The organism is bacterium, from assembly GCA_029210545.1.
GTDB lineage: Bacteria > BMS3Abin14 > BMS3Abin14 > BMS3Abin14 > BMS3Abin14 > JARGFV01.
Map to the genome: position 1 here is coordinate 1 of JARGFV010000005.1, position 47,922 is coordinate 47,922.

At 58.3% G+C, this 47,922-nt stretch carries 41 protein-coding genes, 2 tRNA genes and 1 riboswitch; of the genes, 16 read left to right on the forward strand and 27 right to left on the reverse strand.

Going from position 1 to position 47,922, the window contains the following annotated elements; genetic code table 11:
* Positions 1–189: 189 nt before the first annotated feature.
* Positions 190–286: riboswitch (TPP riboswitch) on the reverse strand.
* Between the two features lie 437 nt (positions 287–723).
* The 16 genes from hypE to P1S46_01105 form a co-directional block, all read right to left on the reverse strand.
* Entirely contained in the window at positions 724–1,737 is a 1,014-nt protein-coding gene (hypE, locus tag P1S46_01030) for a hydrogenase expression/formation protein HypE (GenBank protein ID MDF1535070.1), read from the reverse strand.
* A 114-nt stretch (positions 1,738–1,851) separates the two neighbouring features.
* Positions 1,852–2,955 (reverse strand): hydrogenase formation protein HypD, encoded by a 1,104-nt coding sequence (gene hypD / locus P1S46_01035; GenBank protein MDF1535071.1) that lies wholly within the window; start codon positions 2,953–2,955, stop codon positions 1,852–1,854.
* A 208-nt stretch (positions 2,956–3,163) separates the two neighbouring features.
* A complete protein-coding gene (locus P1S46_01040; protein ID MDF1535072.1) occupies positions 3,164–3,409 on the reverse strand; it encodes a HypC/HybG/HupF family hydrogenase formation chaperone in 246 nt (81 codons plus the stop codon).
* 2 nt (positions 3,410–3,411) lie between these two features.
* Positions 3,412–5,736, reverse strand: a complete 2,325-nt coding sequence (gene hypF, locus P1S46_01045; GenBank protein MDF1535073.1) for a carbamoyltransferase HypF — start codon at positions 5,734–5,736, stop codon at positions 3,412–3,414.
* Between the two features lie 289 nt (positions 5,737–6,025).
* Positions 6,026–6,694: a hydrogenase nickel incorporation protein HypB gene (hypB, locus tag P1S46_01050; protein ID MDF1535074.1), complete on the reverse strand. Its 669-nt coding sequence runs from the start codon at positions 6,692–6,694 to the stop codon at positions 6,026–6,028.
* Between the two features lie 124 nt (positions 6,695–6,818).
* Positions 6,819–7,166: a hydrogenase maturation nickel metallochaperone HypA gene (gene hypA, locus P1S46_01055; GenBank protein MDF1535075.1), complete on the reverse strand. Its 348-nt coding sequence runs from the start codon at positions 7,164–7,166 to the stop codon at positions 6,819–6,821.
* A 236-nt stretch (positions 7,167–7,402) separates the two neighbouring features.
* Positions 7,403–7,939: a HyaD/HybD family hydrogenase maturation endopeptidase gene (locus tag P1S46_01060; GenBank protein MDF1535076.1), complete on the reverse strand. Its 537-nt coding sequence runs from the start codon at positions 7,937–7,939 to the stop codon at positions 7,403–7,405.
* Between the two features lie 21 nt (positions 7,940–7,960).
* Positions 7,961–8,560: a cytochrome b/b6 domain-containing protein gene (locus P1S46_01065; protein ID MDF1535077.1), complete on the reverse strand. Its 600-nt coding sequence runs from the start codon at positions 8,558–8,560 to the stop codon at positions 7,961–7,963.
* Between the two features lie 13 nt (positions 8,561–8,573).
* On the reverse strand, positions 8,574–10,139 hold the full coding sequence (locus P1S46_01070) for a nickel-dependent hydrogenase large subunit (protein ID MDF1535078.1): 1,566 nt from the start codon (positions 10,137–10,139) through the stop codon (positions 8,574–8,576).
* On the reverse strand, positions 10,139–11,203 hold the full coding sequence (locus P1S46_01075) for a hydrogenase small subunit (protein ID MDF1535079.1): 1,065 nt from the start codon (positions 11,201–11,203) through the stop codon (positions 10,139–10,141). Before P1S46_01075 ends, P1S46_01070 begins: the two co-directional genes overlap by 1 nt.
* A 321-nt stretch (positions 11,204–11,524) precedes the next feature.
* Positions 11,525–12,292 carry a 3',5'-cyclic-nucleotide phosphodiesterase gene (locus tag P1S46_01080; protein ID MDF1535080.1) on the reverse strand — a complete coding sequence of 256 codons (768 nt, stop codon included), beginning with the start codon at positions 12,290–12,292 and terminating at the stop codon, positions 11,525–11,527.
* A 546-nt stretch (positions 12,293–12,838) separates the two neighbouring features.
* Entirely contained in the window at positions 12,839–15,028 is a 2,190-nt protein-coding gene (locus P1S46_01085) for a CHASE2 domain-containing protein (GenBank protein MDF1535081.1), read from the reverse strand.
* A gap of 54 nt (positions 15,029–15,082) precedes the next feature.
* Entirely contained in the window at positions 15,083–15,637 is a 555-nt protein-coding gene (locus P1S46_01090; GenBank protein MDF1535082.1) for a cyclic nucleotide-binding domain-containing protein, read from the reverse strand.
* A complete protein-coding gene (locus P1S46_01095; protein ID MDF1535083.1) occupies positions 15,610–16,044 on the reverse strand; it encodes a hypothetical protein in 435 nt (144 codons plus the stop codon). Before P1S46_01095 ends, P1S46_01090 begins: the two co-directional genes overlap by 28 nt.
* A 159-nt stretch (positions 16,045–16,203) precedes the next feature.
* Positions 16,204–17,442, reverse strand: a complete 1,239-nt coding sequence (locus P1S46_01100; GenBank protein MDF1535084.1) for an HD domain-containing protein — start codon at positions 17,440–17,442, stop codon at positions 16,204–16,206.
* A 430-nt stretch (positions 17,443–17,872) separates the two neighbouring features.
* Positions 17,873–18,511: an HAD-IA family hydrolase gene (locus tag P1S46_01105; protein ID MDF1535085.1), complete on the reverse strand. Its 639-nt coding sequence runs from the start codon at positions 18,509–18,511 to the stop codon at positions 17,873–17,875.
* Between the two features lie 893 nt (positions 18,512–19,404).
* Here P1S46_01105 and P1S46_01110 point away from each other — a divergent pair.
* From P1S46_01110 to nikR, 4 genes are all read left to right on the forward strand, one after another.
* A complete protein-coding gene (locus tag P1S46_01110) occupies positions 19,405–20,253 on the forward strand; it encodes a deoxyribonuclease IV (GenBank protein MDF1535086.1) in 849 nt (282 codons plus the stop codon).
* On the forward strand, positions 20,250–20,891 hold the full coding sequence (locus tag P1S46_01115) for a LysE family transporter (protein ID MDF1535087.1): 642 nt from the start codon (positions 20,250–20,252) through the stop codon (positions 20,889–20,891). Before P1S46_01110 ends, P1S46_01115 begins: the two co-directional genes overlap by 4 nt.
* 226 nt (positions 20,892–21,117) lie before the next feature.
* Positions 21,118–21,708: a hypothetical protein gene (locus P1S46_01120; GenBank protein ID MDF1535088.1), complete on the forward strand. Its 591-nt coding sequence runs from the start codon at positions 21,118–21,120 to the stop codon at positions 21,706–21,708.
* A 15-nt stretch (positions 21,709–21,723) separates the two neighbouring features.
* Positions 21,724–22,140: a nickel-responsive transcriptional regulator NikR gene (gene nikR, locus P1S46_01125; GenBank protein ID MDF1535089.1), complete on the forward strand. Its 417-nt coding sequence runs from the start codon at positions 21,724–21,726 to the stop codon at positions 22,138–22,140.
* Positions 22,141–22,353: 213 nt separating this feature from the next.
* On the opposite strand, the gene P1S46_01130 is transcribed toward nikR, so the two are convergent.
* From P1S46_01130 to P1S46_01140, 3 genes are all read right to left on the reverse strand, one after another.
* Complete coding sequence (locus tag P1S46_01130; GenBank protein MDF1535090.1) at positions 22,354–23,079, reverse strand: hypothetical protein; 726 nt, start codon at positions 23,077–23,079, stop codon at positions 22,354–22,356.
* Positions 23,080–23,205: 126 nt separating this feature from the next.
* A tRNA-Val gene (locus P1S46_01135) sits at positions 23,206–23,280 on the reverse strand.
* 155 nt (positions 23,281–23,435) lie between these two features.
* Positions 23,436–23,843, reverse strand: coding sequence for a DUF1178 family protein (locus P1S46_01140; protein ID MDF1535091.1), 408 nt, complete (start codon positions 23,841–23,843; stop codon positions 23,436–23,438).
* Between the two features lie 262 nt (positions 23,844–24,105).
* Between P1S46_01140 and clpB the strand changes: the two genes are divergently transcribed.
* Complete coding sequence (gene clpB, locus P1S46_01145; GenBank protein MDF1535092.1) at positions 24,106–26,706, forward strand: ATP-dependent chaperone ClpB; 2,601 nt, start codon at positions 24,106–24,108, stop codon at positions 26,704–26,706.
* A 53-nt stretch (positions 26,707–26,759) separates the two neighbouring features.
* On the opposite strand, the gene P1S46_01150 is transcribed toward clpB, so the two are convergent.
* On the reverse strand, positions 26,760–28,475 hold the full coding sequence (locus tag P1S46_01150; GenBank protein MDF1535093.1) for an ATP-binding protein: 1,716 nt from the start codon (positions 28,473–28,475) through the stop codon (positions 26,760–26,762).
* 255 nt (positions 28,476–28,730) lie between these two features.
* Here P1S46_01150 and gap point away from each other — a divergent pair, with 255 nt between their 5' ends.
* The 5 genes from gap to secG all read left to right on the forward strand — a co-directional run bounded on the left by gap (position 28,731) and on the right by secG (position 33,024).
* Positions 28,731–29,738 (forward strand): type I glyceraldehyde-3-phosphate dehydrogenase, encoded by a 1,008-nt coding sequence (gap, locus tag P1S46_01155; protein ID MDF1535094.1) that lies wholly within the window; start codon positions 28,731–28,733, stop codon positions 29,736–29,738.
* Positions 29,739–29,742: 4 nt separating this feature from the next.
* Positions 29,743–30,930, forward strand: a complete 1,188-nt coding sequence (locus P1S46_01160) for a phosphoglycerate kinase (GenBank protein ID MDF1535095.1) — start codon at positions 29,743–29,745, stop codon at positions 30,928–30,930.
* A gap of 266 nt (positions 30,931–31,196) precedes the next feature.
* The gene (locus tag P1S46_01165) at positions 31,197–31,319 is read left to right on the forward strand and encodes a hypothetical protein (protein MDF1535096.1); all 123 of its coding nucleotides are present in this window, start codon (positions 31,197–31,199) and stop codon (positions 31,317–31,319) included.
* Positions 31,320–31,453: 134 nt separating this feature from the next.
* Positions 31,454–32,221, forward strand: a complete 768-nt coding sequence (gene tpiA / locus P1S46_01170) for a triose-phosphate isomerase (GenBank protein MDF1535097.1) — start codon at positions 31,454–31,456, stop codon at positions 32,219–32,221.
* 422 nt (positions 32,222–32,643) lie between these two features.
* Positions 32,644–33,024 carry a preprotein translocase subunit SecG gene (secG, locus tag P1S46_01175; protein ID MDF1535098.1) on the forward strand — a complete coding sequence of 127 codons (381 nt, stop codon included), beginning with the start codon at positions 32,644–32,646 and terminating at the stop codon, positions 33,022–33,024.
* Positions 33,025–33,192: 168 nt separating this feature from the next.
* On the opposite strand, the gene P1S46_01180 is transcribed toward secG, so the two are convergent.
* The 7 genes from P1S46_01180 to P1S46_01210 all read right to left on the reverse strand — a co-directional run bounded on the left by P1S46_01180 (position 33,193) and on the right by P1S46_01210 (position 38,548).
* The gene (locus tag P1S46_01180; GenBank protein MDF1535099.1) at positions 33,193–34,275 is read right to left on the reverse strand and encodes a LysM peptidoglycan-binding domain-containing protein; all 1,083 of its coding nucleotides are present in this window, start codon (positions 34,273–34,275) and stop codon (positions 33,193–33,195) included.
* 540 nt (positions 34,276–34,815) lie between these two features.
* The gene (locus P1S46_01185; protein MDF1535100.1) at positions 34,816–35,538 is read right to left on the reverse strand and encodes a tetratricopeptide repeat protein; all 723 of its coding nucleotides are present in this window, start codon (positions 35,536–35,538) and stop codon (positions 34,816–34,818) included.
* Positions 35,539–35,566: 28 nt separating this feature from the next.
* On the reverse strand, positions 35,567–36,289 hold the full coding sequence (gene bamD, locus P1S46_01190; GenBank protein ID MDF1535101.1) for an outer membrane protein assembly factor BamD: 723 nt from the start codon (positions 36,287–36,289) through the stop codon (positions 35,567–35,569).
* 458 nt (positions 36,290–36,747) lie between these two features.
* Positions 36,748–36,855 carry a rubredoxin gene (locus P1S46_01195; GenBank protein ID MDF1535102.1) on the reverse strand — a complete coding sequence of 36 codons (108 nt, stop codon included), beginning with the start codon at positions 36,853–36,855 and terminating at the stop codon, positions 36,748–36,750.
* A gap of 72 nt (positions 36,856–36,927) precedes the next feature.
* Positions 36,928–37,344, reverse strand: coding sequence for a Fur family transcriptional regulator (locus P1S46_01200; GenBank protein ID MDF1535103.1), 417 nt, complete (start codon positions 37,342–37,344; stop codon positions 36,928–36,930).
* A 278-nt stretch (positions 37,345–37,622) separates the two neighbouring features.
* The gene (locus P1S46_01205; GenBank protein MDF1535104.1) at positions 37,623–37,856 is read right to left on the reverse strand and encodes a hypothetical protein; all 234 of its coding nucleotides are present in this window, start codon (positions 37,854–37,856) and stop codon (positions 37,623–37,625) included.
* A gap of 605 nt (positions 37,857–38,461) precedes the next feature.
* Positions 38,462–38,548, reverse strand: a tRNA-Leu gene (locus P1S46_01210).
* Positions 38,549–38,751: 203 nt separating this feature from the next.
* Between P1S46_01210 and P1S46_01215 the strand changes: the two genes are divergently transcribed.
* The 6 genes from P1S46_01215 to P1S46_01240 are packed head-to-tail and all read left to right on the forward strand — an operon-like array spanning position 38,752 to position 47,718.
* A complete protein-coding gene (locus P1S46_01215; protein ID MDF1535105.1) occupies positions 38,752–39,627 on the forward strand; it encodes a UTP--glucose-1-phosphate uridylyltransferase in 876 nt (291 codons plus the stop codon).
* Positions 39,628–40,092, forward strand: coding sequence for an Hsp20/alpha crystallin family protein (locus P1S46_01220; GenBank protein ID MDF1535106.1), 465 nt, complete (start codon positions 39,628–39,630; stop codon positions 40,090–40,092). It begins immediately after the preceding gene.
* Complete coding sequence (gene lon, locus P1S46_01225; GenBank protein MDF1535107.1) at positions 40,085–42,538, forward strand: endopeptidase La; 2,454 nt, start codon at positions 40,085–40,087, stop codon at positions 42,536–42,538. Before P1S46_01220 ends, lon begins: the two co-directional genes overlap by 8 nt.
* A complete protein-coding gene (locus P1S46_01230) occupies positions 42,525–44,027 on the forward strand; it encodes a hybrid sensor histidine kinase/response regulator (GenBank protein ID MDF1535108.1) in 1,503 nt (500 codons plus the stop codon). The genes lon and P1S46_01230 overlap by 14 nt, the downstream gene beginning before the upstream one ends.
* The gene (locus tag P1S46_01235; GenBank protein ID MDF1535109.1) at positions 44,027–46,084 is read left to right on the forward strand and encodes a response regulator; all 2,058 of its coding nucleotides are present in this window, start codon (positions 44,027–44,029) and stop codon (positions 46,082–46,084) included. The genes P1S46_01230 and P1S46_01235 overlap by 1 nt, the downstream gene beginning before the upstream one ends.
* Positions 46,081–47,718 carry an HD domain-containing protein gene (locus P1S46_01240; protein MDF1535110.1) on the forward strand — a complete coding sequence of 546 codons (1,638 nt, stop codon included), beginning with the start codon at positions 46,081–46,083 and terminating at the stop codon, positions 47,716–47,718. Before P1S46_01235 ends, P1S46_01240 begins: the two co-directional genes overlap by 4 nt.
* The last annotated feature ends 204 nt before the right edge of the window (positions 47,719–47,922 follow it).

The following is a 47,922-nucleotide window of genomic DNA, read 5'->3' on the forward strand; positions in this document are numbered from 1 at the left end:
CAATGACTTACGGTGCGGGTCATTGATTTGGGCGCCCCGCGCGGGGCGCGTTGATGACTTTTTGCGAAGTCATCAACAGTACGAAGATCGAAGAACGAAACACGAAGAAAGGGCATACCTTCGATCTTCGCGCTTTGTGCTTCGCGCTTAATGTAAAACACCCCCGGATAAGTATCCGGGGGCGTCGATACCGTACTTTGCGGATCTCCTTACGCCGGCATGACCCGGTTCAAGTTCCAAGGGTGTTGTCTCAGGTCCCGTCAAGGGACCGCCCCCGATCCGTCGCTCTTAAGTTGTGGGGATAGTTTCGGGTTAAAGCTCTCTCTTGTCAAGAGGGAACGTTGACAGGGGGAACGGGCCCGAAATCCTGTGCGCCCATGGAATCTACCTTTAACGCTAAAGGTGCCAATTTGAAACATTTTAATATAACCACCATGATGGTTTAGCGTCCTGCCGTGACGGTCCTAACCTGGCCCCGGCAGGGATCTGATTCCCGGCCATTCCTGACGGGGTTTCACCAACAAATTATGGGATAACCTGCTCCGTCATTCCGGGCCGATCAATAGTCCCTTCCTTATCCTTCCTCCCCCTTGAGGGGGGAGGATCCGCCGTCGCTCAAGCTATGGCGGGACAAGTCAGAGGTGGGGGTGAAAGTGATTTTTGAGGGGGGAGGATCAGATGTAATTGCTCAGTCCTGAAAGCAGGATGACAGGCAGGTTCGGATCAACAGATGCGCGGCAGCATTTCACCTGACAGCTTATCCACCAGCCTCGTTCCCCCCATGAGGGTATTCAAAACCACCTTTCCGGGCCTTTCCCCGGTGACGGTGCCGATGAGGACCGCGTCAGAGCCGTATGGGTGGTTCTGCATGATCCTCAGGGCCTCCTCGTGGGCCTTCTCGGCCGCCACGACGACGAGTTTGCCCTCGTTGGCAAGGTAAAGGGGGTCGTAGCCCAGAAGTTCGCAGGCGCCCCTCACGGTGTCCCTGACGGGAATAGCCGACTCCTGGATCGCGATCCCCACCGAGGAGTGGGAGGCGATCTCCGAAAGGACCGTGGCAAGGCCTCCCCGGGTAGGGTCCCGAAGGACGTGGATATCAGACCCGAGGGAGGCGACGAGTTCCCCGATCATACCGTTTAACGGCGCGCTGTCGCTCACCACGGGGGTCGTCAGGTCGATCCCCTCCCGGGAGGAGGCCACGGCAATGCCGTGGTCGCCGATGGTTCCGGAGATGAGGACGCGGTCCCCCTCGGAGGCCTGGCCCCCGCCTATTTCCAGGTTACCCGGGATGACCCCGATCCCTGTGGTGTTGATAAAGAGCTTGTCGGCAGCGCCCCTGGGGACCACCTTCGTGTCGGCGGTGACGATGCGCACGCCGGCTTGGCCGGCGGCCCTGGCCATGGAGGCGGCGATACGCTCCAGATCGGCGATGGACAACCCCTCTTCCAGGACAAAACCGGCCGAAAGGGCAATGGGCCGTGCACCGGACATGGCCACGTCGTTAACGGTGCCGTGGACGGCCAGGCTCCCGATATCCCCTCCCGGAAAGAAGATGGGATCGATGACGTAGGTGTCGGTGCTTATGGAAAGGCGCCCCGGGGGCAGCTCGAGAACGGCCATATCGTTGAGCTCCAAAAGGGCGGGGTCTGTGAAGTGCTTCAGGAAGACCTTTTCGGTCAGTTCGGAACTCTTCTTCCCGCCGGCTCCGTGGGACAGGAGAATTATATTATCAGACAAATGGTTATCTCCTTGTTGTTTACAGTAGACGGTTTACGGTTCACAGTAAGACCTTGCATTAAGCTCATACTGTAAACCGTGAACCGTGAACTGTTAACTCAAATATTCCAGGGTTCAGCTGGAATATTTGTACCAGGCGGCACAGCTTCCCTCGCTTGACACCATGCACGAGCCCACGGGCGAATCGGGGGTGCAGGCCTTGCCGAACAGGGGACACCGGGGTGGGTCCATGAGGCCGCGCAGCACCTCGCCGCAGGCGCACCCTTTGGGCTCTGATCCCGCTTCCACAGAGTCGAGCCCGAACCTTCTGATTGCGTCATAGGCAGCGAACTCTTCACGAAAACCGAGTCCTGACGCGGGTATGGTGCCGAGGCCTCTCCAGGGAGCGTCCACGGGCTCGAAAACCTGGTCAAGGATCCCCATGGCCTTTACGTTGCCCCCATTGGAAACGGCCCTTCCGTATGCGTTTGCTACTTCATGTTTGTTCTCAGCAAGTTGATCGCAAATGTTTGATATACCAAGTAAAATATCAATCGGTTCAAACCCCGCGATGACGCAGGGTTTTTCATATCTGGCCGCAACCGGGCGGTAGGCATCCGCCCCCAGCATGACGCTGACGTGGCCCGGGCACAGGAACCCGTCTATGGCGATGTCCGGTGTTTCCAGGAGCGCGACCAGGGCCGGGGGGAGGAGCTTGAAGGCAGGGTATACGAACAGGTTCTTCAGTCCCGACTTCCTTGCTTTCAGGACAGTGGCGGCAATGGTTGGCGAGGTGGTTTCAAAACCCACACCCAGGAAAACAACAGACTTTTCGAAGTGTTTCCGGGCCCACATGACGGCGTCCAGCGGGGAGGTGGCAATGCGGACGTCGGCCCCGGAGGCCATTTCGGCCTCAAGACTGGTTTTTGTTCCGGGCACGCGGATCATGTCCCCGAAGGTGGCCACCAGGGTGTCTGTCCCGTCCGGCGGAGAAGCGAGGGCGATCATCCGGTCCATGTCGGACATGGCGGTGACGCAAACGGGGCACCCGGGACCTGAAACGAGCCTGACGTTCTCGGGGAGAAGCGATTTTATCCCGGCGCGGAAGATGGAGACCGTGTGGCTGCCGCAGATCTCCATGATCCTGATCTCGCGGTCGATCCTCCCGGCGGAGCCGTGGATCTTCTCGAGCAGCGCCTTCGCGACCCTGGGATCGCGGTATTCGTCAAGATATTTCATGGTGACTGTAATATCGCAAAAGGTCCTGGTGGGACTTTTGCTCTACGGATAGGGAAAAGCGCGGTTTTCCCTATCCTCACGGATCGAGCTTGCGGCCCTCGACTCTCGATCCGGGCGCCTTTCCCAGGCGCGGCTGTGAAGATCATCTCATTATCGCAAAAGGTCCTGGCGGGACTTTCCGCTCCTTGGAAATCGAAAAGTGTCATTTTCACTTTCCTCTATCCTCCGTGAGGTTCACACCCATGTACTCTTCGAACAGCTTGAGGGTCTCCAGTGCGTCGTCCTCGTCCAGTTTGTTGATGATAAACCCGGCGTGGACGAGAACATAATCCCCCACCTGGATATCCGGCACGAGGTCGGCGCTGGCGTGCTTTGTGGTGCCGCCCACCTCCACGGTAGCTACATTGAGCTCTTCGTCGATGACCGTTACCTTGCCCGGTACCGCGATGCACATCTTCAGATCTCCCCTTCCCTGCGGGCGTGCATGGCGCAAACAGCCTGCCCCAGGGAAATGCCGCCATCGTTTGTAGGGACCTGGCGGTGGAAAAGAGGTTTAAGGGATCGTTTTTCAAACTCCGCTGCCAGGCGGACGCAGAAGATCTCGTTCTGAAAAACGCCGCCTCCAAGAGGGATGACCGGCTCGAGGCCCTCCTCCCCCTTCATGACGGCGGCCACTGCATCGGCCATGGAGGCGGCAAGGGTACCGTGAAAACAGCCGCCGACCGAAGCTGCAGAGCCACCCTGACGAAGGATCTCCACCGCTGCGCAAAAAGCCGGGCCGGGATCGATAACCAGGGCACCGTTGCCATCCTCATCCATGGAGTACGGAAGAATATCGGTAACCCCCTCGTCCGTCAACATCTCCAGTTCGATGGCGGCCTGACCCTCGTACCTGGACCGGATGCAGGTTCCGGTCAGGGCCGAAAAAGCATCGAAAAGCCTGCCGGCGCTGGAGGTTGCGATCCCGTGACTGCGTCTGGAACACATGGAGACGATAGTCTCCAGCTCATTTCCCGGCACCGATGGGAAAAATTCGGCGGCCGCTTGAATGGCTTCGGTTTCCCCCATGGTCTCGACCATCCAGGAAACGGCCATGCGCCACGGCTGGTCGATCGCTTTTTCGCCCCCCGGCATCCACACCGGTTTCAGGTATCCTTTCCGTTCCATTCTGTGCCCATCGACACGCAGGATCTCACCTCCCCAAACCGTACCGTCGGTACCGTAACCGGTGCCGTCGAGGGACAGGCCCAGGACAGGCCCTGTTTTGCCTGCTTCGGCCTGGCAGCTGAGAATATGGGCGTGATGGTGCTGCACGGCGACGACGGGAAGATCCTCCGGCCATGGGACTCCCATGGGAAATTCGGCAAGGGATGTGGTCATGAAGTCGGGGTGCAGGTCCCTTGCGACCGCCGCAGGGGTGACCTGGAGGATGTCCATGAGATGGGAGACGACCTCCAGGAGGAAATCCAGAGTTTCGAGGTTCTTGAGATCACCCAGGTGCTGGCCGATGAAGGCCCTGTTGCCGCGCGTGAGGCACACTGTCCCCTTCAGTTCGGGACCGAGGGCGAGGACAGGATCGGTCTCGAAGGGCAGGAACACGGGTGAAGGGACGAAACCCCTGGCCCGCCTGAGGACCACCGGTCCTGAATCGGGGTTGACCGGGTCGAGCCGGACGATGGAATCGTCGCAGCGAAGGAGAATATCCCTGTCGTGGGTCAGCCAGGCGTCCGCAATGCCGTGCAGTCTCCCCATAGCCTCCTGATTGTCCGAGCAGAGCGGCTCTTCCGTGATGTTGGCGCTGGTCATCACGAGAAACTCAAATTCCTCCATGAGGAGGTGGTGCATGGGCGTGTAGGGCAGCATGAGGCCGAAATACCGGCTTTTGGGGGCCACGGCAGGGGAGATCGCCGCTTCAGGGCTCTGACGCCGCCTGAGGAGAGCTATGGGGCTCTCCGTGCTGGTGAGGATCTTCCTGGCGTGGTCATCGAGACGGCACAGCTTTTCTGCTGCGGCCAGGTCACGGACCATGAGGGCAAGCGGTTTTTCCTCACGCCCTTTCTTCTCCCTCAGCCTTTCGACTGCGTAAGAAGAAAGGGCGTCCACCGCCAGGTGAAAACCACCGAGACCTTTAATGGCCACGATCTTCCCCTTCTTGAGCAGTTCAAGAGATTCCGCAAGGGAATCCAGCCTTGCGCTTGTCCCGTTGTTGTGGACAAGCGCAAGGGAAGGACCACAGTCCGCGCAGGCGTTGGGCTGGGCGTGGAACCTCCTGTCGGCCGGGTCATCATACTCCCTCTGGCAGGACGAGCACATGGTGAAGCTAGCCATGGAGGTATTTGGCCTGTCGTAGGGCACCTTTTTAATGATGGTATAACGCGGTCCGCAGTTGGTGCAGTTGATAAAGGGGTATCTGTATCGGCGGTCAGCCGGGGTCAGCAGTTCCCTGACGCAGTCGGGGCACGTTGCCGTGTCGGGGGATACGAGGACTCTTGGATCAGCGCCCGCGAGGCTGTGTCGGATGGTGAAATCCTCGTAACCGATCGGTTTTTCTTTTTCAGACTTTATGGAGGTTATCCGGGCAAGCGGAGGAGGGTCATTTTCAAGGCGGGAAAGAAAGGTTTCCAGATCATCTTTCCCGCCCTCGATCTGAATGACGACACCGTCGGAGGTGTTGCTGACCCAGCCGTAAAGGGAGCACTCCGTGGCCAGGCGGTAGACGAATGGCCTGAAACCTACCCCCTGGACGATCCCTTCCACGGTGATGCGGTAACGCTCAGCCAACCCCTGTCCCCTTGCATCCATTGTTCAGATCAAGAGCTTTTCAACACAGGGTACACAGGGTGACACGGGGTAAGGCCGTAAACCAGAAAAGAATGTCATAAACATTTTTTAAGCGGTTCTCCCCTGTGAAACCCTGCCTGCCCTGAGCAAGCCGCAGGCCCTGAGCCTGGTCGAAGGGTGAAGCGGCATCAAACCGGCCGCGCTGTGGTTAGTTGGCTTTTGCTTACTACGCGTCCTTTGGGTGCATTATGGTGGACAGCGGTTTGTGGTTACAGCCAAGAGGACTTTTCTAGACACCAGACACTTGTTTCCTCGTGAATTCCTTGACGAATTCGGACCAGCTGTCCAGTCCTTCTCCAGTACGACACGACGTTTCCAGTATGCGGATGCCCGGATTGAGGGAACGGGCGCCTGCGACCGCCTTTTCCACAGAAAAATCGGTGTAGGGCAAAAGATCCATCTTGTTGACCACCATGACGTCGGCCGAGTGGAACATGGAAGGGTACTTGAGCGGTTTATCGTCCCCCTCGGTGACGCTGATGACCGAAACCCTGATCCCCTCCCCCAGGTCGAAGGCCGAGGGACATACCAGGTTCCCGACATTTTCAATAATGAGGAGATCGAGATCCTCCAGGCTGAAATGATCAAGAGCCCTCCTGATCATTTCAGCCTCCAGGTGGCACGCTCCGCCCGTCTGGATCTGGTGGACGGGGACCCCGGTGGCGGCGATACGCAGGGCGTCGTTTTCGGTCTGGATGTCCCCCTCGATGACGCCTATGGACAGCGTCTCCGAAAGGGACCCGAGGGTCTTTTCGAGGAGGGACGTCTTCCCGGAACCGGGTGAACTGACCATGTTCATGACGGCAACGCCCTTTTCCCGGAACAGCTCCCTGAGCTCTGCGGCGAGCATGTCGTTGCGGGAAAGGACCTTCTTTTCGAGTCTGATCGTGTCGGACAACTGTGTCCTCCGGGAGTCAGAATTCAGTAATCAGTACTCAGTAATCAGATTAAAGGAAACAGCAGAAAGACTTATCTATCAAGTTTTTTGTCCGGCTACTGATATCTGATCACTTAAGTCTGAATCAATCTATCTCTATATCCACGATCTCCAGTTCATCACCGGCCAGAAGCCGGGTGTCGAACCCCTCACATTCAGGGCAGCTTACGATAAATCCGCTCCTCCCCTCGAAATCGGCGCCGCACGGTTTGCATCTGATCCGTGCCGGGGTCCGCTGGATGAGCAGGTCGGCCTTGCCCGCCAGCTTCTTTTCGCCCTTGATGGCGTCGAAGCTGAAGGTCAGGGAATCGGTTTCCACACCGGAAAGGTCGCCGACCTTCAGGCGCACCTTCCTGACGGCGCCGGCCCCGTGTTTGAGGGCTTCCTTCTCGACGATCTCCAGGATCTCCATGGCGATGGAAAGCTCGTGCAATGCAGGGTTCTCCTGTTTCGTACGCGCGTTTGTGCGTCAAGCGTACATGCGAAAAAACGTACGGGCAATCCAGAAACAATCGTTAAACAGGCGAGCATTAATGCGATAAACAATAGAATGGCTGTGAGTAATAAAACGATAGTAGTATAGGGTTACAATGATCTGTCGCAGTGACGCACTTAGGCTCCACGCATACGCGCCCAGTTATTCCTGAAAATACGGAAAAAATTGTATTTTCAGGAATAACTGGGTGGGCCGGGCTGGACCAGGGGACGATCGATATGTTCGCGGTAATCTTCCGGGTCGAGACCTGCCGTCTCAAGCACGATCTCCAGTACCCTGGGAAGTTTTTCCCGGATGGCGGGAGACAGCTCCATGGACATTGTGAGTTCGGCCGGTTCGATCCCGATGATGGTGGTGTGAGGCGGCGTCCTCATGGTCCCGGACAGGTTGACGACCTCGGCGATGCTGATCTGGTGGACGGAGGTTTTGTACAGATCAGGGAGATGATCGAAATCGTCGATGTCGAACCTGTAGATAGAGGAAGGCTCATCGCCGCCCTTGACACAATCGACGACGATGAGCCTGTCTGCTTCCATGATGAGATGAAACAGCTTGAAACCGTCCGTACCGCCTTCGATGACCTCGATATTATCAGGGAGGGGGTACCCCTGGAGGTTTGTGACGACATGAACTCCGACGCCCTCGTCCCTCAGGAGCACGTTCCCCACTCCCAGGATCACTGTCTTGCCTGTGGTATCCGGCTGCCCCATCTCCTTATCGGTACTCCAGCACTAGGCTTCCTCGGGCTTGATACCGAAAAACATCTGGAGGACCGATTTGAAGTCTTCAAACACGGACAGGTACACGTGGAACAGGATCGTGAACATGAAGAACCACATCACCAGGTAGTGAATGGCGTGGATCATGCTCAGTCCGCCGAAGGCGGCTACCACCGAAGCCCAGAAGGGATCTGTCTTCCACAGCATCGCAAAGCCTGTAAGGGCCATGAACCAGACCGCGATGGTCCAGATCACGTAGGTGCTCTTCTGCCATCCGTTGTACTTGGATGTCGCCGGCTTTGTCTTCCTGAGGAAGTAGTAGTAGGCCATATAGGGGAACAGCTTGCCCCTGTTCTTCTTCTCCGGCATGAAGTACTTGATGTCGCGGGGTGTGCCGAAGATGGCCCAGTAGACGCGGGTCACCGAGTTGAGAAGGATCACGAAACCGAATACGAAGTGCAAAAATCTCGCCATGTTCATGTCGATCCCCGCCAGGCTGAAGTTGGGTTTGTGGATAAAGAACCCGGTGGAGGCTAACACGATCATGCTGACGAGGTGCGTGTGGTGCATGATCCTCGCCGGTATCGGATGGTCGTAATGTTTTTTGGCCATGGTGCCCTCCCCTCTAACCGATCCTGAACTTGCGGATCTGGTTGGTCCCGGGGTCGATGATGTGAATGGCGCAGGCCAGACACGGATCGAAGGAGCGGATCACCCGAACGATATTGATGGGGTTCTCGGGATCGGGCACGGGGGCGCCGATGAGGGCCTCCTCGTACTGTCCCCGGACATCGTTCTCGTCCCTCGGGGACGCGTTCCAGGTTGAGGGCACGACGCACTGGTAGTTCTCGATCTTCTTGCCCTTGATCCTGATCCAGTGACCCAGGGCGCCGCGTGGAGCCTCGTAGAAACCGGCGCCATCGGCGGATTCGGGAACCTCCCAGTGGTCGCCGTCGTGGATCTTGAACCCGGGATTGCCGGCGGCCTCGATGAGCTGGCCCAGCCACACGTACATCTGGTCCGCGAGCGCCACCGTCTCGATCATGCGGGCGGCGTGCCTGGCGACGGCGCCGGGCTTGGCACCGGCCTCGACGAGACTCAGCAGGGTCGGGTTCTTCTCGACGATCATCCTGGCGAGAGGTCCGACCTCGAAAGCCATTCCGTCGTAGCGCGGGGCCTTGACGAAGGTGTAAGCGCCTGCCTTGTCCCGGTCGAAGATCTGCTCGCCGTCGTAGGGGTGCACGGGAGCTTTCTCCTTGTACCAGGCGTACTTGACCGATTCGGTGACCTTCGCCTGGTCGAAAGCCTCGACCTTGTTGAGGTTCAGGTTCCGGACGACGCCGGGTTTGAAGTACATGTTCTTGCCGGAGGCGTCCTCGGGGAAGGCGCCGTAGGACAGGTAGTTGTAGTGACCGCCGCCGACTCCCAGCTTGGCCAGCTCGAAGAGAGGCCCGCCGGGGCCGCCGAGAAGCAGGACGTCCTTCATGTACACGTTCTTGATGAAGGCGACGACCTCGTCGAGCATGGACTTGAACCGTCCGATCTGCTCGGCGTTGGGGATCTGGGTCACGCCGCCGACCACGATGCCCTGGTAATGGGGCACGCGGCCGCCGCCCAGCATGGCGCCCATGTTCTTTGCCGTGACCTGTATCTTGAGAGCCTCGAGGTAGTGAGCAACGGCCATGGTGACGATCTCGGGATCGGCCACGGACCACTGGTCGGGCTCATACCTGGGAGTCAGGGGGTAGGTGTCGCCCCTCTTGACGAGGCTGACGATCTTGTCCTTGACCGCGTTCAGGCCGGCGTCGTTACCTGAATAGCCGGCGATGGCCATGATATCCAGGTAATCAAGAGCGGTCAGGTGATAGAAGTGAATGATATGATCGTAGAGATACTCGGTCCCCATGAGCAGGTTCCGCATGATGCGCCCGCCGTCGGGAACCTGGGCCCCAAAGGCGTCGTCCAGGCAGGCGGCCGAAGCCATCTGGTGGACGGAAAAACACACGCCGCAGAACCGGCTGGTGACGTAACTGGCGTCCCGGGGGTCCTTCCCCGTAAGGAGGGCCTCGAAACCGCGGGCCATGGTGCCGCTGCTCCAGGCGTCCTTGACGACGCCGTTTTCGATCTCCACGTCGATCTTGAGGTGCCCCTCGATCCTGGTGACAGGATCAACCGTAATCCTCTGGCCCATTAGTTGTCACCTCCTTCTTCAGGCGGTCCGCCCTTACCGAGCCGGCCGGTCATGGCCTGCCCGATGAAGTGGCCGGCAAGCCCGACGGCTACGACTCCGGTGGCAACGGCGCCGATGGTCTCAACCTTGTAGCCCCTGATCTCCTTGGTCCTGTCGTAAAGCGGAGACATGCCGGCGTAAAACTCCGGCTCGGAGCAGCCCTGGCACACGGCGCTGCAGCCGATGCACCAGTTCAGGCCGTCGCTCCAGCGTCGCTTGGGGCAGTCGGAATAGGTGAAGGGGCCCTTGCACCCTTTGAGGTACATGCACCAGTTCCTCTGCTCGGAGCTGTTCCAGTCGGTGAGGAACTCGCCGTTGTCAAAATGGCCTCGGCGTTCGCAGTTGTCGTGGATGAGCTTGTCGTAAAACACCAGGGGCCGCCCGATCTTGTCCATGGGGGGCGGCTTCTTGTACAGCAGGTAATAGACGATGGTCCCGATCATCCTCTCGGGATGGACCGGGCAGGTGGGGACGTTGATGAGAGGCTTCCTGGGAACCAGGCCCTTTTCCATGGCCTCGCCCACACCCATACCCCGTCCGGGGGTCGGGCAGTCGCCCGGGATGCCGCCGTAGGCCGCGCAGGCGCCGATGGCGATAACAGCCGCAGCGTTGGCGGCGGCTTCCTTGACGGTGTCAATGAAGTTGACGCCGCCGACCTGGCAGAACCTGGGATCTTCGGCCGGGATGGAACCCTCGACGATAAGCACGTAGCCCCCTTCTTTAATGGTGTCGCGAAGGGCTTTCTCGGACGCATGGCCGGCAGCGGCCATGAGCGATTCGTGATATCGGAGCGAGATGGTGTCGAGCACGAGTTCAGCTGTGCCCGGGTGAGATGAGTTGATAAACGAGATGGTGCAGCCAGCGCAATCCTGACCTTCCAGCCAGATCACGGCAGGTTTCCTGGCCGCCCCTTCGAGGGCTTTTGCCACCCGTGGGACGGCTGCCTCGGAAAGGCCCAGAATGCTCGCTGTACCGGCGCAGAACTTCAAAAAGTCGCGTCGGCTGATGTTCCGGAATGACGTCATTAAACGTATCCCCCTTTCTCATTAAAAGAGTCCCGTTCAGACACAGTTCTATCAATGGAATACGGCTTCCCCACCTCCCTTCATAGCACTGGTAAGATATTCCGGTAATACTATACGGATCGTTATAGCCATGTCAACAAAGAGGGCAGACCCGAAATCCGAGATTGGTTTTATCTTGCCTCCGGTCGGGGTGTCCGATGGGGATTTTTTGCGAGTCCATCAACCTTCATGGTTGTCACTGCGAGCCGAAACCCGGGCGTGGCAGTCTAAGGCCTCCACCTGCGTCAGATATTTTTATAATCAACCGTTTTCCCCGGTTGATTATAAAAATATGATCTGCCCATCCTGGAGGATCTCGATGTATTCCCTGCTGATCTCGGCCAGTTCTTCGTAGATCACCTCCTTGTGGGACGGTTTGGAGTGGGAAATGAAAAACCGCAGGGGCAGGTTTTTCATCTTGAGAACTTCCCTGGCCAGGAGGTTGGGAGTCAGATGACCGGTCTTGATGGCCAGGTCGGTCAGGCTGTTGGGAAAGGAAACCTCGACAATGACGGCGTCAAGGGTGTGTTCGTCGCACGCCTTCCATATGTTATCCGTTGGACCGGTGTCGCCGGTGTATACGATCCTCTTGCCCTTTTCGCTCTCCACAAGGTAACCCACGGCCGGTGTCGTGTGGTTCACGTGGTAGGCGGTGACCCGGTGCTTTTCGAGCTGGATGGTCTTTTCCACCATCATGGGCTCGAACTTGATGGTGGGCTTTTCCGGTGTGGGAATGAGGGAAAAATCGGGCCAGATGAGTCCGTTGAATACGTTCTGCCTGAGGATGTCGATGACTTCCGGATCGCTGTGCAGGTGTACGATGTGCTCCACGTTGCGGGTCACAAGGTTGTCGGCGAAGAACGGGATCGCCTTGATGTGGTCGAGGTGGGCGTGGGTGATGAAAATGTGCTCGATGGCTCTCTGGTCCTGGAAATCGAGGGCAAGCCCGATGGTGCCCGCGTCAAGGAGCACGGTCCTGTCAACGAGGAAACCCGGCATGTTGTGTTTGGGAAACTCCGCTCCGGCACAGCCCAGGATGTGTAAACGCATGGAAAACCTCCGGTTTTCAGTTTCAGGGTCCAGGTTCCACGTTCCAAGAGTACGTCTTGAACCGCTGCTTCAAATTTACGGTTTTTTTCGGTTCATCACAACAATGCGTACCTGAGTGGTGTCACCTCAAAGCCCGGAAAAGCATCCACCACAGAGGTCACAGAGGGTCACAGAGGAAACCAGTAATCCTTCCCTTCCTCTCACCTGACCTCCCCCGTCAGGGGGAGGGATTTCTCCGAAATCGGCAGATGGGGCCTTCAAGGCCAGGATCAAAGCTTGCTTTCATCCCGGCCTTGAAGGCCCAGCCGTTCAGGTGAGAGAAAGATGATCGCCATGCTTTCTGCCGTAACAGCCCTGGCCTTTCTCTGTGTAACTCTGCCCTTCGACGCACTTATCACGCCGTTGGCGTGACTCAGGGTCCCGAGCCTGTCGAGGGATGGGACGGGCAGCCTACCAGCGGGCCGCCTCCGTGTCCTGGTGTGTCAAGGCTTTGAAGCTCCTGGCACACTCAACGTTTCAGGGCACCAGGAACGCATTTTCATAAGGTCAGCTGTATTTTACATCAAACACCCGCAACTTCTCAGTTTTACCCTTAACATTGGTGCGGTCAAGCTCGACAAGGTTGAAATATTCATCCACCTTTTCGGCCGATGCCTCCGTGAGGAGGAGTTGGCCGGGCTTCGCGAGGCCGGAGAAACGGGACGAGACGTTGACAACGTCCCCGATCACGGTGAACTCCATTCGCTCCATGGATCCGATATTCCCGAGGAAGACGTCTCCCGTGTTGATCCCGATCCCGATCTGCATGGTGAACCCGTCATATTTCCGGGCCCATTTTTCGTTCAGTTTCGGCATGAGCTTCAGCATGGCTACGGCGCACTCGACGGCATTCCTGACCGGGTTTTCCAGTTCGATGAGGCTGCCGAAAACAGCCACCATCGCATCCCCGATGTACTTGTCCAGAGACCCCTGGTACTGGAAGATGACGTTGGCCATCTCGTTGAAATACTCGTTGAGGATGGCCACCAGCCTGTCCGGGGGCATTGTCTCGCTGAGGGTGGTGAAATCCCTGATGTCGGAAAAAAGCACCGTGACCACCTTTCGATCGCCCCCGAGGTTCACCTCCATCTTGTTCGCGATGACCTGTTCGACGATCTGGGGGGACAGGTAACGTGCCAGGTTGGTCCGGACCGTCTCCTCCTCTTTCATCTGCTCGGCCAGTTCCTGGGACTCCAGGAAGTAGGCGGTCTGGGTGGCGTAGGACAGAAGGAGCCTCAGATCGTTGTCGGTGGCCTGGAATTCGGGTGGTCCTGCCACGAACAGGATCCCCATGGGGGTACGCACAGTCTTGAGAGGCACGTACACGTGGGCGCCTGAGTGGATGTCCCCCCTGGTCGTGATGAGTTCCCCGCTGTCGATTACCTCATTGATGTACCTGTCGTCGCTGGCGATCCCCTCGTTCCCGATGACAGCCTCTTCACTCCAATCTCGCCGAAGGTCCCCCTGGAGGAGGAAAAGGCGGACAGTCTCGAGACCCAGCACCTGCCTGAGCAGGACGAGGGGGACGACGTAGGGCTGCTGCCCTGTTTCCTCGGCGTCCTCCAGTTCGGACATCTTCAGGATGGCGTCGGAGCGCTTGCGCTCAAGGTCAAGGACCTCTTCGGTCCTCCTCGCGTGGAGGGCCACCTGGACAGGGTACTGGACGAGGCCGGCGAGGTAGAGAGGGACCACCTCGAGCATGATGTTGATCCGAAGGAGGAGCATGGCTCCACCGGAGATGACCGCCAGGAAGATGATGAGTGTCAGCGCTCCGCCCTTCCAGCCGGCACGGCCCAGGATCGAGCCGAGGGCCAGGCTCAGAACGAAGATGAGCACGAGGCTGAGTTCGGTCCCGGTGCGGACCACCCACGAATCGTTGAGGATCGTCTCTAAAACCGCGGCGTGGAGGTAGACACCCGGGATGATCCCGATGGGGCTGCGCCAGAAATCCCTCAGGTCCTGGGATGTCGCCCCCAGGAGGATCACCTTGTCGGCGAAGGTTCCCTCGGGGAAATTGGTGTTGATGACGTCGATGAACGGGACGATGGGAATATCCCTGATCATTTTCGAGGTGATGTGGATCATGGCCCCAGGGGGCGGATTGTAGGAGACGTCCGGTTCGAATATACGGGCTCCCTCGAGGCCGAGGGGGTTGAAAATATCATCACCGAACTCGATGGGCCGGGGCGCGCCCCGGACCGTACCGTCGTCGTCCACCTCGAAGACGATGCTGGCAACTCCCGCCGCGGCGTCAGCCAGGTCGGGAAAAGGGATGGAAGCATTGAGGATCTGGAAGCCGGCCTCGTTGACCTTCATCTCCATGTGCATGGCGAGGTAGGTGGGAAGCCGCGTCCGAACCGCCTCCACGAAAATCATGTCCTCTTCCTTGATGAGGCCGTGGGAAGAAAAATCGATGTCCACGAGGAGGGCACCGGCCCCGGCATCCGCCAGGGTCCCCAACAAGGACGCGTAAAGGGTCCTCGGCCAGGGCCAGACGCCCACCTCCTTGAGGGAGTTCTGGTCGATGGCCACCAGGGCCAGGGGAGCCTGGATATGTTCAGAGAGGAACGGGTAGCGAAGGTCCAGGGTCACGAGCTCGAACTTTTCCAGCTGCCCCAGGAGCAGGGCTGCCGCCACCAGCACCCCGATGACCAGGGGGATGATGTAGACCCTCGCCTTTCCGCTTCGTTCAAACATGTGGAAATCTCCCTTATCCAGAAATTCAGCAACGATCGGACTGAATTTCTGGATTTAGCTGCTCAGCCTGTTCACGACCCGGGTGAGGGCTTCCGTGGCCTTCTTAAGTTCCTCGAAGCTCAGTGCGCTGTTGATGGCGATGGTGGAGTAGGATGCCAGGACCTTCCCGGCAATGCCGTCACCAACCTTCAGCGTGATCTTCTCCGCGCGCTCCGTGCCGAAAGCGGCAACGATCCGGAGGGTCTGGCCGTCCTTGCCGATGAGCATGACCGACCCGTTATCAGCGTCAACGACCCGCCGCGCCTCATCCAGGATGAGGGCACAGACCTGGTCCAGGTCCAGCGCGGCTTTCAAGGACTCGAATTGCTGTTTCTTCAGTTTCGTGTATTCCGTATTCAAAAGCCTCGTGCGGGCGCTCATGGCCTCCAGGATTTTGAAAGCGAGGGTCGGATCCCGGCTGATGCCGGCGAAGAACTTCTTCCTGTCAACAGTGAGGAGACGCGTGTCACCAAGGGCTGTGGCCGTGGCCGAACGCCCGAGCCTCTCGAACAGGGCCATTTCTCCGAAGATCTCCCCCTCTTTCAAGGTGGCGATGTGAACATGTCCCACAGGATGGTGCTCAGGATCTTGTTCTCGTCAGAGTGATCGGATTGCTCTTTCCGAACAACTTCCAGCATGGAGGATGTCAGGAACCTGAAATCGCGGAAAAGGTCCGTCACCTTGAACAGGAACCTGCCGTACCGGTTATCGATGATGAGGCTGCGGTAATCCGACAGGAACCTCTTCTGGAAATGTTTCGCCCCGACTCCGTCCATGACAACCGTTTTTGCCGCCGATTTGCCCATGAAATAGGCCGCTCCGATGCCGTCCTTGTAAAGCCTGGTGGAACCGGTGTCGCCGATCATGACCACACGGTCTGCGTAACCGCCCACGGGAGATCCGACGTTCATGGCCGGAAAGCAGTTGTGCCTGGCACCATCCCCTCTCCCCGCATGGTTGTCACGTACCCCCGGCAAAGCCGGGGGATTTCCTTAAGGATTAAACAGCCCTGATCAAAACAGGATCGCCGATCTTTCAGCACATCGTTTCATAAAACAGAATTGCACTTATCGGGTTCAGGATGCCCTCCCGGCTGCTTCGGCGTCCGCTAAAGGACGGTTTGCCGGGCGGGGTCATCAGCTTTCATCTGCGTCCGGGATGCGCTCCTTGATGTTGTGTATGACGTCGATGCTGAAAAAGAATGCGTCCATCATTTCCGGATCGAAGTGGGTCCCCGTCTCACTCCTCATGGTCTCAAGGATGCGGTCCTCGTCCCAGGCGTCCTTGTAAGCCCTGGATGAGGAGAGCGCGTCGTAGACGTCGGCGATGGCCACGATGCGTCCGAAGGCAGGAATTTCGTCGGCTTTTCGACCTCGTGCCCTGCCCGAGGGGCCTTCGAACCCCAGGATCGCCTTTCCCGTTCCCGGGTCAATGAACCCCGGGTAACCGCTGCCGTCCCAGCGTTCGTGGTGGTTTAAGGCGATCATTGCCGAAGCTTCGTCGTATTCGGAGAACGTGTCGGCGAAGAGTTTCGCTCCGAGCCACGTGTGCTGCTTCATGAGGTCGAACTCATGATCGTTGAGTTTGTCCGGTTTTTTCAGGATGATGTCAGGGATGGCCACCTTGCCCACGTCGTGGAGCATGGAGGCGATCTTGAGGATGTCCTTGTCGCGGTCGATCTCCCGTTCCGGAATACTCCGCCGCATCGCCCAGACCTCGTAGATGGCCACCGAGTATGAAGCAACCCGCTGGACATGGGAACCCGTCTCCTTCGGGTCGCGCAGCCGCGCCATCTCGATGGTCCTCAGGATCATGGAGCGCGTCATGTTCGCCCGTTCGATGGCGTTGGCTGCGATACTGGCAAAATGCAGGACCATGGGTTCCAAAGATTTCAGGAAGCTGACGATTTCACCCTTTTTATTCTTCGCGTTGATGAGCTGGAGGACACCGATGACGTCGTTACGCCTGGTTTTGAGGGGGATGGTGAGGATCGACTGGGTCTTGTATCTGGACATTTTGTCGAAATCCCGGCTGAAAGAGTATGGAGCGTCTTCGGGGATCTCGTAAGCGTCGGGTATGTTCAGGATCTCACCGTTGGTAGCAGCATAGCCGGCGATGGAGCGTGTGTTGATCGGGACTGTAAAGCTGGAGTAGATGAGTTTCTTGCCGGTGGGGAGGGCCTTTTGAAGAGTGTCGTTCTGGGTGTAGGTGAACTCGAGCTTGTCGCCGGACCTGGTATAGATCGATCCCGCGTCGGCGCTGACGAATTTACGTGCCTCGGTGAGGATCCTGTCGAGGAGAAGATCGAGATCCTTGACCTGGTTCAGTTCGAGACCGAGGTCGATGATACTGGTGAGTTTATCCTGGGTTATCATGGGAAAACCCCCTTGCAGCGCGTCGGAAAACATTGACGCGCTGCCTGAAACACCTTGAAACTTGACAGGGTCGCAAAAGTCCGTGCGGGCCTTTTGCTTAACGGGAACCGAAAAGCGTGGTTTTCGGTTCCCTCACGGGGGCTACTGGCATATCGCAAAAGTCCGTGCGGGCCTTTTGCTTAACGGGAACCGAAAAGCGTGGTTTCCGGTTCCCTCACGGATCAGTGACATGTATTTCAGTCACTGATCCGGGCGCCGCTCCCAGGCGCGGCAGTTTTCACGGGTCATCGATCCGGGCGCCCTTCCCAGGCGCGGCGGGTCATTGATTTGGGCGCCCCGCGCGGGGCGCGTTGATGACTTTTTGCGAAGTCATCATCTTTAATTGCCACACAGTTAGCTGACATCTCATTTGCATCATGAATAATGCGGGCTAGCCATCGATCGCCGTTGGTCCGGCGAGCGGCAGGTCGATGCCTTCAGCCCTCAGCAGCGTCTCTGTTCGCTCCGCGCTTTCGAAAAGGTAGGCCCGGACGCCGAACTCATTCCCCTTTTCGACGTTGCCGGGATTGTCGTCGAAAAAGGCGATCTCGTGGGGGAGAAGGGCAAACCTCTCACAGGCGATGCGGAAGATCTCCGGGTCGCGCTTGGAAAACCCTTCCTCGTAGGAGTTGACGACGGTGTCGAAGGCCGGCAGGAGAGCGTCCCGCTCGTCCAGATCGTAAAGCCAGTTGGTCTGGTCGGTGAGCAGGCCGACCTGGAGCAGTTCCCGGAGCCTCGAAACCAGGGATGCCATCGCGCCGTCGGGTTGGAAGGCGGTGAGGATCGCCACCCTTTCCGTGTACATGTCGGCGTCGATATCGCATGCGGCGGCAAGGTCGTTCCAGAAGCTTTTCTCAGGAGCCCGGCCGTGGAGATAACCGTTTGAGAAGATGATCTCGATGGCGTTGTCGTAGATCTCCTTCTGCCCCACACTGTATTTGCGGGCGATGGCGGAGAGCCCATCGCGGAACCCTTCCGTATAGTAGACGCCGCCCAGGTCGAAGTAAACGGCTTTGATCTCGGTGTTCATAAAAAAGTTCCTTTTCGAATTTTGCGTTGTGGGTATTGTGTATGCATGTTCATAGCCCTTGGCACTTAGAGCTTAGCTCTTTTACCCGACTATGCCTTCCTCCTGAAACTTTGTACAGATGCCAGACCCAAAGCCAACCAAAACCTGATTCACCGCGAAGTACGCCAAGTTTCGCAAAGCAGGTCATGAAAAGAGCCATTATTTTTTTGGTTCATCACACTAATGCGTACCTTAGAGGTGTCACCTCAAAGCCCGTGAAAGCATTCACCACGGCTTGTCCCGCAATCTTGTCATCGCGAGCCCAAATATAGTCAATTTCCATATTCTTCCTCCCCCTGTTGAGGGGGGAGGACCGAGGTGGGGGTGAAAGGAACCTGCCCAGGCGAAGCGATCTCAGGCGTATGCCATCGGAGCCTCAAGGTTTTCACCACGGAGCCACGGAGAAAGTCGGAGGAAAGCACAAACCTCTTTAGGGGGAAGTCTCAGGCGTCTGCCGTAAAGGCGCTTAAAGGCTGTTTCACCACAGGTCACAGAACACAGAGAAAACCGGTGACCTGGGTGAGGCTCGGGCGTGCGCCGTTAAAGCAGGCAGGGTAAGAACTATTCCCTTCACTTGTCTTCTCCCGTCGGGAGAAGGATTTCTTCGAATCAGTTGTGAGAGATATGACCTCGCTCACAGATACTCATTTTTACGATGATCCATTTTTTTAATAAGATCTTTTTTACCCCGGTTTTACTTGGCGTTACTTTGCGTCCTTTGCGGTCAGTTGGCTTTTCCCGGTTTTGATTTCAGATCTTTGGATTTAACCTGAAACTTGAAACCTGGAACCTGAAACTGTATCCTCCCATCCTCACGGAATAAGCAATATTCAGGAAGGGAGGATATTCTGCTCATAGGCGCCCACGAATCCATCTCCGGCGGTTTTGCCCGCTCCATCCTCAGGGCCGTGGAGGACCGCTGCGAGGTCGTCCAGATCTTCACCGGCGCTCCGGGCCGGTGGAAGGTTCCCCCCGTGGACCCGGAAGCCGCCGAATCTTTCAAGGGGGCTGTGGCGGAACACGGCATCCGCGCCGTCCATGTCCACGGGGCCTACCTCATCAACCCCGCCGGTCCTGACCCCGAGCTGTGGAAGCGGTCCCTTGCCGCCCTCGGGGAGGAGTATCTCCGCTGCCGCGCCCTTGATGTGGACGGCCTCATCATCCACCCGGGCAGCCACAAGGGCACCTCCATCGAGGCCGGGATCGAAAGGGCGGCCGGGATGGTGGGGACCCTGCTGTCGGAATACCCCGAAGGGCCGCCGGTCCTGCTGGAAAACACCGCAGGGTCCGGCTCTGTTCTGGGCGGTCCCTTCTCTGAGCTCGCCGCCATAAGGGAAGCTTCCGGGGCTAAGGACAGGGTTTTTTTCTGCTTCGATACGGCCCACGCCTTCGCGGCCGGGTACGATCTGCGGGACAGGAAAAAGGTTGGCGGGACGATGAAACGGATCGACGACGAGGCGGGGCTTGCCCATGTCCGGGCGGTGCACCTGAACGACACGAAAAAGGAGTTGGGATCCGGGGTGGACCGGCACGAGAGGATCGGTGAAGGGTTCATCGGGGACGACGGGTTTGCCGCCCTCCTGGCCATGGAGGAGTTTTCGTCCCTGCCGGGGTTCCTGGAAACGACCCCCGTCCCGGATGCCGAGGGACGGTACCGGCCCCAGGTGGAAAGGCTCCTGGGGCTCCGGGGAGCGCGGCCGTGACCCTGCCCTTTTTATTCGGGTCCGCCTTCGTGGTGGCCCTCTCCGGCGCTCTCATGCCGGGACCGCTCCTGACGGTGACGGTTGCCCATTCCCCCCGGTTCGGGTGGACCTTCGGCCCCCTGGCCATCCTGGGCCACGCTATCCTCGAACTGGGTCTGATCTCTCTTTTCTTCCTCGGCGCCGGGCCTTTGCTCCAGTCGGCCGAGGTCCAGTCGGTGGTGGGCCTTGTGGGAGGTCTGATCCTTCTCTGGATGAGCTGGGGCATGATCGCTCTTGCCCGGTCCGGCGGCGTCGCCGAAGGGGAAGCGAAGGAACCGCCCGGGGGTAACCGCGCCGTGTGGCTGGGGATCCTGTCGAGTATCTCCAACCCTTACTGGACCCTGTGGTGGGCAACGGTGGGGCTGGCTTTCCTGACCAGGGCCGCCCAGTACGGTGTGACCGGCATCATCACATTTTTCCTGGGCCATATCTCCGGTGACCTGGCCTGGTACACGCTGGTCTCCGCGGGGGCTTCCCGGGGGAAAAAGTTCGTGGGGACGCCGATCTACTCCCGGGTGGTTGCGGGCTGCGCCGGGCTGCTGGTCGTCCTGGGGTGGTGGTTCGTGTGGTACGGAGCCAAGCTGGCACTCACGCTTTGAGCGCAATATAATTCGTATTTCAGATCTCGAATTACCAACCTCTTTTTTTTCTCGCAATCCTCAATTCGCTATTTTCGATCGTTTTTTCCATTTAACCTTTTGAAAAAAAGCGGGAAATCGATAAAAATGTTTTGAATAAACAATAATTAGCTGTAAAATATACAGGCGTTATTAAATACACAAATCCTGAAATCCTGAAACGCAAAATAAAAAAAGGGAGTTTGCCGTGGAGAAGGAATTCGAAAAGGTAAAGGAAGCGCTCGAGGATTTCGGCAAGAAGATCGTCGACGCCGTGAAGAAGGGCAAGGGTGAGGCCGACAAGGTCACGCGCATCGCCCAGGTGAGGATCGAGGTCGGTTCTCTGGGCAGGCAGCGCAAGGACCTGTGCCTCGAGCTGGGTGACCTTTTTTACGCCAACCTCCAGAAGGCCAGCGCGAAGGGGCAGGCCGACATTGCCGAGACGGTGGCCAATATCTCCGAACTCGACAAGAGGGTGGCTGGACTCAACAGGATGTTGAAGGCCATCCGGGAGGACAAGCCAGCGCCCGGCCGGCGGGGCCGGCCCCCCAAGGCCGAGGCTGCCAAGAAAGGTAAAGCGAAGGCCCCAACGGCTAAATCTGAAACCCCCAAACGCCGCGGACGGCCCCCGAAGGCCGCGTCCGCCAAGAGCGAAGCCCCCAAACGCCGCGGACGGCCGCCCAGAAAAGCAGCGGCCAAGGCCGCGTCTTCCAAGCGCCGGGGCCGCCCGTCCAAGTCCGCCTCCGCCCCAAAAGCAGCCCCCAAGGCTGCCACAGACACTCCAAAGGACGCCAGGTAGGGCCGGGACAGGCCAGTGAGCGAAAAAACCACCCGGTTCGGGGTGTCCATCCCGAACCGGCTCCTGGAGCGGTTCGACAGCCTCATTGAAGAGAAGGGATACGGCAACCGTTCCGAGGCCCTTCGCGACCTCATCAGGGATTTTCTCGTGGAGGCCGAGTGGGAATCGGACGAGGAGACCATCGGCACGGTCACCTTGGTCTACGACCACCACGTGCGGGAACTTTCCGAGGAGCTGAACTCCATCCAGCACGAGATGGGCGATGCCATTATCTCCTCCCTCCACGTACACCTGGACCATCACATGTGCATGGAGGTGGTCCTGGTGAGGGGGAAGAGCAGCGAGATCCGCAGGATGGCCGACCGCCTCATCGGCACGAAAGGCGTGGTGCATGGGAAGCTGACAGCTGCAACTGTTGGAAGATCGTTCTGAAGCAATTCCATATTCCAAATTCCAAAAAAGCCGGGGCGTTGAGCCCCGGCTTTTTTGTTGAAAAGTCATGTGCCCCCGGCAAAGCCGGGGGGGTTCCCTAAGTACTAAATTCAAAGCCGGACGAGCTGCGTGAAGCCGCTTTTGCCGCTTCTACAGAAACCGCGTTTATTTTTTTCGCAGTTACAGGTCTTTTTTGAGATTTGAGATTCGCTCCTATTCCGGCCTGAACGCCCCGGCTTTTATTTTCGGGTTCAGGGTGATTCCCTGAATTTCCGTCGTACCCGTGTGAAACCCCGACGCCCAGTTTTCCTCGTGGTGGGGGAACAGCACTCCCTCCACCTCCCTGAAGTCCGAATAGGCCGTCTCGAAGTGGGTCTTCAGCGTCTCGGTGTTGAGCACCGCCTGGCTGTAGACGATGAGGGAGCTTTGCGGGTCGGCATAAAGGCGCAGGATGAGCCCGGGTTCCAGGATGATCTGCAGGCCGATGGTCATCTTCTCCCCGACCCTGGCGGCCGGGGCCTGGGCCACATCCCCCCGGCGCTCGTCCAGGATCCATGGGATATCGGCGCGGGCCGCCTGGAGGACCATCGATTTCAGCAGCGCCCCATCCACCTGCTGGATGCCCCTGCCGTTGGGGTCGGTACGCCACCCGCGCTCCCGGTCCAGGTACCGCCTCTCGGGGTTGACCTCGTAAGGGAGATCGACATAAAGCCGATCAGGCCTTGAGAAGAGCCTTTCCACGGCTCCCGGAGCCTTTTGCATCTTTGCATCCACGGTCCCGGTCATCCGGTAGGCGGTCACGTCATTAAGCTTTTCGCCACCGTATGCAGCAATAATCTTGTCGATGAGCGAGTCCATGGCGGAACCAGCTGTGGCTGTTGTAGCAATCAGCTGACTGCTGATTGCTACAACAAAAAACAGAAACATGATCCTTTTCATAATCTCTCCATGGGGTTCAGGTTTGGAACGTTGGGCAGGTGATGGTTGTATGGAGGGTTTTAACCCGAAACTCAAAACTCCCACCACAAAAAAAGAACGGACCGATAGGGGTCCGCTCGTTTTTTGTGGTGGGCGATACTGGATTTGAACCAGTGACTTCTGCCGTGTGAAGGCAGCACTCTCCCGCTGAGTTAATCGCCCGTTTGAACTGGAACGAACTATATATATCCCGATGGGGGAGGGTGTCAAGGTTTGGAGTTTACTGTTTACAGTTCACGGTTTACAGTGCAACCGCTGCTATTGCTCAAAGGTTTGGCATGCCTTTACTGTGAACAGTCAACTGGAAATTAAGCAGCTTAACTGCTTAATTTCCTAACCGGCACCTTGAAGTACTCCACCCCTTCCTCCTGGAGTTCCTGTTCCTCCTCGTCGGTCACGGTGCCCCGGATGTTGCGGTACTCGACTTCGTCAAAGTGCATCTTCAGGGCCTCATCGGCGAAACCCGGGCCCACGTTGTCGAAGTTCTCCTCCAGGTACCGGGCCAGCGCCTTCGCGAAGTTGGGGGGGGCGGCGGCCCCTCGTGAGCTGCCCTTAACCGCCACGTGGCCCCCTGAGGGGAGGGCGTTCACCTCCGTAACGCCGCACACCGGGCAGCTGAGCCTGCCGGCCTTCTTCTCGAGGTCGAACTCTTCCCTGGACTTGAACCAGCCCTCGAAAGTATGTTCCCGCGTGCACTGAAGGTCGTAGATGATCATAAGCTCCATGCCTCTTGCTGCCAAGTTTACATTAAAAGTAAGCCATAAGGGAACAGTGTCAATGAGGGGAGACGGAAAGGGTGTGCATTAGCGCAAAGCTTGAAGAACGAAGTCGTAAGAAAAGGCAAAGACACGGTTGGGTCTTCCCTTCGCACATCGCTCTTCGTGCTTCGTTCTCATCTCAATTTGACACTGCCCATGGGGTGGTTAAAATTGACACTGGCTGATAAACCACGGAAAATATTTTCAAATTGGGGTGAAGATCATGGCCATCAACTTCGAAAAACTGACGGTCAAGGCCCAGGAGGCGCTCCAGGAGGCCCAGAGGGACGCTGAGACCCGCGGACACCAGGAACTGGAAGTGGAACACCTCCTGGCGGCCCTCCTGGACCAGGAAGGCGGAGTCGTCCTTCCCCTCGTGGAGAAGGTGGGCGCCGATACGGGCTCCATCAGGGAGTCTATCGAGGAGTCCCTCGGAAAGGTTCCCAAGGTCCACGGGATGATCCAGGTTCACCTGGGCCGGCACCTCAACGCCCTGTTCAACACGGCGCTTGCTGAGGCGGAGGGACTCAGGGACGAATACGTGAGTACCGAGCACCTTTTCCTCGCCATGGTGTCTCCCGACACGAAGAGCCCGGTCCGCGGGATCCTGGCTAAAGCCGGTCTGGACCGGGCCAGGGTCCTCGAGGCCCTCAAGGGGGTTCGAGGCAGCCAGCGGGTCACCGACCAGAACCCCGAGGATCGGTACCAGGCTCTCCTGCGCTACGGGAGGGATCTGACCGACCTGGCACGGCGCGGAAAGTTGGACCCCGTCATCGGCCGGGACGACGAGATCCGGAGGGTCATCCAGGTGCTTTCCAGGCGGACCAAGAACAACCCGGTCCTCATAGGGGAGCCCGGTGTGGGCAAGACCGCCATCGCCGAGGGACTCGCCCAGCGCGTGGCTGACGGTGATGTCCCCGAGGGCCTGAAAAGCAAGCGGATCGTCGCCCTGGACATGGGGGCCCTCGTGGCCGGCGCCAAGTACAGGGGACAGTTCGAAGAGCGCCTCAAGGCGGTCCTCCAGGAGGTTCAGGAGGCGGCCGGGGAGATCATCCTCTTCATCGACGAACTCCACAACCTCGTGGGGGCCGGAAGGGCCGAAGGTTCCATGGACGCTTCCAACATGCTCAAGCCCGCCCTCGCCCGGGGGGAACTCAGGTGCGTCGGAGCCACCACCATCGACGAGTACCGCAAGTACATCGAGAAGGATGCCGCGTTGGAGCGCCGGTTCCAGCCGGTGAAGGTGCCGGAACCAACGGTCCAGGATACCATCGCCATCCTCCGGGGGCTCAAGGAGCGTTACGAGATCCACCACGGGGTCAGGGTCACTGACTCGGCCATCGTCGCCGCGGCCACCCTTTCGGACCGCTATATCGCCGACCGGTTCCTCCCCGACAAGGCCATCGACCTGGTGGACGAGGCGGCGTCAAGGCTCAGGATCGAGATCGACAGCCTCCCCCAGGAGATCGACGAACTGGAGCGGAAGATCGTCCAGCTTCAGATCGAGCGGGAAGCCCTCAAGAAGGAGAAGGACGACACCTCCCGCAAGAGGCTCGATGCCATCGAAAGGGAACTGGCCGAACTCACGGAGAAAGCAAGCTCCATGAAGGCCCACTGGCAGGCGGAGAAGGACGCCATCGGTCAGCTCCGCAAGCTCAAGGAGCAGATGGACGACAACCGGTTCAAGGCGGCCAGGGCCGAGCAGTCCGGAAACCTGGAGGAGGCCGCCCAGCTCAGGTACGGGACCCTTCCGGAGCTTCAACAGCAGGTGATGGAGGGAGATAACAAGCTCGCCGAGCTCCAGAAGGGACAGAGGATGCTCAAAGAGGAGGTGGACTCCGAGGACATTGCCCACATCGTCGCCAAGTGGACGGGGATACCGGTGAGCCGTCTCCTTGAAGGCGAGACGGAAAAACTGGTTCACATGGAGGAGAGGATCTCCAAACGGGTCGTGGGGCAGACCGAAGCCGTCCGGGCTGTGTCCAATGCCGTCAGGCGGGCGAGGGCCGGGCTTCAGGATCCGGAGCGCCCCATCGGGTCGTTCATCTTCATGGGCCCCACCGGGGTGGGAAAGACCGAGCTCGCCAAGGCCCTGGCCGAATTTCTGTTCGACGACGAAGGGGCCATGGTCAGGATCGACATGTCGGAGTTCATGGAAAAACACTCTGTGGCGAGACTCATCGGCGCGCCTCCCGGTTACGTGGGGTACGAGGAGGGAGGCTACCTCACCGAGGCCGTGAGGAGGAAACCTTACAGTGTCATCCTTTTCGACGAGATCGAAAAGGCACACCCGGAAGTCTTCAACGTCCTGCTCCAGCTCCTCGACGACGGCCGCCTCACCGACGGTCAGGGGAGGACGGTGGATTTCCGCAACACGGTGGTCATCATGACCTCCAACATCGGAAGCGCCGCCATCGCCCGGCTCCAGGCCCGGGATGAGCCGGAAGCCGGGCGGGAGATGGAAACCCAGGTCATGGATGCATTGAAGGGCCATTTCAAGCCGGAATTTTTAAACAGGATCGACGACGTTATCATCTTCCACTCGCTCACGAGGGACCAGATCCGGTCCATCGTCCAGATCCAGGCCGTAAACATCGAGGCGCTCCTTCGGGACCGGGGGATCGGTATCGAACTCACCGACGGGGCTCTGGACCTCCTGGCGGGGGAGGGGTACGACCCGGTCTACGGGGCACGGCCCCTGCGGCGGGCCATCCAGAAGCGGATCCAGGATGTGCTGGCCATGGATATCCTGGCCGGCAGGTTCGGCGAGGGGGACACGGTTATCGCTGAGGTGAAAGAGGGGGAGTTGGTCTTTACTAAGAAGAGCTGAGAGCAAAGAGCGAAGCACGAAGTTACTTCGCACTTCGTACTTTGTTCTTCGCGCTAGTTTTGCCTTACCGGAATGGTAAAGCTGAACGTACTTCCCTTGCCTACCTCGGAATCCACCCAGATCTTCCCCCCATGGAGTTCCACGAAGCTGCGGCAGATGTAAAGGCCGAGGCCGGCTCCCCTGTAGCTCCTCGACGTTCCCGACTGGACCTGGAAAAACTGTTCGAAGACCCGCTGCCTTTCCTCTTCGGGGATGCCGATCCCCTTGTCCGTGACGCTGATCTTCAGGAATAACCCACGGTCGGTCTCCCGCCGTCCCTCGAGCAGGCCCGCCGAGATGACCACCGGCGATGCCGGCGGGGAGAACTTCAGGGCATTGGTCACCAGGTTGACGAGGATCTGGGTGATCTTTTCCGGGTCACCGTCGAAGGGGGGAATATCCTCGGGGATCTGGACCTTGATGATCGGCGTAACTTCGGTCACGTGGCGCGTCGAGGAGAGGACTGATTGGATCACGTCGTCCAGGTCCACTTCCCGGTATCTCAGAGCCACCTTGCCGGACTCCAGGTGGCCGGTGTCAAGGAGGTCGTTGATGAGGGTGAGGAGATCCTTGCCCTTTCGCAGGATCTGGCGGATATACTCGTCCTGTTCCCTGGTGAGTTCCCCGACATGGGCTTCGGCCAGAAGCTCGGAAAAACCAATGATAGAGGTGAGAGGCGTCCTCAGTTCGTGGGAGACCATGGAAACGAAATCCGACCGGGCCTTGCTGAGTGCTTCGAGCTCCTCGTTGGCCCTCTTGAGCTCCTCGTTCAACTTCTCGAGCCGCTCGTTCTTTTTTTCTATCCTGCTGTAAAGGGAGGCGTTCCTCAGGGCGTTGGTTCCCGCAGCCGCGATGATCCTCGTCATGGTGATCTCATCCCCGGTGAACCCGCACTCGGTCCTCGTGGTCCTCAGCAGCATGGCGCCGAGAATCTCGCCGCGGAAAGTGAGGGGGACGGACATGACGGATCGAAACGGCATCCCTGCCAGGGATTCTTTCACTTCTTCCATGAGGGGGTCGGAAAAGACGTCCTCAACCACGACCAGCTCTCCGGTGCGGAACGATTTCAGGATCTCGGGGTACTTGAGGAGGTCGATGACAAGTTCCGAAACGTTGGGATCGTCGTGGGAGACGAGAAGGCGTCCCTTGGGGAGGCGCTGGTCGTCCCCCCAACTGCCTTCCACAGCGATGATGGAGCAGCGATCCCCGTTCAGGAACTGGGCCGTCTTGGTCACCAGGATGAAGAGCACCTGCTTCAGGTCGAGGGAGGATGTGGTCGTTTCCAGGATCTCGCAGGCCAGAGCGAACTGCCCCGTCTTCTGGAGAAGGTCCCGCAGGGCGATCTTTTGCTGGAGGTTGACCTTGACCCTGGCCAGGACCTCCACCGGCGAGAACGGTTTCGTGAGGTAATCGGTGGCCCCGGTCCGGAGCCCCTTGACGATATCTTCCCGCTTGTTCAGGGCCGTGACCATGAGGATGGGGATGCCGGAACAGGTTTCGTCGGACCTGATGGAGCGGCAGACTTCGTACCCGGAAAGGCCCGGCAGGATGATATCCAGGCAGATGAGGTCGGGGTGTTCGGTCAGTGCGGTCGCGAGCCCTTTTGTCCCATCCGCTTCCTCGAGAACCTGGTATCCTTCGTTCAGGAAAATGTTCTTGAGGATGTTCCGGGAAACGGCGTCGTCCTCGATGATGAGGATCCTGGGGGGGGGTGAATACTCGGCCGCCATAATTCTGCAAAACTAGCGTAAATGTAACTGTAAAGCAACACTTAACACTTTTTCTACCTGTCCCACGAATCCCCATTTTTCAGGGCCAGGGAGAAAAAGTTTGACTTGATCCGCCCCCTGTTTATAATTTGAACTTTTCGGTGGTCATCAGGATGTCGGGGGTTGTCGGCCCTGCCGACGCTTTCCTCAAAGACCGATCAACTGATGATAGGGTCGCAAAAAAGCCAATATTAATCGAAAAAACAGGAGGTTCCCATGGCCATTAAAGTGGCGATCAACGGATTCGGCCGCATCGGCAGGCTGACCGTCCGCAGTGCGATGAACGACCGGGCTATCGAGTTCGTGGCCATCAATGATCTGACTGACGCAAAAACCCTCGACTGGCTCTTCGGTCACGATTCCGTGCACGGTTGCCTTCCCGGGGGCACCTCGGAAGTCTCGGGCGATTCCATCGTCATCAACGGCAAGCCGGTCAAGGTGTTTTCCGAGAAGGACCCGTCCAACCTGCCATGGAAAGAACTGGGTGTGGATGTTGTCCTCGAATGCACCGGCCTGTTCCGGGGCCGGGACACGGCAGGCAAACACCTTGATGCGGGAGCCTCCCACGTGATCATCTCCGCGCCCGGCAAGAATCCGGACATTACAGTGGTCATGGGGGTCAACCACCAGGATCTGGATCCCGGCAAGCACCGGATCATTTCCAACGCTTCGTGCACGACAAACTGCCTGGCTCCCGTAGCCAAGGTCCTGGATGATGAGTTCGGGATCGTTCACGGCGTCATGACAACGGTCCACGCCTACACCAACGACCAGCGAATACTGGACCTGCCTCACAGCGACCTGCGCCGTGCCCGTGCTGCCGCCGTATCCATGATCCCGACCACCACCGGCGCCGCCTCGGCGGTGGGTGAAGTGCTTCCCCAGCTCAAGGGCAAGCTGGACGGCCTCGCCGTCCGGGTCCCCACCCCAAATGTGTCCCTGGTGGACCTTTCGGTGGAGCTTGAAAAGGAGACCGACGCCGATTCGGTTAACGCCGCCATGAAAAGGGCCGCCGAGACCGACCCCCTTGCGGGATATCTGGTTTACATGGACGAGCCCCTCGTTTCCGTGGATTTCAACGGTTGGGAGGCTTCATCCATATTCGACGCTCCCATGACCAAAGTGGTGGACGGAACCATGGCCAAGGTGCTCTCCTGGTACGATAACGAATACGGTTACTCGTCCCGCCTGAGGGACCTGGCCAAGTACCTTTACGGAGTCTGACGTGCTGAGGAAGAAAAAGCTCGAAGATGTGGATCTGAAAGGGAAAAAGGCCCTTATCCGTGTCGATTACAACGTGCCCCTTGATGCCAACGGCAACATCACTGACGACAGCCGGATCCGGGCGACCCTGCCCACCATAAACCATGTTCTGGATCAGGGCGGCAGCGTCATCCTCATGAGCCACCTGGGCCGCCCCAAGGGGAAACGTGTCCCTTCCATGAGCCTCGATCCCGTGGCGAGGCGCCTGGCCCGTCTTTTAAAACAGGACGTGACCCTCCTCCCCGATTGCGTGGGGGCGGAGGTGGCCCGGGCAGCCCGGGAGCTTCAGCCCGGGGGGGTCCTCCTGCTGGAGAACCTCCGGTTCCATCCCGAGGAGAGGGCTAACGACCCCGGGTTTTCCCGGCAGTTGGCCGAACTCGCCGATGTCTACGTCGACGACGCTTTCGCCACCGCTCACCGGGAGCACGCCTCCGTTGTCGGTGTCCCTGCCTTTTTAAAGCCGGCTGTCGCCGGGTTCCTGGTCAACCACGAGATCGACTACTTCAACAGGGCACTCGGGGAGCCGGTTCGCCCCCTGGTGGCGATCCTCGGCGGCGCCAAGGTTTCCGACAAGATCCGGACTATCATGAGCCTCATGAAAAAAGTGGACAAGATCATTATCGGCGGCGGGATGGCGTTCACCTTTCTCAAATACATGGGGTACAAGGTTGGGCGGTCCCTGGTGGAGGAGGATATGCTCGACCTGGCCGGCGAGATCATTACCGAGGCCAGGAAGAAAGGCATCCCGGTCTACTTCCCGGTGGATTGTGTCGCGGCCACCGCGGTGGACGAGAAGGCAGAATCGATGATCGTTCCTGCCCAGGAGATCTCTGACGACCTCATGGGCCTCGACATCGGGCCCGCCACCATCACCCTTTTCAGGGAGGTGATCGGGTCGGCCGGAACCATTATCTGGAACGGGCCCATGGGAGTTTTTGAACTCTCATCTTTCAGCAAGGGGACCTTCTCCATGGTGGAGGCCCTGGCCGGATCTCAGGCCCTGACCATTCTCGGCGGTGGTGATACCGATGTCGCAGTCCACGCCACGGGAAATTCGGACAAGATCGATTATATATCCACCGGTGGCGGGGCGTTCCTCATGCTGCTGGAAAAGGGGGAACTCCCGGGCATTAACGCCCTGGATGACTTATGATAGTCCGCCTCGATATTGATAGAGTCGCAAAAAGTCCAATCCGGGACTTTTCGCTCCACGGAAAGGGAAAAGCGTCGTTTTCCCTTTCCTCACAAATCAATGACTTATCCCGCAAATTAATGACTTGCGGGACGGGTCATTGATTTGGGCACCCCACGCGGGGTGCGTTGATGGACTTTTTGCGAGTCCATCAATATTCTTCCTCCCCCTTGAGGGGGGAGGATCCGCCGTCGCTCAAGCTATGGCGGGACAAGTCAGAGGTGGGGGTGAATCTATTCCCCCTCTCCCCGACACTCTCCTCCTTCGGCAAGCTCAGGACGGTGAGCCTGTCGAACCAGAGGGAAAGTGAGGAGAGGAACGATTATATAAGCACCGCCCCGGAAAATTAGCACCGCCCCGTAAAACGGATCGAAGAGAATATTTTTCCGGGTAGTTATTACCCACAGGGCAGAAAAAGCCTCCTGTCGGCATTTGACATGTGATCGGCCAGGTGGTATAGCCCGCCTGCTCTGGAGAAGATACCATGGCGAGAAAACCGCTCATCGTAGCAAACTGGAAGATGAACAAGACGATCTCCGAATCTGTGGACTTCGTCGAGGAGTTTCTGCCCCTCGTGTCCGGTGTTGAAGATGTGGACGTAGCCATCGCTCCACCCGCCACGGCCCTGGCCGCTTTAGGAAAGGCCCTGAGCAGGAGTTGGGTGGCCCTGGCAGCCCAGAACATGCATTGGGAAGGTTCAGGGGCGTTTACCGGTGAGATCAGCCCCGTCATGCTTCGGGACATCGGCTGCCGGATGGTCATCGTCGGCCATTCGGAACGGCGTCAGTTCTTCGGAGAGGGGGACGGCGAAGTGGCCCGCAAGATCGCGGCTGCCATGAGAGAGGGAATAACCCCGATCCTCTGTGTAGGGGAGACCCTCGGGGAGCGGGAGTACGGCAAGACCTTCGATGTGGTGGAAAGGCAGCTTCTCGGTGCTCTGGACGGGACCGTGGTCGAGGGCGGGGCAGATCTGGTGGTCGCCTATGAGCCGGTTTGGGCCATCGGCACCGGCAAGACGGCAACCCAGGGAGAGGCCCAGGAGGTCCACGGTTTCATCAGGGGGCTTATGGCCGGTCTTGTGGGAAAAGAGGTGTCGGACCAGATCCGTGTCCTTTACGGCGGCTCGGTCAAACCCGACAATACCTCATCCCTGATCACCATGGAGGATATCGATGGCGCCCTTGTCGGCGGCGCCGGCCTGGATCCTGAGAGCTTCGCCGGGATCGTAAAGGCGGCGAAGGCGAGAGAATAAAACGACACAAAGACGCGGTGACGCGGAAATGGGGAGAAACGGCGCCGGCAGGATCAGTAGCCCGTCATTACGAGCTGATATCGGGCGAAGCGATCCCGGTTTCCGAAATAGCGGTAGAAACTTATTCACAACTCCTGATAGAGTCGCAAAAAGTCCAATCCGGGACTTTTCGCTCCACGAAAAGGGAAAAGCGGGGTTTTTCCTTTCCTCACGGAGATTACTGATAGATCGCCAAAGTCTATGCGAGACTTTGGCTCAACGGAAAGGAAAAGGCGGGGTTTGTCCTTTCCTCACGGATCGCGACATATTTGCCGGTCATCGATCCGGGCGCCCCGCGCGGGGCGCATTGATGACTTTTTTCGAAGTCATCAACTTAGAACGCAGAGTAAATCTGTCTTATTGGAGGCGATTGAAAAACGATGATGATACTTTTCCTGAAGATCCTTCACATAGCCGTGGCAGTTTTCCTTATCCTGGTCGTGTTGCTCCAGACGGGCAAGGGAGCCGAGATGGGTGCCGCTTTCGGCGGGTCGAGCCAGACCCTTTTCGGCGGCGCCGGGCCTGCCGGATTCATGGCCAAGTTAACCACGACAGCTGCCATCTGTTTCATGCTCACGTCCCTTGGACTGGCATACATGTCGTCCACCAGCAGCCGAAACATGGGAATCGAGGTACCGACCACCCAGGCCCCTGTAACGTTACCCGGTGAGACCGGTGCGGGCCAGGTCCCTGAAGAGGCCGTCCCCGAGAGTTCGGCCCCGACATCAGCGACACCGGAAACGGCCGGCACCGAAGGCCAGTAAACAGTTCCAGTAAGAAAAAAGGCCGGCAATGCAGCCGGCCTTTTTTCTTATTTCATACTGAGAATACGTAACTGGTTAAGTGTGTAGGTGTGTAGGTATGAATGCTACATAACTGATCTTCCATTGCGGCTCCCCGCGTCCCCGTGTCTCCGCGTCGGTCTTTCTCTGTCAGGGCGCCGAGCTCCGGGCCGTGGCTCCAACCCCGATATCTTTTTCACTGCGCGTGATCCGGGCTACCGACGTCCGGGCTCTCGGGACGATCACCTGGATCTCTCCGAGGACCTCCTCCGGGGGTTGTACGGCGCCCGGAATCTCTTTCTGGACAACCAGGTTCAGCCTGTCACCGGTCCTGAGTCCGTCGTCTGATCCCAGGTCGATGAACACGATGTCACTCTCTCCCATAATGGTTTTGCCGTCGGGGTTGGCGAGGATCATGCCGGTGAGCGCACCGACAGCTCCTGAGGAGCCTTCCCGGGGCAGCCAGGTCAGGTAGTCGATGTGCTCCATGACCTGGTCACCGAATTTGATATCCCTGTAGACATCTCCAACGATGGCGGTGGCAAGTTTCTCGCGGGCATCCACCACCGTCATGTCACCCAGGACCCTGGCCAGGTATCCGACTCTCTTGCCAGTTGCGGGATGTCTGACCTCGTTGTAGACCCGCACCACGGAATAACGGGCGTCGGTCTGAAGGCTGGTCCCCTTGTCCGTTTCAACATAGACTTTCATGCCGGGACTGACCAGCATACGGTTTTCTTCGGCGGAGGTGATCGTTCCGATCCCGATCTCCTCGTCATCGATAATAAAACCGTAGGTACTTAGAGCCAGGATCATCTCCTGCTTGATTACCTCGGCGGGAGGTTCCGGTTCAGGTACCGGCTCCGGTTCGGGCAGCGAGGCAGGTTCGGGTAGCGGGGCAGGTTCAGGTTGGGCCATCACGGGCTCAGGCGGCGGCAGGACAGGCCTGGCCTCGACAGGAGGCACAGCAGTGCGCACCACCTTCTCGGGGATAACTATCTCCTGACCCGGGTAGATGAGGTGGGGATTTTCGATATCCCGGTTAGCGTTCCAGACCTGGGGCCATACGAAAGGATCGTAAAGATAAAAAGAAGAGAGGTCCCACAGCGTGTCGCCCTTCTGGACGATGTGGACCTTGCCGGAAGCGTTGACCGCAGCCGGAATGATGGAAAGGGACATCAGGACGAACAGAGCGTAAACAGCCACGGCCCGATAGGTGCCGGTTCGCTTCATGGCGCTCTCCTTATGGCAAAGGCTTCCTTTATTTTGCCCCCCGGTATCTGGTGTCGGGAAGGCCGGCATCAGTGTGCAAATGAAACCCCGAACGCGGCTTCCGATGTGATGCCCGCGTGGAGCCAGGGGGCTGCCGGTAAACCTCGGGCTTGCTGACAGACCCTCCGGGGATGATAAGCTCAGGGAAAAAGCCTGTCAAGATATGCAAAACCCGTGATTATCCCCGCCGGATTTTGCATGTATCAGCGGCGTGTCGGGAACACCCCCGACATGCTGCCGACAAACTGTATCTAGGAGCCTGTCGGAGAACCCCATGCAGGCTCCTGGATATAGTTTATCGGAAGTAGCATTTAGACCGAAAAAAACAAATATATGGCACATTTGGTAATTCACCGGAGTTATTTACCGGTTTAATGCTCTTGTTTTCAAGAAAAGACCCAAAAAAGGGCTTTCCGAAAAACCTACAGCAGCGTGTCAAGAGGTTTTCCGACACGCTGCTAGTCACGCCGTTGGCGTGATGTGCAGGGTTCTCCGATATGTCTAGTTGGCAGGGTGCCGCCCCACCTTGTCCTTTCCCAGAAAACTCATGTACATCAGGGCCTTGGCGTGATTCGGATTGGCCTTGAGGACCTCTCCCCACTGTTCGTTGGCTCTTTCCAGGAAACCGCGGGAAAAGTATGTGATCCCGAGCTGGATCCGGGCGTCCAGATAATCCGGGCGGGTTTCGATGGTTCTCGACAGGATCCCGAGGGCCTCGTCCGTCATCCCGATCTCCCTGAGTGTCACGGCCAGCCGCACCTGGATATCCGGGAAACCGGGCGACAGGTTGAGCGCTTTCCGGTATTCCTCGATGCTCTCCACGAACATACCCAGTTCTCGGTAGATATCGCCTGTCTCCTTGTGACGGTTAGCCAGCTTGCCGGCCACGAAAGGTTCGATGGGTGCCTTTTTCCGGGACGCTCTCTGCCGGGCCTGGTCGATAACCTCCTTTGCCCGTCCGTACTGTCTCATTTCGTTGAGAGTTACCGCCAGGTTCAGGGAGGCTTCCGTGTAGTCCGGGTTGAGCCTGACCGCTCTTTCCAGATACTCGCGGGCCCGGGGGAACTCCCCCTTTTGATAATACAGCTGGCCAAGACGGTTGCACACGTCCGCGAAGTCAGGGTTGCCGCGATAGATCGAAAGGAGAGCCCCCTCTGCCTGGTCCATGTGACCCTGGGCGATGAGGTCGTCGATCTCTGACACCGTGTACCTTTTCCCGGTCATTTGCGCGCTCCTCTTTGCCTGCACCGGGTCAGTGTCCGCTGCCTCCCTGGGCATCCGGCAAGGCCGCGTCAGCTTCCCCGGCCAGTTTACGGGCACGATCAAGGATCGGATCCGGGAAGGGGCCTTGCAGGACCCGTCCGGTCCTTGCCAGCGCCGCCTGGGGTTTGTCCTTGTTGAGATAGAAAGAAGCGATTCCCAGCTCGTGTTCCCCCTCTTTCGTCAGCAGTTCGGTGACTCGTTCATCGGCCTCTTCGACCCATTCCCCCCCGGGGTAGGTTTCAAGATACCTTTGAAAGAGGACCCTGGCTTCACGAATGATCGAAATATCCCGATCGTGGGGGAGGTAGCGTTTGATCGAAAAGAAACCGAGGCGCATCTTTTCCAGCTGCCTGACCTTGGAGAGGGCCTGGTAGAACAGCGCTTTTTCCGCGAAGGGACCGCCGGGGTACGATAACAGGTAGGTTCCGTAGCCGACTTCGGCTTCGGACAGTTTTCCCTGCCTGTAGCGCGTCTCGGCCAGCAGGAACTGGACTTCTCCACCGAGCCGGGTCCCGGCTGTGATGAACTTGAGATCTTCCAGCGTTTCCTGGGCAGCCTCGTAGCGGTGCTTTTCCATGCTGGTTCTCGCCTGGTCCAGCCTCTCTTCCGGAGATTCCTCCCTGACCTGGGGGGCCGAACAGGAAACGGTCACCAGAGCCAGGGCCGTGACAAGGGCAACGGCTGTAAAATGCATTTTTTTTAGATCATTCATTGGTCCGCCTTTATGCGTCAACTCCCTGTCCGGATAGCGCGGCTGTGAATCTTCATGCACGAGACTGTCGGAGAACCTTGACAGATACATGGATATGATTTGTCTGAAGCTGTTAGTATGGATAAAAATGGCTCCATGTGTCAAGGAAACCCTAAATCCCGCAATCGGGCTATAGTGACCCGATTGCGGATTTAGGGTTTCTTGTTCTCAGCCACATCAACCCGGGTCCGGAGCCGGAAACCCTCGCCCTCCTTGCCCGGAAATATTTCGACGGTGAAGTTGTTGTTGCCGAGGACGGGATGGTGATTAACTTAGTTTAGAATAGTGTACGGTCTACTGTTTACAGTCAGAGCCCGTGAAAAACGGCGGGACCCTGTCTCCTCGGATTCCCGCCGTTTCTTGTCTTTTCGTTTGTGAACTGTGAACCGTTTACCGTGAACTGTAAACGGTAACGCCAGTTACTCCTCCTTCTCGAAGCTGTCGGCTGCTCCACAGGAGGGACATTTTTTAGGTTTGCAGCGGCCTTCCATGGTCTTACCACATTCCCTGCACTTGAATACAGCCATGGGAAACTCCTTTTGGTTAGATATCAGATATCAGTAATCAGGTTTCAGATCACTGACTACTGGCTACTGCCCTTATCGGCATTCCCCGCAGAGGCCCACCAGGTGGATCTGGACGTGGTGGACTTCAAAGGACCCGGCTTCGGCGATGAAAGGCGTCAGGTTGCTTTCATGACCATCATCGAGATCGCAGATGCTGCGGCAGGATCTGCAGAAGGTGTGGACGTGTTCCCATGTCGCCGGATCGTAGTGGGCCCTTTCCGGGTTTATGGTGAGTTCCTGCAACTCTCCCATGTCCCGCAGAGTCTGGAGCGTCTTGTAAACGGTGGTGAATGAGATGGCCGGATGAACCTTGAGAACCTGCCGGTAGATGTCCTCTGCCGAGGGATGGTCACGATTTCCCTGGAGCAGTTTGAAGATACTCACCCTCTGCGGTGTGATCTTGAGTCCCGACTCGCGGAACCTGGCAACAATCTCTTCAATGTCACGCATTCGGTATTCTCCTGGTAACCATGGTGTTTGATCCTAAAACGCTTATAAAGATTAACGGGAAAGTCAATAAGGGGGAGAAGTCCACAGTTAACAGTTTGCGGTTTACAGTCAAATAAAAGCACAAAACTGAAAATCGTGGATTATTGTGTTGCGCCGTTTTCTATTTAGATAAATGCCCGGGTGTTCAGGGGATGGTAGATGATGTCGGAGGAGAAGTGTGTCAGCCTCGAACTGTAAGCTGTAAACTGTACACCGTAAACTGTACACCGTAAACTTCCCTACCACAGATGCCAGTCCTTCCAGTCCTTTTCCATTGTTTCGATGAAAAAGCCGAGAATGGGGAAGTAAAGAACCAGGAGCGGTGCGATGGAGGGGAAGGTGACCCAGAAGGGGGCCGATCCCAGGAGAGAAACGATGATGACGAGAGCCAGGACACCCAGGAAGAACCTCAAGGAGCCGTACTTCCACCCTGTGGCGGAATAGCGCTTTACGCTTGACCAATCGTAATACATGGCTGCCCCCCGGCTGAATGTGGAAGAGTTCACCTGCTTCCAGTAAAAAACAGGTGGCCGATGATGTCAAGCCACAAAAAACGGTGACCATAAAGATCACCACCATCCAGGTTGCCACAGGTCACCGTTTTTTGTGGATCAGCAGCATGGCGGGAAACCATGTCTCGCCTGTTACGAGGGGTTCACGGTTGGATGTTTGATCTGAACTTGGAACCCGGAACTTTGATGGACGCGCAAAAAGTCCCGGATTGGACTTTTTGCGACCCTATCAACTTTGAACTCGGAACTCCCAAAAAAACAGGGTCCTGCAGGGCCCTGTTTTTTTGGGGCTGCCCTTCGACGCGCTCCCCTCATTGTCGCGGGGTTGCTTGCTCAGGACTACCACCCTCCGACAGGCTCAACGGTCCTTTTCCTCATCTACCCTGAGATTGTCGAAGGGTGGTGCCGAAGGCGAGACTTCCCCCTTCGCTCATAATGGGCTACGGGGGACAAGCTCACTGTTGACCTTCGGTCAAGTTCTCGTCTCGCTTTCTTTCCTTACATGGCCTGCCATGAGCAAATAACGAAGCCCGCCTTGTATAAGGCGGGCTTCGTTATGCGTCGAATGGTGCCGAAGGCGAGACTCGAACTCGCACAGGCGGTTGCCCACCACCCCCTCAAGATGGCGTGTCTACCAGTTCCACCACTTCGGCAAAATGAGGGCCTATTATTTTCAAAGGCCCGTCGTTTGTCAAGGTTTGAAAACGGTAGGATGTCCGACGGCTTGCTGTTTTCAAACCTGTCGTCTGAAGATAGAAATATAAGAGAGTTGTTAAGCGAAGCCTAACAACTCTTTTATTCATATAGGCAAATCTGTTATATTTTCCTGATAGATTCCAACAAGAAGGGAGTCCGCTTGAAGGTCACCAAGGTCGTCATCCCGGCTGCGGGGAAAGGTACCCGATTCCTCCCCGCCACCAAATCGGTCCCGAAGGAGCTCTTGCCCCTCGTCGACAGGCCCCTTATCCACGAGGTCGTGTTGGAAGCGGCCCGTTCGGGTATCCGGGACCTGATCCTCGTGACGGCGGAGGGCAAGGAGGCCGTTCAGAGATATTTCGAAAAAGATCCGGCCCTGGAGAATTTCCTGGAGGCAAGGGGAGAACTGGGTTTTTTGGAGCAGGTGAAAGCAGTGTCCGGGATGGTGCGGGTCAGTTCGGTGATCCAGGACAGCCCCAGAGGCCTGGGTCACGCCATCCTCTGTTCCCGGGGACTTGTGGGAAATGATCCTTTCGCTGTGATCCTTCCCGACGATCTCATCGATTCCGTTGTTCCCTGTGTGGCTCAGCTCGCAGACCTTTTTGTCCGGACAGGGAAGACCATCGTCGCTCTCCAGGAGGTCCCCGGGGACCAGACCCATCTTTACGGGATCGCCGACGGGGAAAGGACCGATCCGGGTGTCTACAGGATCCGGAAGTTCGTGGAAAAACCGCCTCCCGGTTCCGCGCCCTCGAACCTCGCCGTGATCGGGAGGTACATCCTGGTGCCGGAGATATACGATCTCATCGAGGGAGTCCAGCCTGGTGTCGGCGGAGAGATCCAGCTTACCGACGCCCTTGACCGGCTGGCCGTAGAGGACGAGGTTTACGGGCTTGTTTTCGAGGGGTTGAGACATGACGCCGGGACCCGGCTCGGTTTTCTCATGGCCAATATCCATTACGGACTCAAGGATGAGGAGCTTGGGCCACCTCTCCTCCGATACATTACCGATAAAATAGCGGCAGGCGGAACCTGAATGAAAAGGAAAGATTTTATCTGGGACACCGGATGGACGTTAAACCGGTTTGTCCGGTTGATCCACGGGTTCTCAGGCAGGGTCCCCATGGCCCCTGACTGGGCTGGTGAAACGGCCCATCCGCCCGTGGATATCGTCCAGGATGACCGGGGGCTGCTTATCGAACTGGAAGCTCCCGGCATGGTTCGGGAGGACCTTGCTGTCGGTATCGATGGTGAGCGTCTCACCATCGAGGGTTACAAGGCCGGACGACTTGATTCGGGCTGCCTCAGGTACCTTTGCCTTGAAAGGGAGTTCGGTGTGTTCCGGCGCGTCATCGATATCCCGGCCAACGTGGATACCTCAGGTGTAAGCGCTGAACTTGCCAATGGGGTCCTGCGGATCAGGCTGCCCCTGGTCAGTGACAGGCGTAAAGCGGTGGTCAAGGTGCCCATTGCCGGTGGGACCGGGGTGGAAAATGAGTGAAGACCGAAACAACGACATCGAGGAAAGGGATAAAGAAAATGCCGGCGGCGAAGGGATGAAGATCCCCGAGATCCTGCCGCTGCTGCCTGTCCGTGATCTGGTGGTTTTCCCTTACATGATCGTGCCCCTGGTCGTGGGCAGGGACAAGTCGATCCACGCCCTTGACGAAGCCCTGAAGGGCGACCGGCTCATATTTCTCACGGCCCAGCAGGAGGGGGAGGTGGAAGAGCCGGGTACGAAGGATATGCACGACCTCGGCACCGTCAGCGTCATCATCCGCATGCTCAAAACACCGGACGGTAAGGCCAAGATCCTGGTCCAGGGACTCCAGCGGGGCAAGGTCACCGAGTATCTGTCCACCGATCCCTATTTTTCCGTTCGGCTCGATCTCATCGATGAGCCTTTCCATAAATCGCTGCCCCTCCAGGTTGAGGCCATGGTACGGGCCACGAGGGAAGGCCTCATGCGGGTGGTCCAGCTCGGCAAACCGGTTCCCCCCGACGTGCTGGCAGTGGCTGACAACGTCAGTGACCCGGGACGCCTGGCGGACCTGACCGGTTCCAGTCTGGGGCTGGGGCTCGTGGAAGCCCAGAAGGTGCTGGAGACCGTCGATCCCATCGAGCGTCTCACCTATGTTCACGGGATCCTCGACAGGGAGATCAAGATCCTCGAGATGCAGCAGAAGATCCAGGATCAGACCCAGGAGGAGATGAGCAGGACCCAGAGGGATTATTACCTCAGGCAGCAGCTCAAGGCGATCCAGGAAGAGCTTGGAGACAAGGACGAACGGCAGGCCGAAATAGGTGACTTCAGAGAAAGGATCGAAAAGGCTTCGCTGCCCGCGGAAGTCCTGGATGAGGTTGTAAAGCAGGTTGACCGTCTTGGAAAGATGCATCCCGACTCCGCGGAGGCCGCCACCTTGAGGACCTATCTGGAGTGGGTGGTCGAGATCCCGTGGAAGAAGGGTACACGGGACAGGCTCGACCTGGATAAAGCCCTTAAAGTTCTTGATGAGGACCATTACGATCTGGAAAAGATCAAGGAGCGGATCCTGGAGTACCTCGGCGTTCTGAAACTGAAAAAGGAACTGAAAGGACCGATCCTGTGCCTGGTCGGTCCCCCGGGTGTTGGAAAAACCTCCCTGGGCCGTTCCATTGCCAGGGCCATGGGCCGCAAGTTCGTGCGGATGTCCCTGGGCGGTATCAGGGACGAGGCCGAGATCAGGGGGCACCGCAGGACCTACGTCGGGGCACTTCCGGGAAGGATCCTCCAGGGGATGAAACAGGCAGGTTCGAAAAACCCGGTGTTCATGCTGGACGAGATCGACAAACTCGGTGCCGATTTCAGGGGAGATCCCTCCTCGGCGCTTCTGGAAGTCCTCGACCCGGAGCAGAACAACAACTTCCGGGACCATTACCTGGCTGTGCCCTACGATCTTTCCTCGGTCATGTTCATTGCCACGGCCAACATGGCCGATCCGATCCCCCAGGCGCTCAGGGACCGTATGGAGGTCATCCGTCTGCCCGGTTACACATCGGTCGAAAAAATACACATAGCCGAAAGATACCTCGTTCCCCGCCAGCTGGATAGAAACGGCCTGTCCGCAGAACTCCTCCGGATCTCGGGAGGGGCCCTGGACCGGATCGTTCTTGAGTACACGCGGGAAGCGGGAGTCCGCAACCTGGAGAGAGAGATCGGGAACGTGTGCCGGAAGGTGGCAAAACGGATCGCCATGGGCAAAAGATCCGGGACTCGCGTGACTGCCGGCAACCTGGAAAACTACCTTGGAGTTCCCCGTTTCCGGGAGGTCAGGAGAGAGGACAAGGCCAGGGTCGGTGTGACTGTGGGGCTTGCCTGGACCCCTGTGGGTGGCGAGACCCTTAATATCGAGGTTTCGGCTGTCAAGGGGAAAGGCTCCCTTACCATGACGGGCTCCCTGGGAAACGTCATGAAGGAATCGGCCCTGGCGGCACTGACCTATATCCGTTCAAGAGGAAGGAAACTCGGGATCACGCCTCAGTCGGTCCTTGCAACCGATGTCCACGTCCATGTTCCCGCCGGGGCGACCCCCAAGGACGGACCCTCTGCCGGGATGGCCATCACCACCGCCATGATATCGGCCCTGACAGGAAAAACGCCCCTCCCCGCCGTCGCCATGACCGGGGAGATCACCCTTACCGGGATGGTCCTTCCCATCGGCGGCCTCAGGGAAAAACTCCTTGCCGCCAAACGTTCGGAGATCGCGAAGGTCGTTATTCCCGGCCTGAACCGGCCGGACCTGAAGGAGATCCCGTCCTACGTGACCCGGGGAATGGAGATCGTGACGGTGGACGACCTGGATCAGGCCATTGACGAGGTCTTCGAAAAAGGGGCTTTTGCCGGGCCCGCCTCCCGGACAAAGAAAACCGGGAAAGGCCGAAAAGGAACCGCCCATGCCAAGAAATGACGGACAGACCGTCGGCCCCATCCTCGTCATCGATGACGAGAAGTTCTTCCGGGACCTGATGGCCAATATCCTGGTGGATGAGGGTTACGAGGTCCATGTTGTGGGCACCGGGGCAGAGGCCCTGGCCGCCTGCGCGGAAGGTCGATTCAGGGTCGTGGTCATGGACCTGGTGCTGCCGGATATCATTGGAACGGAGGTCCTTGCCAGGATCAGGGAACGGGACCCGGGCATCGCGGTTATCATGGTGACAGCTTACGCCAGCATGGAAAGTGCCATAGAGGCCCTGAAGGCCGGAGCCTACGACTACATCAAGAAGCCGATCGTGAAGGAGGATCTCGTTCACTCGGTGCAGCGCGCCCTGGAAAGGCAATACCTTTCCATCCGCAATGTCCAGCTCGTTCGCCAGCTGGAGGCACGCATCGAGGAGATGAAGATCATGAGCAGGGAGAAGGAGGAGGTTTTCCGGATCCTGGACGAAGGGCTCGTGATCATGGAAGACAGCGGTCGTATCTTCGACCTCAACCCGAAGGCTGTCGAGCTCCTGGGCGGCGGTTCTTCCCCACTGGCTGGAACCGATTTCTTCGAGACCGGTTTCCCGGTGCCGGAAGGTTTCATGACGTCTGTCCAGGCCGCCGGGGGACAGGCCGTGAGGAGCCTCGTTCAGTTCCAGGCATCCGCTGGGCAGGCCCGGGAGATCGAACTCTTGGGCCTTTCCATGGCAAATGCTACCGGGCCGTCCCGGGTACTGTTCGGGCTCCGGGACCTCACCGGGATCCGGGAACTGGAACGGAACCGGGAGGAGTTTCTGGCCATCGTATCCCACGATCTGAGGACCCCCCTCACATCCCTCAAGGGGTTTATCGAGGTCCTGTTAAACGGCGATTATGATAACCGGGAAAAATTCCAGGAATACCTGGGTATCCTCGATTCCGAGGCCGATCGGATGATCTTTCTCATCAGCGATCTCCTGGACCTGGGCCGCCTGGAATCAGGCAGGATGACGATGCATGTGGAGCCCTGTTCCGCCGTCGAACTCATCGATTACGCCATGAGAAGCATGGAGGGTTTAGCTGCCGGGAAAGAGGTTCGCCTGCAGTTGACGGGCGGGAGCAACGAACCGTTCGTGATCGAAACGGATCGACAGCGCTTCCTGCAGGTGCTGGTCAACATCTATTCCAACGCCATCAATTTCTCCCCCCAGGGAGGTGTGGTGGAAACGGTCATCAGGAGGGTCAACGGCGAGGTCAGCATCGAGATCCTCGATGAAGGGCCGGGTGTGCCTCCCGAGGAGCAGGAGCGTATTTTCGAAAAATATCACCAGGTCCCGAGGGCTTCATCGGGACGGGGGAAGGGAAGCGGCCTGGGCCTTGCCATCGTAAAGAAGATCATCGATCTGCACGGGGGTTCCATCACACTTCAGGATCGGGAAGGCAGGCCGGGGAGCCGTTTCGTCTTAAGAATGAAAACCGTTAGCGGGGAGGATGGCTGATGGCTTACAGGATCCTTGTGGTCGATGACAGCCCCTTCATCCACGAGCTTGTCAAGGACGTGCTCGTCAAGGAGGGATACGAGATCGATCGTGCCATGGACGGGCACGAGGCCATGCTGTCCATCGGCGAAGCACCGCCTGACCTCGTTCTCCTGGACATCATCATGCCGGAGATGAGCGGGTACCAGGTGTGCCGGCTCATCAGGAGCGACGAGAGGTTAAAGGCCCTGCCCGTTGTGATGATGACCGCAAAGGACACCCAGAAAGACCGCTTCTGGGGCCTTGAAGTCGGAGCCGACGCCTACATCACCAAGCCGATCGAGCAGCAGGCCCTTCTGGAGACCATATCGTCCCTCCTCAAGGAGAAGCGTGAACCCATAAAGCCGGTGAGCCCCGATGAGCTTTCCAGTGAATCGCTGAAAGGGCGTGCCGATGATATCCTCGAGCGCAAACTTCTCGAGCTGACCATCATCAACGAGACAGGGAAACTGTTCACCTATCTTGACCGTCCTGACGCCCTGCTCATGAACAGCCTCAACCTCATCTGCCAGGTGGTGGATTACGATCTGGGATCCATATTTGTGGCGCTTCCGGGAGCCGGCGAGAAACTGGTTGCCCTCAAATACCGGAACCTGCCCCTCAAAGTCTCGAAGAAGGCGGTGATCAAAAAGGGGACAGAGACCCTCGCCCTCGAAAGGAAGACGGAGGTCGCGGCCATCGCGGCTCTCGAAGCCAGGCTCATCGAGGAATCCGATCTCAGGGACACCTTGTCGCGAAAGGCGGCTGCCTCTGAACTCATGGTCACCCTGCGTTCCTCCCGGGGGGTCCTCGGGAGTGTCACCCTGTTCTCACACCGGAACAACTTTTTCATACCCGACGACCGCGCTCTTGTGGAAATGATCGCGGCCCAGCTCTCGATCCTGCTGGATAACGTCCAGCTGCTCCAGGAACGGGACAGGCAGGTCACCGGACTGGAGCTGGAAAAGAACCGGGTCGAGGCGATCCTCCGGAACATGGGGGAGGGTGTTATCGTCACCGACTGGTCCTACAGGATCATTCACGCGAACCCCCTGGCCCATGAACTGCTGGGAGTTGACGATGAGGTCGAGGGGCGGCATCTGTTCGACCACATCCCCGCGGAAACGTTCCGGATCCTCCAGGAACAGCACATCGGCGTCAAGAACCCCACCTGGACGGTCCGTTTCACCTCCATCAAGGACAAGATCCCCCTGGTGGCCAGCGTGGCCGTGGTGGATGAACGCGAGGAACAGACCCTGGGGCTCATCATCCTTCTCAGGGACATTTCCGAGGAGGAGGAGCTCGACCACCTTAAGACAAGGTTCCTGGAGAATGTCTCCAACCATCTGAGAAACCCCCTGACCTCGCTCAAGGGATTTCTGGATCTCCTCTGGGACGATACCTACGACAAGGCCCCCCCGCGTCAGAAGGAATACCTCGATATCATTGCAGAGGAGACGGCAAAACTCGCCGAGATCGTGGAGGATCTTCTGAGCCTCTCCAGGATAGAGCTGACCGATTTCAGGTTCAATCCGGAGCCCTTCAACGTGTCCGAGACCCTGCTCAACGCCATGATCAGCAACCAGTCTTCCGCCCAGGCCCGAGGGATCACCCTCAAATCGGAGATCGCCGAAGGGCTGCCGGAGGCCTATGCGGACAAGGAAGGGGTAGCGGACATCACCAACAGGCTTTTGTCCAACGCCTTGAAGTACAATCCGCCGGAAACCGAGGTGATCATTGGAGCAAGGATCTGCGAGCGTCCCGGCCGGGAGGGCGATGTGGAGGTCTTCATCAGGGATTTCGGTCCAGGGGTTTCCGAGGACCGAAGGGAGGCGATCTTTGAGAAGTATACCAGGCACAGGATGCTCATCGACGCCGACGGCCAGGGCGTGGGACTGGGTCTTCCCATCTGCAGGCGCCTTGTGGAGATAAACGGCGGCATCATCGGTGTCGAGCCTGCCGAGGGAGAAGGCAGCCTCTTCTTTTTCACCCTCGCCTCCGCGGACAGGTCCGTAAGGGACGGAGACAGCCAGGAATGACACGCCCGGTGCCGATACGATCAGACCTGCCGCTCCCGCGGGATGAACTGAAGGGGTTTTTTCAGGAGCTGTCCCAGTTCACCGGTCTGGGCATCTCCTATTTCCCCGCCGGTTCCGATCAGCCTTATCTGATCGCGGGGGAGAGTACCTTCTGCATGCAGCTCAAATCCACGCCGGAGGGGGCCCGCCGATGCCAGGCGTCCACCGGTCAGATACTGGCCCGGTGCCGTGCCGATGCCGGGCCCGAGTTCGACATCTGCCATGCCCGCATGGCAGAAATGGCGGTTCCCCTCCGCAGTGCGGAAGGACTGGATCTCGGGACGGTCTTCGTGGGACACGCCCTGATCCAGGGGATGTCCGAGGAACACAAGGAACACGTCAGGACCCTGGCCGGCGAACTGGGGTTCGCTTCCGCCGATCGCCTGATAATGGAGGCATCACGGAGCCCTGTCTACACACGTTCCCGCCTGGAGGCCCTGGGACGGTTTATCCGGGAGCAGCTGGTGGAAAAGGCCAGGGACAGGGGTGCCATAGAGGACACCACGGAGTACCTGCTTCAGAAGTACGAGGAGCTCATGTTCCTGTATGCGGTAACAGAGAGCCTTGCTCCCGACAGCGGTCACAAAAGAGCCCTGACCGTTATCCTGGACAAGGGCGCCCAGAAGGTCGGCGCCAAATGGGGAACATTCCTCCTCGCTGACACAGAGGGCTTGGGAACTCTTGAGGTTCTGGAGACCTACGGGGAACTCCCCTGGTCCGGCGACGGGCAGGCCGGCTCGGGGCTGGAGGAGGTCTGTCTGCCATGCTCCGGGCCCGCCCTTGTCTCGGCGCCCCTGGCGGAGGGCGGTGAGGAGAACCTTCTTATCGTGCCCTTCCGCCTCCGGAACTTCAGGGAAGGTTACGTCGTGTTCGGGCTGGCGAAAAAGGGGGCGATCGGGGATGGCGATCTGCGGTTCGCCCTGGCCCTCTCGCGGCAGGCCTCCTCCGTATTGTACGCCGTTCACCTCTACCAGGAACTGGCCGACCTCCTCTTCGCCACCCTGGGAGCCCTGTCCTCGGCCATCGACGCCAAGGACCCTTACACCCACGGACACTCCCAGCGGGTCGCCGAATTCGCCGTCATGGCAGCCGGTCACATGGGCTACAACTCCAAGTTTCTCACCATGCTCAAGATCGCGGGGCAGCTCCACGACTTCGGGAAAATAGGGGTAAGGGAATATATCCTGGGCAAGGAGGGCAGGCTGGATGATGAGGAGAAGCTGGCCATGAACGAGCATCCGGTCATCGGCGCCCATATCCTCGGAAAGTTCAAATCCTTCGCGGAGATCGTACCCGGGATCCGGCACCATCACGAACGGTACGACGGCGGCGGCTACCCGGAAGGGCTCCGTGGCGAGGAGATCCCTCTGGTGGGCCGTATTATCGCTGTGGCCGACGCCTACGATGCCATGACAACCACCCGCCCCTACCGGGCCAGGCTCCAACACAAGGATGCCCTGGTGGAACTGAGGAGGTTCGCGGGTATCCAGTTCGATCCGGCTGTGGTGGAAGCGTTCATTGCGGCCCTGGGAGGCCCTCGGGGAACCCCTGAGACTCCTGGCGGTATTCGTGCGGAAAATGCTACACTGCTATAATCAAAAATCGAGTTAAATTAGAAGATTGATGGACTCGCAAAAAAGTCCATCAACGCGCCCCGCGCGGGGCGCCCAAATCAATGACTCACCGCGCCTGGGAGAGGCGCCCGGATCGATGACCGGCAATAGCAGCCGCGCCCGGGGAGGGCGCCCGGATCGAGTGCCAATGGCTGTGTGTTCGATCCGTGAGGGAACCGAAAACCA

Excerpts from the sequence above, each read along its gene's own strand:
- hypD (MDF1535071.1), bottom strand. The coding sequence starts at position 2,955 with ATGAAATATCTTGACGAATACCGCGATCCCAGGGTCGCGAAGGCGCTG.
- P1S46_01040 (MDF1535072.1), bottom strand. The coding sequence starts at position 3,409 with ATGTGCATCGCGGTACCGGGCAAGGTAACGGTCATCGACGAAGAGCTC.
- P1S46_01060 (MDF1535076.1), bottom strand. The coding sequence starts at position 7,939 with ATGGGGCAGCCGGATACCACAGGCAAGACAGTGATCCTGGGAGTGGGG.
- P1S46_01065 (MDF1535077.1), bottom strand. The coding sequence starts at position 8,560 with ATGGCCAAAAAACATTACGACCATCCGATACCGGCGAGGATCATGCAC.
- P1S46_01070 (MDF1535078.1), bottom strand. The coding sequence starts at position 10,139 with ATGGGCCAGAGGATTACGGTTGATCCTGTCACCAGGATCGAGGGGCAC.
- P1S46_01075 (MDF1535079.1), bottom strand. The coding sequence starts at position 11,203 with ATGACGTCATTCCGGAACATCAGCCGACGCGACTTTTTGAAGTTCTGC.
- P1S46_01080 (MDF1535080.1), bottom strand. The coding sequence starts at position 12,292 with ATGCGTTTACACATCCTGGGCTGTGCCGGAGCGGAGTTTCCCAAACAC.
- P1S46_01085 (MDF1535081.1), bottom strand. The coding sequence starts at position 15,028 with ATGTTTGAACGAAGCGGAAAGGCGAGGGTCTACATCATCCCCCTGGTC.
- P1S46_01100 (MDF1535084.1), bottom strand. The coding sequence starts at position 17,442 with ATGATAACCCAGGATAAACTCACCAGTATCATCGACCTCGGTCTCGAA.
- P1S46_01105 (MDF1535085.1), bottom strand. The coding sequence starts at position 18,511 with ATGAACACCGAGATCAAAGCCGTTTACTTCGACCTGGGCGGCGTCTAC.
- P1S46_01130 (MDF1535090.1), bottom strand. The coding sequence starts at position 23,079 with ATGAAAAGGATCATGTTTCTGTTTTTTGTTGTAGCAATCAGCAGTCAG.
- P1S46_01140 (MDF1535091.1), bottom strand. The coding sequence starts at position 23,843 with ATGGAGCTTATGATCATCTACGACCTTCAGTGCACGCGGGAACATACT.
- P1S46_01150 (MDF1535093.1), bottom strand. The coding sequence starts at position 28,475 with ATGGCGGCCGAGTATTCACCCCCCCCCAGGATCCTCATCATCGAGGAC.
- gap (MDF1535094.1), top strand. The coding sequence starts at position 28,731 with ATGGCCATTAAAGTGGCGATCAACGGATTCGGCCGCATCGGCAGGCTG.
- tpiA (MDF1535097.1), top strand. The coding sequence starts at position 31,454 with ATGGCGAGAAAACCGCTCATCGTAGCAAACTGGAAGATGAACAAGACG.
- secG (MDF1535098.1), top strand. The coding sequence starts at position 32,644 with ATGATACTTTTCCTGAAGATCCTTCACATAGCCGTGGCAGTTTTCCTT.
- P1S46_01180 (MDF1535099.1), bottom strand. The coding sequence starts at position 34,275 with ATGAAGCGAACCGGCACCTATCGGGCCGTGGCTGTTTACGCTCTGTTC.
- P1S46_01185 (MDF1535100.1), bottom strand. The coding sequence starts at position 35,538 with ATGACCGGGAAAAGGTACACGGTGTCAGAGATCGACGACCTCATCGCC.
- bamD (MDF1535101.1), bottom strand. The coding sequence starts at position 36,289 with ATGAATGATCTAAAAAAAATGCATTTTACAGCCGTTGCCCTTGTCACG.
- P1S46_01195 (MDF1535102.1), bottom strand. The coding sequence starts at position 36,855 with ATGGCTGTATTCAAGTGCAGGGAATGTGGTAAGACCATGGAAGGCCGC.
- P1S46_01200 (MDF1535103.1), bottom strand. The coding sequence starts at position 37,344 with ATGCGTGACATTGAAGAGATTGTTGCCAGGTTCCGCGAGTCGGGACTC.
- P1S46_01205 (MDF1535104.1), bottom strand. The coding sequence starts at position 37,856 with ATGTATTACGATTGGTCAAGCGTAAAGCGCTATTCCGCCACAGGGTGG.
- P1S46_01220 (MDF1535106.1), top strand. The coding sequence starts at position 39,628 with ATGAAAAGGAAAGATTTTATCTGGGACACCGGATGGACGTTAAACCGG.
- lon (MDF1535107.1), top strand. The coding sequence starts at position 40,085 with ATGAGTGAAGACCGAAACAACGACATCGAGGAAAGGGATAAAGAAAAT.
- P1S46_01230 (MDF1535108.1), top strand. The coding sequence starts at position 42,525 with ATGCCAAGAAATGACGGACAGACCGTCGGCCCCATCCTCGTCATCGAT.
- P1S46_01235 (MDF1535109.1), top strand. The coding sequence starts at position 44,027 with ATGGCTTACAGGATCCTTGTGGTCGATGACAGCCCCTTCATCCACGAG.
- P1S46_01240 (MDF1535110.1), top strand. The coding sequence starts at position 46,081 with ATGACACGCCCGGTGCCGATACGATCAGACCTGCCGCTCCCGCGGGAT.